We start from the raw sequence: 56,378 nt of genomic DNA, 5'->3' as shown, positions 1-56,378 counted from the left end.
CGCACGCCTTCCGGCATGCCCAGCAGGCAAACATTGGCGCCGCGCACGGCGAACAGGCCGACGGCGATGACGCCGACGATCTGGTTGATCTGCTGTTCCAGCGCCACCGGATCGGCGATCTGCAAGCCCAGCACGTCGATGATTTCGCCACCGTTGTCGGTAATGAACGCTTCCGTGCTGCCAGCCTTCAGGCGCAAGCGGGGCGTGCCGCCCAGCGCGATCAGCTGGCGCGATACGGCGGCGCGCGCCATCGGTACCACTTCCACCGGCAGCGGGAAGGCGCCCAGGGTATCGACCAATTTGGAGCCATCGGCGATGCAGACGAACTGTTTCGCCACGGAAGCCACGATCTTTTCACGCGTCAATGCCGCACCGCCGCCCTTGATCATGGCGCCGCTGGCCGTGATTTCATCGGCGCCGTCGATGTAGACGGCGATCGACTCGACGTCGTTCAAGTCGAACACGGCAATGCCATGGCCTGCCAGGCGCGCGGCCGTCGCTTCGGACGATGCGACCGTGCCTTTGATGCGGTCCTTGATCTTGGCCAGTTCATCGATGAAAAAATTGGCGGTGGAACCAGTGCCGACACCGATGATTTCACCATCGACTACGTAATCAATGGCCGCGCGGGCTACGGCTTGCTTCAATTCGTCTTGGGTCATGACATTCAGGCTAAAGTGGGGAATGGCGCTATTTTAACGGATTGCCAGTCTGGCCAGCCGGCCATGATGAGCGCCGATTCGATTTGATACAACAGGTAAATGGAAAAACCTTGCTCCAGGGCAATTTCACACCCAATTACTCTCTATGCCCTTTAAAATATGCGAAAATGGAACGATAGCCCGATATGACGTTTCAGGAATAGCAAATGAATCACAGTAAACAGGTACTTGTTGTCGATGACAGCCGGGTTTCACGTTTGATGTCGCATCAGTTCATCCTTAGCAAACATGCCGACTGGCAGGTGATTGAGGCGGCGACGGGTGAAGAAGCCCTGGAAAAAGTCAAGACAGTCACCCCTGTCCTGATATTACTGGATGTCAACATGCCCGGCATGGGCGGCGTGGCGGCAGCGGAACAATTGCGCGTGCTGTGTCCGCAAACGCACATCATTCTTGTCACGGCGAATGTGCAAAACGCCATCCGCAACCGCGCCAGCGAACTCGGCGTGGGCTTCATGGAAAAACCCATCACGGAAACCCGCATCCATCAATTGATCGAATCACTGGGACTGTGAGCATGATCAATCTCTCCGAACTCGAAAACGATGCCCTGGTAGAGATATTCAATATCGGGGTGGGCCATGCTGCCGCCGCGATGAGCGAGATCGTCAATGAAGAAGTGACCATGTCGGTGCCGTCGATCACGTTCCTGAACCGTGCCGACGCGGCCTCCCTGCTGGGCAGCAAGAAGGATGGCGAACGCATCTGCGGCGTCAGCCAGCATTACGATGGCGCCTTCGCCACCGAAGCCATCCTGATGTTCCCGGAAGACAAGAGCCTGGAAATCGTGCGCCTGATGGTGGGCGATGCCATGCCGCTGCAGGAACTGACGGAGATGGAACAGGAGGCGATGAGCGAAATCGGCAACATCATCCTCAATTCCTGCGTGGGCACGCTGGCCAACCTGTTCGATAGCGAACTGCATGGTTCGCTGCCCCTGTACCATGTGGGCACCAGCGCGGAAATCCTCTCCTCGTTCGGCGGCCGCGATGACGAGGCCGTCGTGCTGATGCTGCATATCGACTTCGTGCTGTCCAAGCACCAAATTCACGGCTATGTCGCCTTCGTGCTCGACCTGTCCGCCTTGCACGACCTGAAACAGCAGGTCAGCCACTATCTGGCCAAGGTCCTGGGACAGGCGTGACGATCATGCCGGATGCCTTACACCGACTCGCCCTGCTCGAAAGCATACTCGGTGCCGTCAACCTGGGTGCCATCGTGCTCGATGAGCAGCACCGCATCGTGCTGTGGAACCACTGGATGGCGCGCCACTCGGCGTGCCAGGCCGACGCCGTGCTGGGCCAGGACTTCTTCGCCGTCTATCCGGAACTGCGGCACAAGCGCATCGATTCGGCCATCACCCAGGCGCTGCGCGACAATTTCCAGTCGCTGCTGTCGCAAACGCTGCACAAGGCGCCGTTTGCCCTGTACCCGCATGGTGCGGCCGCTGGCACGGTGGAAGGCCAGGAACGCATGCAGCAGGCTATCGCCGTCACGCCGATCAATCTGCCCGGTTCGCCGCGCCACTGCCTGATCCAGATCAATGATGTCACCATCGCCGTGGGCCGCGAAAAGCTGCTGCGCGAACAGACCATGGTCTTGCGCTCGCAAACCTTTTCCGATGGTTTGACGGGCATCGCCAACCGCCGCCACTTCGACGTGGCGATCGAGAAGGAAATGCGGCGCGCGATGCGCACCAGCAGCCCCCTGTCGCTGCTGATGATCGACATTGACCATTTCAAGGATTACAACGACCATTACGGCCACCAGCAGGGCGACGACTGCCTGATCCGCGTGGCAGCCGAACTGGCCGCCATGCTGCAGCGTCCCACCGACCTGCTGGCGCGCTATGGCGGCGAGGAATTTGCCGCCATCCTGCCCGACACGGACGCGGCACAGGCGCTGCGCATGGCCGAGGCGATCCGCCTGCGGGCGGCCGAACTGCGCATTCCGCATGCCAAGGCGGGCAACGACGTCAAGCACATCACGGTCAGCATCGGCATCGCCACGCAGCACCCGCAACAGCCGCTGGCCATCGCCGCCCTGATCGGCGCCGCCGACCGCGCCCTGTACCTGGCCAAAGGCGCCGGGCGCAACCGCGTGATGGTACAGCCGCTGTAAAAAAAGCAACGCTAGAAAAAGGATTCCAGTAGACATCTTTACGGCGTGTGCGTACACTCGTTACTGATTGCAGCAACAACAACAAGAATTTATCTGTGGTATCTATCCCAGCGCATGGCCCGTCCATGCGGGACACGGCCAGGAGCGCTTGTGAATCTCGATCCTCCCCTCAGATCCGGCTTGCCGGGCGCCGGCATGGATACGACCATGGTGAACGGCATGCGCCTGCTGCTGTCGAGCGCCACCTTGCTGACCCTGTTCATCGACCACGAAAGCGCCGGCAAGCTGAGCAAGATCACCTGGCTGATCTTTTCCGCGTATACCCTGCACAGCCTGCTGCTGTATGTGCTGGCCGTCTTGGGCCTTAGTTTGCCGGAAGATATTCTGCTCTACTGGCTGGACGTGGCCTGGTATGCGCTGATCGTGTTTTCCACCAGCGGCCACAACAATTTATTCTTCCTGTTTTTTTTCTTTGCCATCCTGACCTCGTCGTTCCAGCGCGGCTTCGAGGAAGGTGCGCGCGTGACCCTGGCCTCGGCCGGCCTGTTCGCCGCCACCGCCCTGTTCGGCGAAACGGAGGCGGAACTGTCGCGCCTGCTGCTGCGCACCACCTTCCTGCTGGCGCTCGGCTACATGATCGCCTACTGGGGCGGCTCCGCCATCACCCAGCGCAGCCACCTGGCGCTGCTGCGCGATGTCAGCCAACTGTCGAACCCCCGCTTCGGCGTCGACCAGACCATTACCTCGGTGCTGGAAAAAACCCGCGGTTATTTCAACGGCCGCAGTTGCCTGCTGATCATGCAAGACAAGGGTACTCGCGTCTGGTCGCTGCGCAGCGTGCTGCATACAGCAACGGGCGTCGTGCACACCAGCTCGCTCCTCAGCGAGGATGCGGCCAGTCCCCTGCTGGCTTTCCCGCACGATAAAATCGCGCTGTACAACCAGCCCGCCGGCCCCTGGCTGCCGTGGATAGGCGGCTCGCGCATGCTCGATCCCGACAGCGGGCGCTGGCTGCGGCATGACGACGCGGCAGGAGCCCGCCTGGCCGAACTGCTCGAAGCGCACGCCTTCATCAGCGCGCCGCTGCCCTTGCGCAATGGCAAAGGCCGCATCTTTATCGTGTCCGCCACCAGCATGAGCAAGACGGACGCCCTGTTTCTCAGCCATATCGGCGCGCAGGCGTTTCCCGTCATTGAAAACATCGATCTGCTCGACCGACTGGCGTCGCAGGCGGCCTCGCGCGAGCGCGAAAAGATCGCGCGCGACCTGCACGACACGGCCGTGCAGCCGTATATCGGCTTGCGCCATGGCCTGGCCGCCCTGCGCAATGAAGCCACGCCGGGCAATCCTTTACTGCCCGAGCTGGAAAAACTGATCATCATGTCGGGCCAGGTGATCACCGACCTGCGCAGCTACGCGCGCACGTTCAAGAATGGCCAAGTACAAAGCGAGCCGGAACTGCTGGTCGCACTGCGCCGCCAGGCCACGCAGATCCGCGAATTCTATGGCATCGACATCGCCCTGCATATCGAAGGCGACCTGCACATCAACGACCGCCTGGCGGCCGAGGTGTTCCAGATCGTCAACGAAGGCATGAGCAATATCCGCAAGCATACGTCGGCGCGCCACGGCGCCGTCAAGCTGACCTGCGTGCAGGGCGCGCTGCACATCAGCATCGACAATGAATGTGCGGCCGCGCACGTGCCCGACTTCCTGCCCGACTCGCTGGCCGAGCGCGCCGCCGCCCTCGGTGGCACGGCCCGCGTCACGCACAGCATGCTGGGCAACACCTCCGTACAGATCGAGATCCCCATATGAATGACGTACGCTACATGCCACCGGTCAGCCATGTCATCAGCGTCATGCTGGTGGACGATCACAAGACCATGCTGTGGGGCCTGGAGCGGCTGATCGGCGGCGAGCACTCGGGCATGCGGGTGGTCGCCACGGCGTCCGACAGCGCCGAGGCGCTGGAGCAGGCAAAGACGCTGCAACCGGATGTGATCGTGCTGGACCTCGACCTGGGAGGCATCAGCTCGCTGGCCATCCTGCCCGCGCTGGCGCAGTGCGGCAGCACGCGCGTGCTGGTGCTGACGGCTAGCCACGACCAAGCCATCCTGGACCAGACGGTGCTCAAGGGCGCGCGCGGCATCGTCAGCAAGGACGCGCCGGCGGAGATGGTATTGAAGGCCATCGAAAAGGTGTACAAGGGCGAGCTGTGGCTGGAGCACGCGATGCTGGGACGCATGCTGACGCAACTGACCCAGCCCGGCGGCGGCTCGGCGCATGCCATCGCCGTCGCCAGCCTGACCCTCAAGGAAAGAAAGATCATCGCCGCGCTGGTGCACGGCAGCGGCACGCCGGCCAAGCTGCTGGCGGACCAGTTGTTCATCTCCGAACACACCTTGCGCAATCACCTGACATCGATCTACCGCAAGCTGGACGTGTACAACCGCCTGGAACTGTACGCCTACGCCACCAAACACCAGCTGGGCGAATTGCCGCCCGGCGCCTGACGCCACTGTCCCCCTGCACGGCCACTGCACGGCCGCGCACGCCCTCCCCGCCGCCCCCTTCGCCAGCCACCGACACGGCCCCCCTTCGCCCCTGCGCGCGCCAAACTCGACCATGACAATTGTCACGAAAAAAACAAGCAGTTCCTCCTTGCAATAAAAGGATGTTCTTCTGATGTAGATCAAGCTGCTGACTTCTATAGTGGTTTTACCGGAGTGCAGATCACCGCGCGGCCACCACGACACGGAGCACAGCATGCGCCTTGACAAGTTTCTTCCGACAGCCCTGATCACCTATTTGCAAGGCAAGGAAAAAGCTGCGTTCTACCGCTATGCACTGGTGGCGGCGCTCATGGCGGTGGTGTGCATCATCGGACTGCTGGCACTGGGCGAGAGCCCATGAAAGCGCCAGGTCGAAGCACCAGGAAACCAAGCTGCAATACCGTTTTACCCACCGCTGTACCTTAACCACCGCTAGGAGTTGTCATGAACCTCATCAAAAACTTTATCCGCGAAGAAGATGGCGTCACTGCAATTGAGTATGGCCTGATCGCTGCCCTGATTGCCGTGGTGATCATCGCCGCCGTCACCATCGTCGGCACGCAGCTGAAAAAGACCTTCAGCACCATCGGCACCAAGCTCACCGCCGCGAACTGATCCGGTGCTGTCCGGGCCGGCCCAGCGCCAGCCCGGACTACGCTCCCCCCATTACCGGCACACCCACCTTGATGACGCATAGCGAGGCCCATCGTGAAATCTCTCTTCAGCCGTGTATCCGACGAGTCGGCCGTCACAGCGATCGAATACGCGCTGCTGGCGGGCCTGATCGCGGCAGTGCTGGTAATCACGATCACCGTGCTCGGCGACCAGGTCAAGCAGCTGTTTGTCTACGTCAAGGACCAGGTAGTCCTGGCCATGTCATGAATACCCTGCGCGCCTCGCTGCGCACCCACCGTGCCCTGCTGCTGATCGTGCTGCTGTACGCCGCCGCCGCAACGCTGCTGGCCGGCAGCCTGCCCAGCGCCTCGGACATTCTGAATGTGCTGGCCGGCTTCCTCGTGGCCATCCTCACGGGCCCCATCTTCATCCTGTGCGGCTACACCATCCATGTCATGCTGATGCAGCGTCCGCACCGCCTGTGCCACTACCTGTACCACGATCTGCGCCGCTACCTGAGCAACGAGCGCCTGCTGCACGCGCTGCCGGCCATGCTCTTGATCCCCATCTTCGCGTCCAGCTTCACCGTCTTCAAGGCCGCCATCCCGCGCCTGCACCCCTACACCTGGGATGCCAGTCTGTCCGCCTGGGACATCGCGCTGCATGGCGGCCAAGCCCCATGGGAAAGGCTGCAGCCGCTGCTGGGCCACCCGCTGGTCACGGGCCTGCTCAACGTCAGCTACCACTTTTGGTTCTTCCTGTTTTACGCCGTGCTGTACTGGCTCATCCTTGATACGCGCCGCCCGCTGTTGCGCATGCAGTTCTTGCTCAGCTTTGCGCTGACCTGGATCACCCTGGGCAGCATCATGGCCGTGCTGTTTGCCTCAGTCGGCCCCTGCTACTACGGCCACCTGCACGCCAGCGACCCGTATGCACCGCTGATGGCCTACCTGCGCGACGCCAACCAACACGTCCCCGTCTGGGCCCTGCAAGTGCAGGACATGCTGTGGCAAGGCTATCAAAGCAAGGGCGCGAACGGCGAACTGGGCATCTCCGCCATGCCCAGCATGCACGTGGCCACGGCCACGCTGATGGCCATCATGGGCTGGCACGTCAACCGCGCCGCCGGGATCGCGCTGTCCGCCTTCGCCGTGCTGATCCTGCTCGGCTCCATCCACCTGGGCTGGCACTATGCGCTAGACGGCTATGTGGGCGCGGCCGGCGCGGCGCTGGTGTGGCACCTGGTGGGACGGCTGCTGGGCAGCCAGGCCGCGGTACCCGCCATGAATCTGGTCACGGTGCCCTGCATAAGCAAGGAAGGACTGACATCATGAACCTCCACCTGCCCATGCTGCTGTGCTTAGCCGTGCTGGCCAGCCTGCTCGCCGCCGCCCTGTGGCACGACCTGCGCACGCGCCGCATCCCCAACCTGCTGGTGCTGTGGGGCACGCTGACGGGACTAATCCTCAACAGCTTCGTGCCATCCGGCGCAGGCCTGTTCGACGCGTCCTTCGGCGGCCTGGGACTGCTGCAGGCACTGGCCGGCGCCGGCGCCGGACTGGCCTTGCTGCTGCCCATGTACCTGCTGCGCGCCCTGGGTGCCGGCGACGTCAAGCTGATGGCCATGTGCGGCGCCTTCCTCGGTCCCGATGCCGTGCTGGAAGCTGCCCTGCTCACATTCCTGTGCGGCGGCGTGCTGGCGCTGGCCGCCGCACTGGCCGGCCAGCGCCTGCGCCAGGTGCTGAAAAACACCTATCACATGATGCTGGGCGCGCTGCTGCACAGCCTTGCCGGCGGCGCCGCCACGATCGCCGAGCCGCCACCGGCCACCGGCAAGCTGGCCTACGCATTCGCCATTGCCAGCGGCACCGCGCTGCAGGTGTTCCTGCATTACACCCATCTGTGGAGCCTGCGCTGAAACGCGCCGCCTGCCCGCCAACATAGGACCTGACCATGGACACCCTCACCACCCTCGCTACCCTCTGCCACTCCCGGGGCGCCAGCCTGCTCACCAGCATCGCCATGGCCGCCCTGTGGACGTTCTTCGCCAGTGCCCACGTGGTGGGATTCCTGCACAGCGGCGACTGGAGCTATTTGCTGTTCTGCGCCGCCGAAACCCTGGCTGCCCTGTTCTTCATCGTGCGCTCGGCCCCCGTCAGCGTCTCCACCAATGCGGGCGACTGGCTGCTGGCCATCGGCGCCACCTTCGCCCCCTTCCTGCTCTCGCCTGCCGACATGGCCATCTGGCCCAACGCGCGCTACCTGCTGGCCGTCGGCAGTCTGCTGCAGATCGCCGGCCTGCTGTCGCTGAACCGCAGCTTCGGCCTGGTGGCGGCGCAGCGCGAAATCAAGACGGGCGGCGTCTACCGAGTGATACGCCATCCCCTGTATGCCAGTTACCTGATTTCCCTGAGCGGCTACTTGCTGGCCAATACCTCGCCAGCCAATGCCGTGGCCTACGTCGCGACGATCAGCATGATGGTGGCACGCTTGCTGCGCGAAGAGCGCTTCCTGTCCAACGACGTGCGCTATCGCGTCTACATGCGGCAAGTGAAGTACCGCCTGCTGCCCTTCATCTTCTGACATCCGGCCACCCGAACGAGGAGCACCTATCATGCCTGACACCTATCCAGAACGCAGCGACGGCGGCGGCATCGAGCCGGCCGCCAAGCGCGCGCCACGCACCGTCGAGGAAACGGGATTGCCCTTCCTGTTCCTGGTCGAACTGCTGGTCAAGATACTCTTCCTGCGTGGCCAGATCGGCCTGCCCGCCCTATCGACGCACGTCAAGTTGGGCGCCGGCATACTCGAACCGCTGCTCACCTTCATGCGCGCCGAAAAACTGTGCGAGGCGCGCCGCAACGGCGGCAACGGCACCGATGCCGACCTGTATTACCTGCTGGGCGACCAGGGCCGCCTGCGCGCCGCCGAGTACATGCGCCGCAATGCCTACAGCGGCCCCGCCCCCGTCACCCTGGCCGATTACAGCAACCAGGTGCTGGCGCAAAGCGTGGCGGACATGCAGGTCACCCGCGACGACGTGCAACGCGAATTCCGCGACGTGGTGGCCAGTTCGGCCGTGCTCGACCAGCTGGGTGCAGCCATGAATTCCGGGCGCGCCCTGTTCTTCCACGGTCCCGCCGGCAGCGGCAAGAGCTACCTGGCCGAGCGCCTGAACGGGCTGCTCAGCGGCGCCATCGCCCTGCCCCATGCGGTGATGGTCGATGGCGAAGTGCTGCCCTTCCTCGACCCCATGCTGCACACCCTGTCGCGCGGCGGCTCCGTGCCGTCCGACCCCCGCTGGGTGCGCGCGCAGCGCCCCGCCGTGCTGACGGGCGGCGAGCTGACGCTCGACATGCTGGACCTGCAATTCGACCAGGGCACCCGGCTGTACCAGGCACCGCTGCACCTGAAGGCCAACAACGGCATCTTCATCATCGACGACCTGGGCCGCCAGCGCTGCTCACCCGTGGAACTGATGAACCGCTGGATCGTGCCGATGGCGCGGCATATCGATTACCTGTCGCTGCACACGGGCTATAAGTTCCCCGTGCCCTTCGACGTCATCGTCGTGTTCTCGTCGAACCTGGCGCCGCAGCACCTGGCCGACGACTCCTTCCTGCGCCGCATCGGCTACAAGATTCACGTAGGCCCCCTGAGCGCCTACCACTACCTGGCCGTGTTCCGCAGCACCTGCGCCCAGCTGGGCATCAATTTCGACGAAGCCTCGTACACCTACCTGCTGCACCTGCACAGCCAGTATCAGCGGCCCTTGCTGGCCTGCTATCCGCGCGACATCCTCGCGCAGATCTGCGACCAGGCGCGCTATGAAGACCACGCGGCGCAACTGTCTCCGGAAATCCTGTTCTGGGCATGGGAAAACTATTTCGGCAGCGATGACGACCTTGCAAGCACACATAACGGACCGGCAGCGGTCCAGCACAAAGGGGAAGCAAAATGAGAAACGCACGCGCTCTGACGATGATGGCCATCGCGGTCATCCTGGCGTTCGCCGCGGTCATCGTGGCCGCGCGCTGGATCAATGCCCAAGCCTCGGGCAATATCAACAAGGTCGCCGTGGCCCAGGTCGACATCAGCCTGGGGGCACGCCTCACGCCCGACATGGTGCGCATGGTCGACTGGCCATCGAACGCGCTACCGCCGGGCGCCATCAACGATCCGAAGCTGCTGGAAACGCGCGTCACGCGCACCAGCATCCAGCACGGCGAACCGATCATGGAAGGCAAGCTGGCGCCTCCCGGCACGCAAGGCGGCCTGTCGGCCGTCGTCGCCGAGGGCAAGCGCGCCATGACCGTGCGCGTCAACGATGTGGTGGGCGTGGCCGGCTTCGCCCTGCCCGGCAACTTCGTCGACATCCTTGTTAATACCCAGGGCGAAGGCGCCCGCAAGACGCCGGACCGCGATCCGAACATTTCCAAGATCGTGCTCGAACGCATCCTCGTGCTAGCCATTGCCCAGGAATCGAGCCGCGACGACACCAAGCCCAAGGTGGTCAACGCCGTGACCCTGGAGCTGACGCCGGAACAGGCGGAAAAACTCGACCTGGCGCGCAGCGTGGGCACCCTGTCGCTGGTGCTGCGCAACCAGGTCGAGGACAAGCCCGTCAACACGGAGGGCGCCACCAAGTCCAGTTTGCTCGATGAAAAAGTCACCATTGCCGCCCCCGCCGCCATGGTGCAAGCCAAGCCGCTCCCCCGCCGCCGTCCTGCCGCCGCAGTTGCGCCACAGGCCGGTCCGCGCGTCGATGTCATCAAGGGGCTGGAACGCAGCTCCCAACAATTCTAACCTGCACCAGAGGAGTCACGCCATGAGCACATATTGCACAGCAAGCGAAAGCCGGGTACTCAGCCTGGCGCTTGCCCTCGCCATGATAGGCGCCCTGGCGCCGCAGGCACGCAGCGAACCCGTCGCCGCTGCCGCCACCGCCGTTGCCGCCGAAACCGGCACCGCCAGTAGCAGCCGGATCGCCGCCCGACCCAAGGCCACGCCGCCGCAAAGCGCATCGCGCGCCGGCCGCACCGAGATGGCACCGCAAATGAGTCTGGCCGAAGGCAAGTCGACCCTGATGCGCCTGCCGTTTGCCGCCAGCCGCATGTCGGTCGGCGATCCGCGCATCGCCGACGTCATCCTGCTCAATCCCAACGAGGTGTACCTGCTGGGGCGTTCCGTCGGCACCACCAACCTGATCCTGTGGAACAAGAACAATGACGCCACCATCATCGACCTGGCCGTCGGCATCGACAGCAGCAGCCTGCAGGCACGCATGGCCGAACTGCTGCCGAACGAAAAGATCCACGTCACGGTGGCGGGCGACACCTTGATCCTGTCGGGCATGGTCAGCGATGTCGTCAAGGCCGACCAGGCCCTGTCGCTGGCCAACGCCTATGTGCAGCGCAGCGCCCGCAGCGGCTCGGCCGCCTCCGGCGCCGCGCCAGCCGCAGGCGCCGCCGCTCCCGCCCCCGCAGCTGCGCCGGATGCTGGCATGTCGCGCGTGATCAACCTGCTGTCGATCGCCGCGCCGCAGCAGGTGATGCTGGAAGTGAAGGTGGCCGAAGTGTCGAAGGTGCTGGTCGACCAACTGGGCGCCAGCCTGGGCATCAACAAGACCATCGGCAGCTGGTCGTACTCGCTGCTATCCAGCCTGCTCAGCAACAATCCCAGCGGCTTGAGCGGCGCCAGCAAGAACAACTTCTTCAACCTCGACGCGCAAAAACGCGATGGCCTGATCAAGGTACTGGCCGAACCGAACATCATGGCCATCAGCGGCCAGGAGGCGAGCTTCCTGGCCGGCGGCAAAATCTTCATCCCCGTCAGCCAGACCAACAATAACGGCGTGCCCACCATCACGCTGGAAGAGAAGGAGTTCGGCGTGGCCGTGAAATTCACACCCACCGTGCTCGAAGGGGGACGCATCAACCTGAAGGTGGCGCCGGAAGTGTCGGACCTGAACAAGGACGGCATCGGCATCACCGCCACCGGCATCTCGGCCACGGCCATCCTGCCTTCGTTTACGACGCGGCGCGCCACCACCACGGTGCAGCTGTTCGATGGCCAGAGCTTCGCCATCGGCGGCTTGATCAAGAACAACGTGACCAGCAATATCAAGGCCTTGCCGGGCTTGGGCGAAGTGCCCGTGCTGGGCGCCCTGTTCCGCAGCACGGACTTCCAGACGGACCGCTCGGAACTGGTCTTCATCATCACGCCGCACCTGGTCAAGCCGCTGCCGCCCGACTACAAGCTGCCCACCGACGGCTACATCCAGCCGACGCGCGGCGACATATTCATGCAGGGAAAAATGGAAGGCAGCGCGCCCGCCCCCGCAGCGCAAGCAGCGCCCATGCAGCCGCAAGCGGCCGCGCCCCAGCCTGCCGCCGGCTTCGACCTCAAATAGGAGAACACCATGAAAAACGCACTTTACCTGCCTTGCACCGCCCTGTTTTGCCTGCTGGCCGGCTGCACCGCCACCACCACGCCCGTCCTCGATTCGCACTTTGGCGAATCGGTGGCCCTGCTCAAAGCGCAGCAGATCATGTATCCGGACGCCTACCGCAATACCAACCCTGTCAGCGGCATCGACGGCAAGGCCGGCGCCAGCGCCTACCAGCGCTACCAGAAATCGTTTGCGGCGCCGGAACCGCAACCGAATGTCTTCACCATCGGCGTGGGCGGACGCCAGTAGGCGCCAATCCCGCGATGCACTTCCCCCAGGCCACCAGGAGACAGCCATGAAAACCGCATTCCGCAGGCACGACAAGCAGCAGGGCGCGATCGCCATCGTGCTGGGGCTGACCCTGGTGGTGCTGTTTGCCATGGGTGGCCTGGTGCTGGACCTGGGCCACCTGTACATCGCCAAGACCGAACTGCAAAATGGCGCCGACAGTGCCGCCCTGGCAGGCGCCGTGGAACTCAATCAAAGCGCGGCCGGCATCGACAATGCGCAGGCCAAGGCCATCGCCATCGCGCAAAAGAACCGCTACGATTTTTCCACCGCGCTGACCATCACGGCCGCCAACATCGGCTTCGGCCCCAGCCCGGACGGCCCCTGGTCGTCCGGCGCTAGCGCCCGCACCAGTCCCCAGGGCCAGACCTTCATCCGCATCGATACGGGCAGCAAGACCTTCGCCACCTACCTGATGGGCATCGCCGGCATTGCCAGCACCAGCACCTCGGGCGTGGCCGTGGCGGGCCGCTTCGTCAACGACGTCACGCCGATCGGCGTGTGCGCCGTCGATCCGGCCAACAAGACGGCGCAATATACATATCCCGCAGCACCGGCCGGCACGGGCCTGACGGAACTGCTGGAATTCGGTTTTCGCCGCGGCGTCACCTACAACCTGTTCGGCCTCAATCCGCTGGGCGGCCCGTCCGATCCCTACCTGATCAACCCTGTCGATGCGCCCCCTGGCGCCTGCGACGCTTCGCATTCCAGTGCCAATTCCACCGCGCCGTTCATGTGCACGGGCAGCAGCGCCGTCGTCAGCGGCGGCTCGGGCAAGGTCTACACGAACACGGGCTTGAGTGCCGGCAAGATCGCGGCCGCCCTCAATTCGCGCTTCGACGATTATTCTTCGCCATCCGTGTGCGACCCCGCGACGGCACCGCCCGATACCAACATCAAGGAATATCCATGCAAGGGCGGCTCGTCTCCCTGCGTCGCCAGCGCGGCCAACTCGCCGCCCACCGCTTGGATGGAGCCGGGCGCCAGCACCTTGCCCAGCCAGCAATCGGTCAGCCTGGCCGGCAACAAGCCGAATTACCGCCTGCCGCCAACCTTCACGACGCCCGTGACGGCGGCCCAGGCCCAGTTCGCCGGCTATGGCGTGCTGTGGTCCTACGGCCCCGCTTACCAAAGCAATGGCGCCACCCCGGCCAAGGCCGGCACGGCCTATAGCGTCGCGGACGGCAACGCCAATCCCATGTACAGCACGGCCAAGGCGAATTACTTCGACACGGCCAGCTACCCCGTCAGCCCTGGTGCCTCCTTCCCCGTCGGCACGCCGCCTTCGCCGTACAACCAGACCAGCGGCCCCACGTTCCAGGCGCCGTCGGTGGCCCATCCGGGCCGGAACAACCGGCGTATCCTCAACGTGGTACTGGTCGACTGCCGCACGGCGCCCGTGGGGCCGGCCTCCTGCGGCAGCATGAACACGGTGGGCATCGGCAAATTCTTCATGACGATGAAAGCCGATTTCAGCGGCGGCACGAAGCGCCTCGACGTCGAGTTCGCAGGCTTGATCGAGCCCGTGCCGAATTCCGAAATCAAACTTTACAAGTGAGGCGGCCATGCACACCCACTTTTCCCACCCAAGGCAGCACGGCGGCGCCGCCGTCGAATTCGGCATCGTGCTGGCCCTGCTGGTCACCCTGCTGGCCGGCATCTTCGGCTTCGGCCGCGCCTTCTGGTACTACGACGCGCTGACCAAGGCCACGCGCGACGCGGCACGCAATATGTCCGTCAAGGCCAAGGCCGGCATCGCCTCGCAGGGCGTGCCGGCGGCCAGGCAGACGGTGGTTGATGCGGCCATCAGCGCCGGCATCAACGACTTCACCACGGCCAACGTGACGGTCACTTGCCTGGACGCGGCGTTCAACGACAGCAGCTGCGCCGATGGCACGGCGCCAGGCGGCATCCGCGTCGAAGTCGTCAACTACACGCTGTCGGTAGGCCAGTACCTGCCGTTCGTGATCGGCGCGGCCAGCAGCTATGCCACGCCGCTCTCGCCGCGCACCACCATGCGCTACATGCTGTAAGGAGAATGCCATGCGCCACCGCCTTTCATCGCCTCCCCCAGCCGGGTGCCAGCGCGGCGCCGCCGCCGTCGAATTCGCCCTGGTGGCGCTGCTGTTTTTCACCCTGCTGTTCGGCATCCTCGAATTCGGCCGCATGCTGTACCTGTACAACACGGTGCAGGAAGTGAGCCGCCGCGCAGCGCGCGAAGCGGTGGTGCGCTGGATCGACCAGACCGACACCGTCAAGACGCTGGCCCTGTTCGGCGGCACGGCCCTGCCGGCCGCCCCGGAACTGACGGCCGCCAACATCACCATCCGCTACCTGAACAAGAGCGGCGCCGAAGTGACCTTGCCGCCGCTCGACCCGGGCGACAACCTGTCGGCCTGCGGCGACATCACGCGCACGGCCAGCTGCATCGACAGCGTGCGCGTGTCGATCGACAACGTCAGCTATACGCCGATGGTCAGCCTGTTCGGTTTTCTCAATATCGCCGTGCCAGCCTCGGTCGTGGTCATGCACGCCGAAAGCCTGGGCTTCCAGATCAATTGAACGCCATTACCGGGAGTACCAAGTGAATATCGTCATCGTCTCGAAGAATGAAGCCCAGCTCAAGCGGCTCACCCGCTTGCTGCGCGAACGCAGCGCGGCCGACCGCGTCGCGCTGCTGGCGAGCATACCGGATGTCTTCGACAACGGCGTCACACCGGACTTGCTGCTGCTGGAGCAGGAGCAGACGGGCGAGGCGGAGCTGGAACAGCTGGAGCTGCTGGGCGGGCGCCATCCAAACCTCGCCATCATCGTGCAATGTCCGCAGCAAAGTCCGCAATTCCTGCTGCGCTCGATGCGCGCGGGCGTACGCGAAGTGCTGCCGCCCGACGACGATGCGGGCCTGTGCGCCGCGCTGCGCCGCATCGAAGACAAGCTGCAAAAGCAGGTCACGCGCAAGGGCCAGGTGCTGGCCTTCGTCTCGTGCAAGGGCGGCAGCGGCGCCACCTTCATCGCCGCCAACCTCGGCTACGCGCTGGCCGCCGGCGAGCAGCGCAAGGTAGCGCTGTTCGACCTGAACCTGCAGTTCGGCGACGCCGCCCTGTTCGTCTCGGACCACAAGCCGGCCACCACCCTGTCGCAGCTGTCGCAGCAGATCGTGCGCCTCGACGCTTCGCTGCTCAGCGCCAGCATGATCCAGGTCACGCCCGCCTACAGCGTGCTGGCCGCCGCCGACGATCCCGCCCATGCGGCCGACGTCGAAGCGGAGCATATCGACCGTTTGCTGACCTTGGCGCGCAGCCAGTACGACTACATCCTGCTCGACGTGGGACGCGGCCTCGATCCCGTCAGCGTGCGCGCGCTGGACCGGGCCGACCTGATCTTCCCCGTGCTGCAGGCAACCTTGCCGTATGTGCGCGACGGCAAGCGCCTGCTCGATGTGTTCCGTGGCCTCGGCTACCGCGAAGACAAGATCCGCCTGATCCTGAACCGCTATGCGAGCAGCGACAGCATCCGCGTGGCCGACCTGGAAGCGGCGTATGGCAAGCACGTCTACAAATCCATCCCCAACCATTACGAGGCGGTGGCGGCCTCCGTCAGCCAGGGCGTGCCCATCCTCAAGCTGGCGTCGCACAATCCCGTCTCGCGCGCCCTGCAGGAACTGGCCGCCAGCCTGGCCGGCGAAACCCCGCCTGCCGCGCAAGGCTGGGTTTCGCGGCTGCTGGCGCGTGCCTGATGCCCCAGCCTGATATTCAAGCCGAACACGCCCATTCACCGGAGACCGACCATGACTGCCGAAAAACTCACCCTGCGGGACCGCCTGGGCTATGCCCAGGATGACGCCAGCCTGAATGACGATGCCGCGCACCAGGGCGCAGCTAGCCAGAGCTACCAGCAACTCAAGCACCGTACCCACCAGGCGCTACTCGACCGCGTCGACCTGGAAGGCATGCAGCGCCTGTCGCGCGAGCAGATCCGCGACGAGCTGAAAATCCTCGTCAGCGACGTGCTCACGGAAGATAATGTGGTGATCAACGAGCTGGAACGGCGCTCGCTGATCCGCGACATCCAGGACGAGGTACTCGGCTTCGGCCCGCTCGAACCGCTGCTGGCCGATCCCGGCGTGTCCGACATCCTCGTCAACACCTACCGCCAGGTGTATGTCGAGCGCCACGGCCGCCTGGAGCTGAGCGACATCTGCTTCACCGACGATGCCCACCTGATGAAGATCATCGACAAGATCGTCTCGCGCGTGGGCCGGCGCATCGACGAGTCGAGTCCCATGGTCGATGCGCGCCTGCCCGACGGTTCGCGCGTCAACGCCATCATCCCGCCGCTGGCCATCGACGGCCCCGTGATGTCGATCCGCCGCTTCTCGGCCCAGCCGCTGCGCCTGGCCGACCTGATGCTCAAGCACAGCCTGACGGAAGAAATGAGCACCACCCTGCAGGCGCTGGGCAAGGCCAAGGTCAACATCCTGATCTCGGGCGGCACGGGCAGCGGCAAGACCACCATGCTGAATGCAATTTCTGGCTTCATCAGCACGGCCGAACGCATCGTCACCATCGAAGACGCGGCCGAACTGCAGATGCAGCAGCCGCACGTGGTGCGCCTGGAAACACGGCCCGCGAACATCGAAGGCAAGGGTGAAGTGACGCAGCGGGCGCTGGTGCGCAACGCGCTACGCATGCGGCCCGACCGCATCATCCTCGGCGAGGTGCGCGGCGCCGAGGCGCTCGACATGCTGCAGGCGATGAACACGGGCCACGAAGGGTCGATGGCCACCATTCACGCGAACACCCCGCGCGACGCGCTGACGCGCCTGGAAAACATGATCAGCATGGCATCGGCGGGCCTGCCCGTGAAGGCCATGCGCCAGCAGATCAGTTCTGCCGTCAGCGTGGTGGTGCAGGTAGCGCGCCTGACGGACGGCAAGCGCAAGATCATTTCGATCCAGGAAATCACGGGCATGGAAGGCGAGATGATCACCATGCAGGAAATCTTCACCTTCCGCCAGACGGGCATCGGCGAGGACGGCACGGTGCAGGGACATTTCCATGCCAGCGGCGTACGACCGCATTTCCTGGAGCGCTTGCGCGCCTTCGGCATCAGCCTGCCGGAAACCCTGTTCGATCCCGCCCGCCAGTACCATTAAGGGGAGCATCATGGACTATCTCTATTACGTATTCGCCATCCTCACCTTCATCGCCGTAGTGCTGCTGATCGAGGGTCTGTACCTGGCATGGAATACCTCGCGCGGCCCCGAAGCGGAAAGGGTCGCGCGCCGCCTGCGCATCATGTCGGCCGGCGCGCATGGCGACACGGGCAGCTCGATGATCAAGAAGCGCCTGCTGAGCGACACCCCGGCCCTGCAGCGCGTGCTGCTCAGCGTGCCCCGCGTGCATGCGCTCGACCGCCTGCTGGAGCAATCGGGCCTGAGCTGGAGCGTGGCCAGCTTCGCCGGCGTGATGCTGGCCACGGCCGGCACCGCGTTTTTGCTGCTGAGCTACTTCAGCGTACCGTGGCTGCTGCGCCTGCCGCTAGTGGCCGGCGCGGCCCTGCTGCCGCTGCTGCTGGTCTTGCGCGCCAAGGCCAAGCGCCTGCAGCGCATCGAACAGCAATTGCCCGATGCGCTCGACCTGATGGCGCGCGCCCTGCGCGCCGGCCATGCCTTCCCCACCGCCCTGAAAATGGTCGGCGATGAAATGAACGCGCCGCTGGCCGTGGAATTTCGCGCCACCTTCGACGAAGTCAATTTCGGCATCGCCATGCAGGACGCCCTGATGAACCTGGCCACGCGCGTGCCCAGCACGGACTTGCGCTATTTCGTCATCGCCGTGCTGATCCAGCGCGAAACGGGCGGCAACCTGGCCGAGCTGCTCGACAGCATCAGCCGCATCATCCGCGAGCGCATCAAGCTGCTGGGACAGGTGCGCGTGCTGTCGGCAGAAGGCAGGCTGTCGGCCTGGATCCTGTCGCTGCTGCCCTTCGGCGCGGCGGCCATGATCCAGCTGACCAATCCGCAGTTCCTGGAAATGCTGTTTGTCGACCCGGGCGGACGCAAGATGCTCGTCGCCGCCCTGCTGATGATGGTGTGCGGCGTCTTTGTCATGCGCAATATCATCCGCATCCGTGTCTGAGCCCGCAAGGAGAATCCTCATGAACCCCGTCCATTTCGCCTTTCTCGCCCTGCTCTTCATTGCCGTCTTTGGCACCGTACTGGTCGCCATGCGCAGCTTTGCCCCCGATCCCTTGCGCCAGCGTATGGACAACGCCACCGGCAAGAGCGCGGCAGCGCCTGGCGCATCGGCGCCCAGCCCCTGGCTGGCGCGCATGGTGCGCCTGAGCGGTCCGCTGGCCAAACTGTCGCTTCCCGAGCAGGGCTGGGAAGGCTCCGTGATGCGCCGGCGCTTCATGAATGCCGGCTTGCGCCAGGCGTCGGCGCCCATCCTGTTCTTTTCCGCCAAGACCATGCTGGCCATAGGCCTACCCCTGCTGCTGTTCCTCGGACTGAGCGCCTCGGGCAGCCAGATGGCGGGCAAGGCTCTCCTGTTCTGGCTGCTGATCGTGGCCGCCATCGGCTACTACCTGCCCAACTTTGTCCTGCAACACATGATCAAGCGGCGCCAGCGCGATATCTTCGAAAGCTTTCCCGATGCGCTGGACTTGATGACGGTGTGCGTGGAAGCGGGCCTGGCCATGGACGCGGCGCTGGCTAGGGTGGCGGCCGAGATCGCCCTGAAAAGCACCGTGCTGGCCGAGGAATTGCATCTGGTGATGCTGGAACTGCGCGCCGGCAACACCAAGGAGCGGGCGCTACGCAACCTGGCCCTGCGCACGGGCGTCGAGGATGTCGACGCGCTGGTGGCCATGCTGATCCAGGCCGAGCGCTTCGGCACCAGCATCGCCGCCTCGCTACGCGTGCAGTCGGACCAGCTGCGCACCAAGCGCCGCCAGATGGCCGAGGAAGAAGCGGCGAAGATCGCCCTCAAGCTGCTGTTCCCCCTGATCTTTTTCATCTTCCCTTCGCTGCTGGTCGTCCTGATGGGACCAGCCTTTCTGCAAATTTACCGCGTGCTCCTGCCCAGCATGAGCGGCGGCAGCTGACCGGAGAACCGCCATGTCACAGCACACCACCCTGATGCTCATGCTCGCTTGCGCCGGCCTGCTGCCCGCCTGCGGCCACCTGCCCGGCCCGGCCAGCCCAGGCCACCGCGAGGCGCCGCCACAGGCACGCATCGATGACAGCCCCGTCGTCCGCACTGCCGCGTTCTGCAAGCTGGGCAAGCGCATGCAGGAACTGGGCGACCCGCGCGCGGCGCTGGCTGCCTACCGCGAAGCCCTGCTGCTGACGCCCACGTCGCCCGATGCGCGCAATGGCGCCGCCGTGCTTCACGCGCAGCTGGGCCAACTGGAAACGGCGCGCAGCATGCTGCAGGCGCTGACGCAGGAGGCACCCACGGCCAGGACCTACAACAACCTCGGCTATGTGCTGTACCTGCAGGGCGACTACGCCCAGGCGGCGACCGTGCTGCGCCAGTCGCTGCAGCTGGACAACGGCCAGCAGCCGGCGCGCGCCAACCTGGACCTGGCCATCGCAGCGCTGGCGCGCAGCATCGGAACAGTCGATGCGGTCGATGCGGTCGATGCCACCTCTGACACCATCGCGCCCGATCTGGCGCCGGCGCCAGCGGCCCCAGCCAGCCGCTTGCAACTGACGCAATTGCAGCCGAATATCTTTGCGCTAAGCTGGCGCGACACGCCCGTAGCAGCGCGCGCCCACCTGCAGACTCCGGCAAAACCGGCAGCGACAGCGGCACCACTGCCACGGCTGGAAGTCATCAACGGCAATGGCGCAACGGGGATGGCGGCGCGCATGCGCGGCGTGCTGGGCGGCATGGGCATCAGCGTCTTGCGGCTGGGCAACCAGCGGCCGTACGGCGTCCAGGCCAGCAGCATCGTTTACCGCCCCGGTCATGCGCAGGCGGCCGCCGCGCTGGCCCTGGCCTTGGGTGGCATGCCGCAGCTGCAGGCCGCCGCAGACAGCGGCATCGGCGCGGGCGCCGACCTGCGTTTATTGCTGGGCAAGGATGCGGCGGCCAGCCTGCGCGCGCCGGACGTACGCCTGGCCTCGAATATGGCGCAGTAGCGCTAGCATCTGTGGTGGCATTAACGCGGCAGCAAGCGCCGGTCGGCAGGGTCGAGCAGGAAGCCCTGCAAGATTTCCTGCAGTTGCGGCAGCTTTGCCACGTAGGCGGGAATGCCCAACTGGCGCGCGCCAAAGTAGTGGGCGATGATGTCGCCCTGCTGCTTCATGTTGAAGTCGGACAGGACGCCGCCGGCCTGCACGTCGTAGCGGTAGGCGCGCTGCCGGATGTAGCCGCCGCACAGCGCCAGCAACACGCCATGCAGCAGCACGCTGTAACCGAGCTGGTACTGCCACACGTGCACCATTTCATGGATGAAGAACAGCTTGCCGCTGTTGCCTTCGCGGGAAAAATCGTCGCGGTACTGGGCCGGCATGAAGTGCAAGCTACCGCGCGGCGTCATCGCCGTGTTCTGGTCCTGCAAGCCAAACGGTAGAAAGGAGCCGCGCACTACGCGCACGCGCGCGTAGTCGATGGCGCCCTGAAAGACGCTGCGGGCCATGGCGGTTTCGCCGATGGTGAGGGGACGGCGCAGCACGCGCATAGCACTCCGTCAGAAGAAAGAAGCGGCAAGCACGAAAGCTTGCAGAGTACTACAACTGCAAGTACCTGACAGAAGCGTAGCGAGCGGCAGTGATTTGTGGCTAAGAAGCGCAACCGTACTCTAGTACGGTGAGCATCGCAGGCCGCAAAGCACGACGCGCAGTAGCTTATGTCAGGTACGACTAAGCGGAGCGAAGGCCGCTGGCAGCTTTGGCTATTTCCGTGATGCGGTCCCAGTTGCCGGCCGCGATCGCGTCCTTCGGCGTCAGCCACGAGCCGCCCACGCAGGCGACGTTCTTGCACGCCAGGAACTGCGATGCCGTCTCTTGCGAAATGCCGCCCGTCGGGCAGAAGGTGATGTCCGGCAGCGGGCCGTAGATGGCGTTGAGCATGCCGATGCCGCCGGCCGGCACGGCCGGGAACAGTTTCAGCTGCTGGAAGCCGTTTTCACGCGCAGCCATCACTTCGCCCGGCGTCATCACGCCTGGCAGCAATGGCAAGCCGCTGCTTTTCGCCGCCGCCACCAGGGCCGACGTCAAGCCAGGCGAGACGCCAAACACGGCGCCCGCATCGCGCGCCTGGACGAATTCCTCGGGACGCGTGAGCGTACCGACGCCGACGATGGCGCCCGGCACGGCCGACATGGCGCGGATCGCTTCCAGGCCATGCTTGGTGCGCAAGGTCACTTCCAGCACGCGGATGCCGCCCGCCACCAGCGCGCGCGCCAGCGGTACGGCGTGTTCAGGATCGTCGATCGCAATCACGGGGATCACGCTCGAGGTGCGCATAATTTCCAGTAGTGTCATGGTCATCTCTTATTTCCTAGCCAAAAAGTCTTCATCGGAACCGGGTACGGTATCACCGACATTGTCGGCGTCGTGCAAGGCGACGGTGGTGGGAATCGGCGACGGCAGGCCGAAGGTGGTGGCACCCTCTTCCGCCGCGCTGACGGTGGAACGGAACATGGAAAACAACTCGCGGCCCATGCCGACGTGGTTCGGCGACAGGTCGGCCGTGACCAGCGCGCGGGCGTGCCAGACGTCGGCCGGTACCAGCGCTTCGAGCACGCCGGTGAAGGCGTCGAGGCGGATGATGTCGCCATCGCGCACCAGGCCCAGGGGGCCGCCGGCGAGGATTTCAGGCGAGACGTGGATGGCGGCCGGTACCTTGCCCGATGCGCCCGACATGCGGCCATCGGTGACCAGCGCCACGTGGCGGCCCGCATCCTGCAAGTTGGCCAGCGCCGGCGTCAACGCATGCAATTCCGGCATGCCATTGGCGCGCGGGCCCTGGAAGCGCAGCACGGCAACGAAGTCGCGGTCCAGGGTGCCGGCCTTGTAGGCGGTCATGAACTCTTCCTGCGAATTGAACACCAATGCCGGCGCTTCCACCGTGCGGTGTTGCGGCTTGACGGCCGAGACTTTCATGACGGCGCGGCCCAGGTTGCCGGACACCAGCACCATGCCGCCGTCCGGCGCGAACGGGTTCGAGGCGGGACGCAGCACGTTCTCGTCGGCGCTGACCTCGGGCGCGTCCTTCCAGAAAACCTTGCCGTCTTCGCCCAGGAACGGCTCCATGCAGTGCGCGCGCAAGCCGTGGCCCAGAATGGTGTTGACGTCTTCGTGCAGCAAGCCCGCGTCCAGCAGTTCGCGGATCAAATAGCCCGTGCCGCCGGCCGCGTGGAAATGGTTCACGTCGGCGTCGCCGTTCGGGTAGATGCGCGTGAGCATCGGCACGATGGCCGACAGTTCGTTGAAATCGTTCCAGTCGATGACGATGCCGGCCGCCTTGGCGATCGCCACCAGGTGCAGCGTGTGGTTGGTCGAACCGCCCGTGGCCAGCAAGCCCACGACGGCGTTGACAATACATTTCTCGTCAACGATATGGCCGACTGGCAAGTAATTGGCGCTTTGCGCCGTGATGCCGGCGGCGCGCTGGGCGGCGGCGGCGGTCAGCGCATCGCGCAACGGCGTGTTCGGCGTGATGAAGGCGGCGCCCGGCAAGTGCAGCCCCATCACTTCCATCAGCATCTGGTTGCTGTTGGCGGTACCATAAAAAGTACAAGTACCGGCGCCATGGTAGGCTTTCGATTCGCCTTCGAGCAAGTCTTCGCGCGTCGCCTTGCCTTGCGCATACAGCTGGCGCACCTTGGCTTTTTCCTGGTTCGACAGACCCGACGTCATCGGACCAGCCGGCACGAAGACAGCCGGCAAATGGCCGAAGTGCAGCGCGCCGATCAGCAGGCCCGGCACGATCTTGTCGCACACGCCCAGGTACAGCGCCGAGTCGAACATATTGTGCGACAGCGCCACGGCCGTCGACATGGCGATGGTGTCGCGCGAAAACAGCGACAGTTCCATGCCCGGCTGGCCTTGCGTCACGCCATCGCACATGGCGGGCACACCGCCGGCGAACTGGGCCACGGCGCCCACTTCGCGCACGGCTTGCTTAATGATCTGCGGGAAGCCGTCGAAGGGCTGGTGCGCCGACAGCATGTCGTTGTATGAAGATACGATAGCCACGGAAGGCTTCTTGTATTCTTTCAGCGACAGCTTGTCGTTGGCGGGAAAAGCGGCAAAGCCGTGCGCCAGGTTGGTACACGACAAGGCGCCGCGCTGCACGCCCTGGATGCGCGCCGCATCCAGATGCGCCAGGTAGGCGCCGCGCGATGGCCGGCTGCGCGCGATGATGCGCGCTGTTACGGATTCGACTACTGGATGCAGCGCCATATGGATTTCCTTAAAAATGAGTATTTCGTGAAATTTTACTACAAAATGGTGAAGAAGAAGCACTCTTGCATGGGTCAACCACAGAAATACGCCACGAATTGCGGCTTATCAAAGCCAACCCCGGAAATATCGCGTATCAGCACCTGCCAAACGCTCTCTTATGTCACTGGTGCATTCGCTAAAAAAAGCAAGGCAAAATCGGCTTCACGCCACAAACTGTAGTGAAATTACGTTTTTCTGATGTATTATTCTCCTACCAACGCCGGCACACCCGTTCGCCACGATGAACGCGCCGCGCTCCTTTCAACCGAGACAAGCACCCAAGCCGACCGCCATGCGCCAGCCAGTACCTACTCCTGCCATCACCGCCACCGCCAGTTTCCAGTCCCTGCAAGCGCATAGCACCAGCCTGCGCGAAGTGCATCTGCGCCAGCTGTTCGCTCTTGACCCCGCGCGTTTTTCCAGCATGACAGTCGATGCGGCAGGACTGCTGCTCGATTACTCGAAGAACCGCGTTGACGCCACCGCCATGGCCCTGCTGATGGACCTGGCCCGCGAGCGCGACGTGGAAGCGCAGCGCGAAGCGATGTTTACAGGCGAGAAAATCAATCTTACCGAACATCGGGCCGTTCTGCATACCGCCCTGCGCGCGCCACGCGGCAGCAAGCTGGTGGTCGATGGCCAGGATATCGATGCCGACGTGCAAGATGTGCTGCAGCGCGTGAAGGCGTTTACGGACAAGGTGCGCAATGGCAACTGGCTCGGCTACACGGGCAAGCCGATTTGCGACATCGTCAACATCGGCATCGGCGGCTCGGACCTGGGCCCTAAAATGGCTTGCCTGGCACTGCGTTCCTACGCCAACCCAGGCCTGGAAATGCACTTTGTTTCCAACGTCGACGGGCATGACATGGAAGCGACCCTGTCCAAAGTCGATCCGGAAACCACCCTTTTCATCGTGGCCTCGAAAACCTTCGTCACGGCTGAAACCATGCTCAACGCCAACACGGCGCGCGCCTGGTTCCTGCTCGAAGGCGAAGAAAAGGATCTGGCCCAACATTTTGTGGCCGTTTCGACCAACACGCAAGCCATCGTCGACTTCGGCATTTCTCCGGAAAACATGTTCCCGTTCTGGGACTGGGTCGGTGGCCGCTATTCCGTCTGGTCCTCGATCGGCCTGGCAGTGGCGCTGTCCGTGGGCTTTGAATACTTCAGCGATTTCCTCGCCGGCGCGCATGCGATGGACCAACATTTCCGCCAGGCGCCACTGGAACAGAACATGCCGGTAGTGCTGGCCATGGTGGGCTTCTGGAACCGCCAGTTCCTCGATTGCGGCTCCGTTTCCATCGCGCCCTACCACCAGGACTTGAGCCGCTTTGCCGCCTATTTGCAACAGCTGGACATGGAAAGCAACGGCAAGCGCGTCACCAAGGATGGCGTGCCCGTCGACGTACCGACCGGCCCCGTCATCTGGGGCGATTGCGGCACGAATGCGCAGCACGCGTATTTCCAGTTGCTGCACCAAGGCACCGACATCACGCCCATCGATTTCATCGCCGCCCTGCGCGCCACGCACGATTTGCCCGGCCACCACGACGCCCTGCTGGCCAACTGCTTTGCCCAGTCGGAAGCCTTCATGACGGGCAAAACGGGCGAGGAAGTACGCCTTGACCTGCAGGCGCAAGGCTTGCCGGAGAACGAGATCGAAGCGCTGGTGCCGCACAAGACCTTCCCCGGCAACCGCCCAAGCAACACCATCTTGATGGACCAGCTGACCCCGACCACCCTGGGCGCCCTGATCGCACTGTACGAACACAAGACCTTCGTGCAGGGCGTCCTGTGGAACGTCAACAGCTTCGACCAGTGGGGCGTGGAACTGGGCAAGGTACTGGCCAAGAAAATCCAGGCCGAACTGACGGGTGTAGCCCGTCCCGACCACCACGACAGTTCGACCAATGGCTTGATTGCGCTGGCCAAGGCTGCAAAAGCCGCATATTAAAAGAGATAAATGAATATTTACGAAATCAAAGTAGTCAGCGACAAAGCCATGCAAGTGGGCGAATGCCCGCTGTGGCATGGCAAGGAAGCGGCCCTGTACTGGGTCGATATCGATGGCTGCGCCGTGCACCGTTTGCACCCGGCCAGCGGCAAGCATGCGCAGTGGAGCATGCCGACGGAACCGTCGGCGCTGGCCATCAATGCCGGCGGCGGTCTGATCGTGGCCCTGCGCAGCGGCTTTGCCCACCTCGACACGAAGACGGGCAGCCTGGCGGAAATCGCCCCGGCGCCGTTCGACATGGCCACCACGCGCTTCAACGATGGCAAGGTCGACCCAAGCGGACGCTTCTGGGTTGGCACTATTTTCGAGCCGCGCAGCGCCGATGCGGCGGAAATGTTCGTGCTGGAAAAGGGACAAGTGCGCAAGGTCTGGTCCGGCGGCATGACGGTGTCGAACGGCCTGGGCTTCAGCCCGGACGGGCGCACCATGTACCATGCGGATACCACCACGCACCGCATCGACCGCTACGATTTCGACGCGGCTACGGGTGCAATTTCCGAGCCGCAACCATTCCAGCGTTTCTCCACCGATAAAAAAGCGGCAGACTACGGCGGACGCCCGGACGGCGCAGCCGTCGACAGCGAAGGCAATTACTGGTCGGCCATGTTTGAAGGCGGCAAAATTGTACGCTTCGCCCCCGATGGTCACCTGCTGGGCGAAATTACCGTGCCCGTGCGCTGCCCCACCATGCTGACCTTTGGCGGCCCGGACCTGCGCACCCTGTACATCACCAGCGCCAGCCACAAGCGATCAAACGCCGAGATCGCCAACTACCCTTTGAGCGGCCACGTGCTGTCGGTGCGCGTGGACGTGGCGGGCCAGCCGGAAAACCTGTATCAGGCATAACTATTGTCAAGCATGAAAAAAGCGCCAGACCCTCGCGGGTAGCGGCGCTTTTTTATGCCCAACGGCGTGGGTCGGATTACGCGGCTTACCGCCGCTAATCCGACCTACCGCCATTCCGGCCTACCGCGCCAATACCTTGCGGATGGTTTCAGCCAATTCCGCCGCCACAAACTTGGCCACATAACCATCGGCGCCCACGCCCTTGACATGGTCTTCGTTGGTCGAGCCCGTCAGCGACGAGTGGATCACCACGGGGATGTTGGAGAAGCGGCCATCGTTCTTGATGTTGCGCGTCAGAGTGAAGCCATCCATTTCCGGCATTTCCAGGTCGGTCAGCACCAGCGCGACCTTGTCTTTCGCCGTCTTGCCTTCGGTCGCCGCCTGGGCCGAGATCGCCTGCAGGCGCTCCCACGCTTCCTTGCCCGTCTTGGTCATGATGAGGGGCACGCCCATCGCTTCGAGGCCCTTTTCGATCAGCGAGCGGGCCAGCGAGGAATCGTCGGCCGCAAGGATCACGGCGCCGGCCGGCAAGCGCACTTGCGGGCCGATGCTGTTCTGGTCCACATCGGGATCGCCAGACGGCAGCACGTTACGCAGGATTTGCTCCACGTCCAGCACTTGCGCCAGGCGCGTCTTGTCCGTGTCGCCATCGAGGCGCGCGATACTTGTGACGAGGCCGCCACCGACGCTCGATTCGGCCGACAGGACCTGATTCCATTCCAGGCGCACTATTTCATCGACCTCTTCCACGGCGAATGCCTGGGTCGAACGGGCGAATTCCGTCACCATCAAAATCTTCAAGCCGCTGCTCTTGCAGCCGACGGCCATCGGCAAATCGATCACGGGTACGATCTGGCCGCGAATATTGACCACGCCCAGCATGTGCGGATGCGAACCGGCTACCGCCGTGATGAGCGGCATTTCCATGATTTCACGGACTTTGAACACATTGATGCCGAAGAGTTCGCGGCTGGTCGAGTGATCACTGGTGCCCAGCTTGAACAGGAACAGTTCGAATTTGTTATTGCCTGTCAGGCTGGTGCGTTCATCGACATCTTGCTGCATTGAATTCATTGTGTCCCCTTGAGCCGTCTTGTAAAGTTAAGTCTGCCTACCCGTGATGCTGCGGGCAGTGCGGACTGCACGTCGCACGGACGTCGGATGGCGGGTTCGGGGCATGGCCGGCGCTAGCGGTGCAGTGTAGTACAACCAATAGTTACTATTGATTTCAGCTTGAATTATACGTTTTTTTACTTTCTTCAAAGCTACTTTACGCTGCCAACGGCGATCCTGACAGTATTTCTTGATTTGCTTGTTGCTACAGCGCAAATGATGATGGAGAGAATCGAAAATTTCCTTGGCAACCATGGTTGCTTTGAAAAGTCCTGTGCGAAGCGTGACGGCGCACCAGCGCCAGCGAACGGCATATAATGGTCTTGCCAGCGTCGCAGGCGCGCATACCGGGCAAAACTGCGACGCCAGGGAATGGAATGTAGTAAAATTTCTTGCAATTGCCTGTTCTACGTAGTAAATTTACACCACCGAATATAGTAACGACAGACTGGCACTTCCGGTCGGCCTCCTCCCCGCTCCGGCTCTTTTACTTTTGCGACGACACTCACTTATGGCACTTACCGATTTTGACCTGGTCCTGTTTGGCGGCAGCGGCGATTTAGCAATGCGCAAGTTGCTGCCTGCAATGTACGCGCGCGACGTCGCTAACGATTTACCGCCGACGGCGCGCATCATCTGTGTGGGCCGCCAGGACAGCGGCCAGGATGCCTTCCTGAAGATGGTAGAGACCAACTCGCGCCCCCACATCAAGGCCAGTACCCTGAATGCCGCCACCTGGAGCAAATTCTGCGCGCGCATCGTGTATGTGTCGCTCAACGCCAGCGATGCGGCCACGTACGCGCCGCTGGTCGAAGCGCTGCGCGGCGATGCCGACCTGACGCGCGTGTACTATCTGGCGACGCCGCCGCATCTGTTCGCGCTGATCTGCGACAACCTGGAAGACAACGGCCTGGTGACGCCGAATTCGCGCGTGGTGCTGGAAAAACCGCTGGGCCGCGACCTGGCCAGCGCCAAGCAGATCAATGCAGAAGTGGGCAAGGTCTTCCAGGAATCGCAAATCTACCGTATCGACCATTACCTGGGCAAGGAAACCGTGCAGAATTTGCTGGCTCTGCGTTTCGGCAACATTCTGTTCGAGCCGCTGTGGCGCCGCGAATGGATTTCCGATGTGCAGATCACCATCGCCGAGAAACTCGGCGTGGGCAACCGCATGGGTTACTACGACACCTCGGGCGCGCTGCGCGACATGCTGCAAAACCATCTGCTGCAACTGCTGTGCATCGTCGCCATGGAACCGCCGACCTCGATCGCACCGGATGCCGTGCGCGATGAGAAACTACAAGTGCTGCGCTCGCTGAAAAAATTCACGCCCACCACCCTGGCACAAAACATCGTGCGTGGCCAGTACCGCGCAGGCCACGTCGACGGCGTCACCGTGCCGAGCTACCGCGACGAGCCGGACGCGCCCGAGCATTCGCACACCGAGACCTTTGTCGCGCTGAAGGCGGAAATTGATACCTGGCGCTGGGCCGGCGTGCCGTTCTACCTGCGCACGGGCAAACGCATGGCTGACAGCCTGGCCGAGATCGTCGTGCGCTTCAAGCAAATTCCCCACTCGATCTTCAACCAGCCCACCTCCAGCTTCCAGCCGAACTGCCTAGTGATCCGTTTGCAGCCCGACGAAGGCTTGCGCATGAATTTGATGGCAAAAACCCCGGGCGACGGCATGCGCTTGAAACCGGCGGAACTGGAACTCGATTTCCGCGAATCGTTCAAGACGCCGCGCATGGATGCCTACGAGCGCCTGCTGCTCGACGTCCTGCGCGGCCAGCTGACCCTGTTTATGCGCGGCGACGAACTGGAAGCGGCCTGGGAATGGGTCGAACCGATACTCGACAACTGGGAACAGAACGACAGCGCGCCGATTCCGTACACGGCCGGCACCTGGGGCCCGGCCGCGGCCAGCGCCCTGATCGGGCGCGATGGCTTGCAGTGGCGTGAAGAAGCCTTACCCGAGGATTAACCGGCAATGCAAGGGCCTGCCCATGCCTGGGCAGGCCAATCGCCCATTTCCCGCTCCTGAACACCTACCCAGAAGATTATCCTGATGCTGCTTGACTCCATCCGCACCCAGCTCGATTCGCTCTCCAAGTCGGAGAAGAAGGTCGCGCTGGCCGTGCTTGACCAGCCGAACCAGACGGTCAGCCAGAACATCACGGCGCTGGCGAAAAGTGCGCAGGTGTCGGAACCGACCGTGGTGCGCTTTTGCCGCACCCTGGGCTACGACGGCTGGCATGAATTCAAGCTGAAGCTGGCGCAAGGCCTGGCCCTGGCCATGCCGGGCGCGAACGAACAGCCGGCGCAGGACGACCTGGCGGCCGACCTGGTGAATAAAATCTGCAGCCGCTCGATCAATACCCTGCTCGACCTGCGCAACAACCTGAATCCGGAAGCGATCCAGCGCGCGCTCGACATCCTGTCGCGCGCCAGCAAGATCGAATTCTATGGCCAGGGGACGTCGGGCATCGTGGCGGCCGACGCGCAGCACAAGTTCTTCCGCTCGGGCGTACCGACGGTGGCCTACAGCGATCCGAACATCCATAGCATCGCCGCGGCCCTGCTGCGCGGCGGCGACTGCCTGGTGGCCATCTCGCAGCGCGGCAACAGCCCCGCCCTCGTGCGCTCCGTGAAACTGGCGCGCCGCGGCGGCGCCGACGTCGTCGTGCTGGCCCCCTCGGGCACGCCGCTGGCCGACTTGGCGACCGTACTGATCCCGATCGACCTGGTCTTCAACACCGACCCCTACACCCCGATTTCCGCCCGCCTGGCCTACCTGGTGGTGATCGACGTGCTGGCCGTGGGCCTGGCCCTGCAACGTGGACCTGAATTCCGCAAGAAGATGCAGAATGCACAGAAGGCGCTGCAGGAATTCGATATGCAGTTCGACTCCTTCATCGGTTGATCCCGCATCGGCGCCAGCCTCGCTGGTGCCGCTCCTTATCCAAACGTCTCCATCGGACCAGGATGTCTCTTCCTTGATCCCACATGAAGAACCGATACACGCGCAGCCTTTGCATCGAAAGATCAGCCCACCATCCGTGTCTAAGAATTGGGATCCTTTGGTTTCCCATAGTGGCGTATCGGATGAGCAGTGCTATATCCGGGATAAATTGAAACCACAACCCGAACTTCGTCGTTTGGAAAAAAACGGATATAGATACTTCCTGTTTCATCGTATTTTTCCACCTCCACCATTTTTTCTTTGACAATATGCGTATGTTCTTCTGGCATATCCCACCGCACCAGAACCATCATTCCCGGGTACCACACTCTCGGGATAGAGGCACAGCAAATTTCTGCCCCTCCCGCTCCCCACCTAGCCATATTGGCGCCTCCGGCCCCATCCACCGATGCGGAGTAAATATACTTCCCCGTATGGTTGACTATACCCACCTGCGCTCCCGCAGTAGCACTTGGACCGGCTTCCTCAACCTGCCTGGCCTTGAACGCACAGCCGCTCAGCAGCAAGGCAGTGGCAAGATAAATAATCCATTTCAAAATTTTCCTTTCGGCTCCAGCCGCACTGAAATCACGCTCTATGCGAGCGCCTCGATCCGCGTTGCGTAGCGCTGCTGCGCCAGGTAAATCTCTTCATCGGCTTTGGCCTGCGCAATATCCTGTACCAAGTTTTCGCTCCACACGAATTCTTCGGGTGCTTCTTTCGCCCTGATGCCGGCCGTCGGCATGCGTTGCAGTTCCTTCTCGTGCACGCTTTTCCTAAAGAAGCCGCTTTGCGGATAGTAGCCACGGCGCAGGATATAACCACCGCCCTCGCGCCGCGTATAGGTTTGCGTGGTAATCGCCCCGCTGCGCATGTCGGCGCTGTCGGCATCTGTGCGGATCGGATAGGGGGTGCCATACTGCGCTTCCTTGACCAGTGCTTCCTCTTCCGGCGTTAATGCTTCGCCATTCTTCTGTTTCAGTTGCGCGGCTTCCGTTTTACGGTTGAGCTCATACGCGCGTTTATAAAAGCCGTCTTTAGGCGGTTTATTGGCGAACGAGGCGATCTTGGCCCGCTTATCGTATTCCGTCACTTCGCCCGCCATATAAAAGCCGGCCAGCGAATCGTGTACATAGTCGTCAAAAAAACGCATCACTTCGGGTGGCAGCGGTTCGGGGTGATCGAATATGTCGAGCGCCCATGCTTCCCATTTATCCAGGTATATATGATTTTGAGCCCGATAAAATTGCCAGTGATTGATGCGCTTGCTATCCTGCGCGATGAACGGTTGCCCCTCATCGCCATGAAGGAAAGCTTTGCGCGCGCGCAGCGCTTCCAGATCGCCTGCCAGCAAGCGGTTGTAGGAACCCAGATCCTCCCGCTCCTGCGCGCTGGCCGCCTTGAAGCTGGTCGTGGCTTCCAGGGTCTTAACGCGCACGGCGCGCCAGCGGTAATACAGTTGCATATGCTTGCTCAGCAAGTCGCCTTGCTTGGCAAGCTCGGCGGTATACGCTTCCCATGCCTTGGCAAGCTCTTGACTGACCAGGAAATCCTCCTGATCGCGAAGTTCCAGTTCGCTGAACGGTATCAAGGGTACGCCCTTGAGGCGCGCCTCCTTGAACATATGCGCCAGCGGGATTTGCGACAGCAAGGCCGCTTGTCCGCCGCGGCCCTTTCCTTGCTCGCCCGGACCATAGCCGCCTCCCACGTCGGAGTGTACGCCAGGAAAATACACTTCCTCGATTTTCCCCGTCAGGCGCGTGACGGGAAAATTCATGCGCTGTTCATGCGCGGCAATACTATGCAAGCCAGCCTTGACGCAAAGAGGCAGTGGCTTGAGCAATTCATTAGCCCAGGCCCAATGGCCATCGAACATCGCGCCAGGCGCAATCGTGGTTTTCGCGACAGACGCCGAGCTGCCCACAGTTGCCACCGTGTCAAAGACGCCAAGAAAATCGATGCTGGCGAGGATGCCGGCAAACTCCTGCACCTCACCTTCGCGTGGCGTGAGCAAATCGGCAAACAGCTGGCAAAACGCCACCGCCTCGGCAGCGCCACGCGAAAAACCGAACACCGACAAGGTCAGCGATGGAATATGCGGCTTGGGTTGTGCCGCCATCGCGGCTTTAAGTTTTTCAATATGCTCAGCGAACCACTCCGAGTGGGTCATGAAGCGCTCCCTGCCGGTTGAGGGATGCGCTACCTTTTCGTGGCCTACGGCATTATCATAGGTACGGGAAAGTTCACCGGCCTTATCTGATTCATATAATGGCGTGTCACTTCCATATATCACTCGATGAATTGCATTTAAAACTTGCAATAACCCCCATATAATTCGCGCCTGCCCTCCTTTGGCAAAAGCTTTACCCTCATCCGATTCAGTTAATTCGCCTATCTCCTTAAATGGCGTTCCCACGCCAGGAATATAATATGAGAAATATCCATTTTTTGTTTTATCACCAGGATATGCCGAAAATAAACGCGCCACATTACTATGACTGGCTTCATTGGAGTCTATCACAACATTATTTATAGGGGTAGGCTTCTTCGTTCTCGGATCGAGCACGCCTGTCCTAACCCCATTCCTATCGCGCTCCAGGTTATTATTGGTTCCATCAAAGAAAATTCCAACCCTCACTGGAATATTACATGGAGCGTTATCTTTATTATCACATGTCTCCTTCGCAATTTTGGATTGCTCTCGCGTCGATAGTTTTAGAAAAAAATCGACGGGAAACGGCGCAGAGGTGGGAGTTTTGCTAATCATAATATCAAGGGATATTGGCAGGTTTTCCGGAATGAAGAATAGGATGAATTTTGCTAGGCCCTCCGGCATTTGACACAACCACTCTCACCTCGTCATTCTCAAAAAAATGCATATAAATATCTCCCGGCCTATCATATTTTTCCACTTCCACCATTTTTTCTTTGATAACGTCGGTACGCCCTTCAGGCATATTCCAACGCACCAAGACTTTCATTCCCGGATACCACACTCGAGGAATGGATGCGCAGCAAATATTGGCAAGTCCCGCCCCCCATCTGGCCATATTCCCCCCTCCGGCCCCATCAACCGATGCGGAATAAATATATTTTCCCGTATGATTGACAATACCCACCTGCGCCGTCGCGGTAGGACTTGGGCCTGCTTCCTTAACCTGCCTGGCCTTGAGGGCGCAGCCGCTCAGCAGCAAGACACTAAACAAGGCACTACCAAGATAAATAATCCATTTCATAATTTCCCCTTTATTAAAAGTAAGCAGTTGAAGGAACAAGGCTAGGCAGCCGAGCGCGCCTGCCAGAAATCGTCGGGCAGCGTGTCGAGTTCGGACAGGTAATTCGCACCCTGGCGCGTGCGCCGCAACAGGCTGGCCATCGCAGGATGCAAGGTAAAGTCATCGGCCAGCATCAAGGCCAGGGCGCTGAAATGCTGACGCTGGCCCGCCGCCTCGATGCCGCTGGCGCTTGCCACAAGCAAATGACGCGCCACGCGCGCGTGACACTCGGCCGGGGTGCCGGAATGAAACAGGTCCGGCTGCACATCATGCAGATTGGCCAGGATGGCGTCGGCCTCGGCGATATCCACCAAGGCGGCAAAGGCGGTGTCGCTGAGGGGGAATTTGTCAAACTCCGCCGGGACAGGCCTAGGCTGCGCCTCGCCCTGCCAACTGATCAGGGAGCCATCGCGCCGCAGCGACCACCAGCGGTAGATGGGGCTCAGCAAATGCGCAGACTGCGTTTCAGTCAAGGCTGCCAGCAAGGCCGGCAATGTGCGGCTATCGGCCCAGCGCACGGGCCATTCGACGGTATCTGGCGTAATGGCAATCAAATAGGGGCGCAGATGCTGCTCCAGCTGGTCGATATTTAGCGTGCTGGCGATGATGCTGAGCATGGGCTTGCCTGCGCACAGCGAAAACAGGCGCTGCAGCCACTCGGCCTGCTCGCTGCTTGTCAATGGCGCCGCCATTAAATGCGGTGCGGCACTCTTGAAATTTTGCAGCGAGGTGTGCGCATACAGCGACTGGCGCCGCAAGCGGCTCGGGTAGCGGCGGGTGAAAAACTCCTCATCGCAGGCGCCGTCCAGCAGCGCCAGCAAGTGCAAGGGCTGGCCGCCGTTCGCCACCGCCGCCTCCGCGCGCAAGGCCTGCAGTTGCTGTGCAATCAGCACTGGAACTTCTGGGTCGGGAACATCGATGGCAAAGTACATCAGGGCTCCTTTCTAGGCTGCCGTGGGCGCGACAAATGGGCTACCGCTACGCAACGCTGCCAGCAGACACGCTTTGCAGACGCTGGCAGGCAGCGCCGGCAACGGATAAGCCAGCCGTGTCGGCCCGATAAAACTCTTCTTGCCGGCATGCACCGTGATCTTGCCCGGGCACTGGATCGTGATATTGCCGCCCTCAATGGTGATATTCGCCCCGCCCGCCGTCGACAGGCGGATGCTTTTCGCCGCCGCCCAGTCGATGTGCGCGTTGGCGCTGATGACGTTGACCTCTTCGCGCGCCTGCACCTTGAGCACGTCGGCCTGCGCCTGCAGGTCGATGGCCTGTTTGGCGGCGATCAGTTGCAGGCCGATATTGTTCTCGCCCGCCTTGACCACGCCGGCCAGCACTCCGATGGCTTGGCCGCTATGCACGCGCAGTTTTCCGCCGCTGCTGAACTGGGTATCTTGGCCGCTCATCATGGTGACGGTTTCGCCATTGGCCAGTTGCAGGTCTTGCCCCGCGATCACGCCCAGTCCGGCCCTGGCGGCAATCGCGATGATGGCATCCTTTGTTTGCGGCAACTGGTCGTGCATGCCGGAAACGCTGGCCAGCATCGCCTTGAGTGGCGCGGCCTTGTCGTCGAGCTCGCTGGCGTCCGGCGCGCTGGCGCCGATGTGGCTGGCGTACGTCACCGTTTGATGCGTCTTGGCGGCAGTGTTGAATGTTTCGCCCAGCAGCACCGCCTGTTTCAACAATGCCATGCCGCCGGCGTTGTCGCCGGCCGGATCGCGTTGCGCGGCGTCGTGCCTGAGCACATAGCTGCTCACCAGCAAGCCCGCCTTGGCGCGCACCGCGCCATACGCATCGGTGCGCAACTCCGCACCGGCGCCGCGCAGGCTGCCGCGATAATTGTCGGCGCCATGGATCAGGTGGCCCAGGTTCAGTTCGCTGGCCGCATGGCTGCTTTTCAGTTGCACCCGGCCCTGGCTGTCGGTGTCGTCGAACAGCAACTGGTTATAGCCCGCCGCGCTGCCCGCCTTGCCGAACTCCTTGCTGCGGATGCCCCATTGCGCTGCGCCATTGCGGTGCGCCGCGCTGGCACCTGCGGCGCCATGCCACAGCGGACTGTTGCCGCCCGCCACATTGCCCTGGCCCGCGATGGCGTGGTCATGCGCCGGCTGGAACACGCCGGCATCGTTTTGATCACGCACAATGCCACCCGGGGTTGGTTTGGTGCCGCCCTCGCCCTGCCCGTTGTACAGCGCGCCGACGATGACGGGCCGGTCGATATCGTTTTCCAGAAATTGCACCAGCACTTCCTGGCCGATACGCGGCAGGAACTGGCTGCCCATGCCGCCGCCGGCCGCACGCTGCGCCACGCGTACCCAGCAGGTCGCGCCGGTCTCTTGCTGCCAGTGAAAGCGGATGCGCACCCGGCCCAGCTTGTCGCAATAGATTTCATCGGCGCCGCTGGCCACGTCATTGCCGTCGGCGCCCACGACGATGGCGCTCTGGCTGCCCAGGGCGGTCGGCGTGGCGTGCTGGCGCGCATCATTGTCATCGTGCACCGGACGCCACGGCGTGCTTGCGGTGATCATCTCGATGCAGTTGGCATAACCGCTGGCTTGCGCCTGGGCAAGCGCGGCGGCGAAATCGGGAAACCCTGCGCCCCACTCTGCCACGCTTTCTTCCAGCAATTCCGCTATCGGGCCGAACAATTCCGCCAATCCCTCCAAGGCCGGCGCCGGCAGGTTGTTGACGCCGATGCTGGCCACGCGCAGCACGATATACTCGGGTGCGGCACCATCGGCTGGCTGCAACGGTCCCTGCGTCAGGGTAAAGCGCGTGCCCGCGCGCAAGGTGCGCACGGTCGAACGCGCCTGCCACTGCTGGGCGCGCGCTTCATGGGCCTGCATCTGCAACCGCGCGTAGCGCTGCGCCTGGGCGCCATTGGCATACCAGTACTGGCCCGGCGTATCGTAGCTTTCCAGCAGCGGCGCGTTCTTGCCGCCGAGAACCATATTCGTCGGCACGCTGGCTGCGACCGCCTTCTTGGCCTTGTAATCGTAACTGAGCACGCTACTCAGCCCGACGTGCAGGCTGCGCCGCGCGCTCAAGGCTTGCACGCTGTCGCCCAGCTCGCCGACGCGCGCGCCATGAAAGCGGATGCCGCTGCCTTGCACGCTGCTGGCGTCCTCGGGCGTGGCACAAGCCTGGCTGCTGTCGGCAAAGACAATCAGCGTCTGATCGTCAAACCGCCAGGCCAGCCCTTCTTCGGTCAGTAGGCGGCGCACGAAATCGAAATCCGATTCGCGGTACTGGCAGCAATAGCTGCGTTCGCCCGCTTCCTGCATGCACGACGCGACCTCGTCGCTCCAGCGCCACAGCGCGTGCGGCGCATACGCCTGCAATACCGCGTCGACGATGGCTGTCACGGTTTTGTCTTGCCAGACGCGGCTGTTACGCACTTGCGTCAGCAGCCACAGCCACGGCGTGATGCGCAGCCGGTAGCGCGCCAGTCCGCCATTGCTGCCGAGCATGGCTGCGGCGCTGATGTAGCCGGAAAACTGGGTGCGCGTGCCGTCTGCCAGGCTGATATGCAGGCTGGCAGGCTGGCCCAGCAGGGATGCCAGCGCAACATGGGCGCTGGTGGACAGGGCGATAATCTCGCGCGCGCCGATGGTTTGCAGTGCCTCGTCGGCCGCAAAGGCCTCGACCAGCAAGCCGCTGTCCTGGCCATCGGCGCCGATGGACAATGCATACAGGCGTGTCGCGCCATTGAAGGCGGCCACTGCGCTAACGATATCTTGTGTCAAAAGATGCTCTTCATCTGGAGTGTGGCATCGCACATTGCTTATAAAAACAATGTGCAAAATAAACAAGTCCAGGCAATTATGCGCGAGTTCTTAAAAAAGCAAGATTCAATTGAGCAAGTAGTGCGCGGGGAAGACAATAGTCGGTGCTTCGTGCAATGGATTCGGTACAATACTCCGGCAAGCCCTTTCACTCTTTCCTGTGCAGCCATGAACCAACTCGAACAACTGAAGCAATTTACTACCGTGGTGGCCGACACTGGCGACTTCCAATCGATTCAGGCCTACACGCCGCGCGACGCGACGACGAATCCTTCGCTGATCCTGAAGGCCGTGCAGAAGGATGAATACAAGCCGCTGCTGGAAAAGGCCGTGCGCGACCATCCGAACGCCTCCACCGCCGAAATCATCGACCGCCTGCTGATCGCGTTTGGCGTGGAAATCCTGCAAACCATCCCCGGCCGCGTTTCCACCGAGGTCGATGCGCGCCTGTCGTTCGACACGCAAGGCACGGTGGCCAAGGGCCGCGACTTGATCGCCCTGTATTCGAACGCGGGCATTGCCCGCGAGCGCGTGCTGATCAAGATCGCCTCCACCTGGGAAGGCATCCGCGCCGCCGCCATCCTGGAAAAGGAAGGCATCCGCTGCAACATGACCCTGCTGTTCTCGCTGGCGCAGGCCATCGCCTGCGCCGAAGCGGGCGCGCAGCTGATTTCTCCGTTCGTCGGCCGCATCTACGACTGGTACAAGAAATCGACGGGCATCGATTACATGGGCGCGGAAGACCCGGGCGTGCAATCGGTCCGGCGCATCTACAATTACTACCGCAAGTTCGGCTACAAGACCGAGGTGATGGGCGCCAGCTTCCGCAACACCTCGCAAATCCTCGAACTGGCCGGCTGCGACCTGCTCACCATCAGTCCCGACCTGCTACAAAAGCTGGCCGACAGCGAGGCGCCGGTGGAGCGCAAGCTGAGCGCCGAAGCGGCGCCATCGACCAACATTGTGCACATGTCGCTCAACGAAGAAGCCTTCCGCTTCATGATGAATGAAGACGCGATGGCGACGGAAAAACTGGCAGAAGGCATCCGCGCCTTCTGCGTCGATTCCGGCAAGCTGAAACAGATGATCGCGGCGCTGCGTTAATCGCTGACTCTCCCCGCAAAAAAGCGGCGTCCGTGCAGTGCACGGCGCCGCTTTTTGCATTGCATCGCGGCCGGGAGCAATGGCGCTACAATAAACCACCGCCACCCGCCACCCACGCATGTTGCTTGCTTCGTCCGCCATCACCATGCGCCGGGCGGGCGATCTGTGGCACGGGCGTGGCTGCAACAGTCAGCAAGACAGGCAGTTTTTTCACTTACCTCTTGGTCACTTCTCAGTGCATACTATGTCGCACAGGCAACCTTAATCCCTTTGCGACAGGAGTTCGACCATGCATGCCCTCTCCCACCTTCGTATCGGCACGCGCCTGGCTGCAGGCTTCGCGCTGGTGCTGCTGCTGTCCGTGATCTCCACCTCGTATGCGCTGTACAGCGCCCGCGTAAATGCCGAAGCGACCCGGCAAATGATGGAAAAACCGCTGGCCAAGGAACGCCTGGTATCGGACTGGTATGTGCTGATTTACTCGGCCATCGCGCGCACCTCGATGATCGCCAAAAGCACGGATGAAACCCTGTCGAGCGTGTTTGCCGACACCATCGCCGACAGCACCAAGCAAGGCAGCGAACTGCTGAAGAAAATCGAAGCGCTGCTCGACAGCGACGAGGAAAAAAGCATTTTCAAGGCCTCCATCGCCGAGCGCGTCAAATACCAGGATGCCAAGACCCTGGTGATGAATGCGCGCAAGGCCGGCAATGCGGCGCAGGCGGAAAGTACCTACCGCGACAGCTTCGCGCCGGCCGCCACCAATTACCAGAACAACGTCAAGGCCCTGCTGGCGCAGCAGCGCAAAGCCATCGACGCCACGGCGCAAGCGATCGAAGCGGCCAACGGGCGCAGCTTCACCCTGCTGCTGACCCTGTGCGCGCTAGTGGTGGCGCTGGGCAGCATCTGCGCCTGGCTGATCACGCGCTCGATCACCGCGCCCCTGCAGGCGGCCGTGAAGGTGGCCGAGACGGTCGCTGCGGGCGACTTGCGCACGCATTTCGGCACGGCGGCCAGCGATGAAATCGGCGACTTGATGCGCGCGCTGCACGGCATGAACGAGGCACTGCGCAAGGTGGTGTCGGAAGTGCAGACGGGCACCAACGCCATCGCCACGGCATCGGGTGAAATCGCCGCCGGCAACCAGGATTTGTCGGCGCGCACGGAGCAGCAAGCGAGTTCACTGGAAGAGACGGCATCGTCGATGGAAGAATTGACCAGCACCGTGAAGCAGAATGCGGACAATGCGCGCCAGGCCAACCAGATGGCGGTCGCCGCTTCGGGTGTGGCCGAACGGGGCGGCAGCATCGTCAGCCAGGTGGTCGACACCATGGGTGCCATCGACACGGCGTCGACGAAAATCGTCGACATCATCGGCGTCATCGACGGCATCGCCTTCCAGACGAATATCCTGGCATTGAACGCGGCCGTCGAAGCGGCGCGCGCCGGCGAACAGGGGCGCGGCTTTGCCGTCGTCGCCACGGAAGTACGCAGCCTGGCACAACGCTCGGCGGCGGCGGCGCGCGAAATCAAGACCCTGATCGGCGACTCGGTGGAGCAAGTCAACAACGGCACGCGGCTGGTGCAGCGGGCTGGCAGCACCATGAGCGAAGTGGTCGACAGCGTGCGCCGCGTCACCGACATCATGGCCGAGATCACTGCCGCCAGCGCCGAGCAAAGCTTGGGCATCGACCAAGTCAACCAGGCCATCGCGCAGATGGACCAGGTGACGCAGCAAAATGCGGCCCTGGTGGAAGAAGCGGCGGCAGCCGCCGAAAGCATGCAGGACCAGGCCGCGCGCCTGGCGCAAGTGGCAGCCGGCTTCCAGCTCGACCACATGGCCACGGCGGCGCCGGTACGCACGGCGCGGCCGGTGGCCACCCAACTGGCCAAACCAGCGGCCAGGAGCGCCACAGCGGCCAGGCAGCCGACAATCGCGGCCAGGCGCGCGGCTCCTGCACGCAAGCCCCAGGCACAGGTGGCTGGCGAGCAGGACTGGGAAGAATTTTAAGGCTGGCAACCGGGCCAGTCAAAAGGGTTTGACAGCGCCGTGGCGCGCGAGGATACTTGTTTCAGGTGGCATGGCGCGCCACCGGCAGCACTACGTGTTGCGCCTGACATGGTTCTGCGGGAGCACGAACATGAAATGTATCCGCGGTATCCGCGGTATCGGCGGCATCAGCGAACAGATGCGCCTGGGCTTGCTGTACCCCTTGCTGCTGTGTGCCGCCCTTGCCGGTTGCGCCACGCCGCCCGCCACCCCGCCTCCGCCCAACCTGTTCAACGATGCCAGCTTTGCCGCGCCAACTGTGCCGGTCGACCCGCAGCAGGCGTTTGCCATGAGCGACGCCATGCGGCACTACGTGCGTGTCGATATCGCGCGCGAGGGGCGCGGCAAGAATCCCCGCCGCGCCCTCGCCGATGCCCTGCGCAACCGGGAAGGGCTGCAGCTGGAATATGATGCCGCCATGACGCGCACGGCGGCGCAGGCGTTCGACGCGCGCAGCGGCAATTGCCTGTCCCTGGTGCTGATGACGGCCGCACTGGCCAAGGAAATGGGAGTCGATGTGCACTACCAGCTGGTCCTGGGAGAAGAAAGCTGGAGCCGCAGCGGCGGCATGTATTTCGTCGCCGGCCACGTCAATCTCGCACTGGAACGGCGCCCCCTCAGCAATGTGGTCGGCTACGACGCCGACGCCATCCTGCTCATCGACTTCCTGCCAGGCGAAGACCTCACCGGCCAGCGCACGCAACAAATCGGCGAGGCCACCATCCTGGCCATGTACCTCAACAATCGCGCCGCCGAAACCATGACCAGCGGCGAGCTCGATCAAGCCTACTGGTATGCCCGCGCCGCCATCCTGCAAGACCCCACGTTTGCGGGCGCCTTCAATACCCTGGGCATCATCCAGCTGCGTCACGGCGACATCGAGCCGGCGCGGCGCACGCTCGCCTATGCACTGGAACGCTCGCCATCGAACACCGTGCTGCTGTCCAATCTGGCGCAGGCACTCGACGGCCTGGGACGCACGGACGAAGCGCAACTGCTGCGGCGCAAATTGCTGGCCCTGCAGCCAGAACCGCCCTTCCACTTTTTCAACCTGGGCCAGCGCGCCATGGAAACCGCCGACTACCAGGAAGCGGCACGCCTGTTCAAGCGCGAGATCGCGCGCGACCCTTACTATCATGAATTCCACTTCTGGCTGGCGCAGGCCTATGCGCGCATGGGCCAGCTGGCACAGGCGGGCAGGCAACTGGAACTGGCGATGGAGAACAGCACCACGCGCAGCGAGCACGGGCTGTACGCGGCCAAGCTGCAGCGCCTGCGCGCCGCCACGGCGCATTAGCAGTCCTCATTAAACGCTGTCAGTCTTCCAGGAACATCTGCTGCAGGTCATTCAGGAAGCGCAATCCCAGTTCCGTCGGGCGGATGACCTGGTGGTCGCGGTACAGCAAGCCTTTCGCTTCGGCCGCATTCAGCGGCTGCTCGATGGCGTTGATGGCCAGACCAGTGCGCTCGGCGAACAGGTTGGGCGAAAAGCCCTGCGTCAGGCGCAGGGTATTGAGCATGAATTCAAAACCCATTTCCTCGCGCGCCAGTTCGCGCTCTTCCTGCACCGGGTTACCGGCAACGACCGCGTCCATGTAGGCACGCGGCTGCTTGTAGCGGGCCTGGCGCAGCACGCGGTGCGGGAACGAGATCTTCGAATGCGCGCCTGCGCCTATGCCCAGGTAGTCGCCGAACTCCCAGTAATTGCGGTTGTGCTTTGCCTGACGGCCCGGCTGCGCATAGGCCGACACTTCGTAGCGGCCATAACCGGCCTGCGCCGCGCGCGCGGCCACCATGTCGGCGATGTCGGCGCTCTCGTCGTCGTCCGGCAGCACCGGCGGATACTTGGCAAACAGGGTGTTCGGTTCGAGCGTCAGGTGGTACAGCGACAGGTGCGGCGGCGCAAACGACAGCGCCGTTTCCAGGTCTTGCTGCGCTTCGGCCAGGGTTTGCGTGGGCAGCGCGTACATCAGGTCGAGATTGAAATTGTCGAAGTTGGCGTGTGCGATCTCCACCGCGCGGCGCGCTTCATTGTCGTCATGGATGCGCCCCAGCGCCTGCAGATGGCGGCCATTGAAGCTCTGGATGCCAATCGACAGGCGGTTGACGCCGCTGGCCCGGTAAGACTTGAATTTTTCCGCTTCAAAGGTGCCCGGATTGGCTTCCATGGTGATTTCGCAATCGGGCTCCAAGGGCAGCAAGGTGCGCACGTCCGACATCAGGCGGTCCAGCCCTGCCGCCGACATCAGGCTGGGCGTGCCGCCGCCGATGAAGATGGTGTGGATCTTGCGGCCCCAGATCAGCGGCAGCGCCATTTCCAGGTCCAGCCGCAGCGCGGCCAGATATTCCTCTTCCGGCAAGTCGCCGCGCACCTCGTGCGAGTTGAAATCGCAATACGGGCATTTTTTCACGCACCACGGAAAATGGATGTACAGCGACAGCGGCGGCAAGGCCGTCAGATTCAGCGCGCCCGGCTGCAGGTATTTCAGCGCTGCCCCGGCCGCGCCGGAAATGCCTTCCTGCGGCGCGGGTGAAGCTCTGGGCTTCGCTGCTGATTTGGCAACGGCGCCCACCAGTTTGATCGGGATCATCGCAGGGTCCGCAGCTTGTCGGCCAGCACGCGCAGGGCCTGGCCACGGTGCGACAGCGCGTTCTTTTCATCGGACGTCAGTTCGGCCGCACACTTGCCCAGCGCCGGAAGGTAGAAATGCGGATCATAGCCAAAACCGCCCTGGCCGCGCGGCGTGGCAATCATCTCTCCATTCCAGCGTCCGTCGGCGATCACCGGTTGCGGGTCGTCGGCATGGCGCACGTACACCAGCACGCAGTAGTAATACGCGGACTTGTCGGCATGCGCTTTCAGGTCGGCGATTAGCTTGGCACTGTTGGCCGCGTCCGATTTCGGCTCACCGGCATAGCGGGCCGAATATACGCCCGGTGCGCCACCGAGCGCATTGACGCACACGCCCGAATCGTCGGCCAGCGCCGGCAAGCCCGTCAGGCGCGACGCATGGCGCGCCTTTTGCAAGGCGTTTTCAACGAAGGTGTGGAATGGTTCGTCGCTTTCCGGCACGGCGTACTCGCCCTGAGCGTGGACGGAAAAACCGATGGTCGAGAGCAGCTCGTTGAATTCCTTGAGCTTGCCGGCGTTGTTGGAGGCGAGGATGAGGCGTTGGGTCATGTCAGTAGTCCGGTGGAAGTGCCGACATTGTAAACCTTTTGCGCTCCCCTCACCTTGGCCGATTGCCGCGCTCAACGGCGGCAACTGTGGGCTTTTTGCCCGGCGCGGCGGGCGACAGGATGTAAATCCAGGTAAAGATTACAGTCCGAGCGCCTGCTTCTGCAGGGTGATCAGGTCCGCAATCCCACCCTGCGCCAGGTCCAGCAAGCGGTTCATGCCGGCGCGGTCGAAGGCGGCGCCTTCGGCCGTGCCCTGCACTTCGATGAAGTGGCCCGCTTCCGTCATCACGACGTTCATGTCCGTGTCGCAGCCCGAATCTTCCACATAGTCCAAGTCCAGCACTGGCATGCCCTGGTAGACACCCACCGAGATGGCGGCGACAAAGCTTTTCACGGGGATGGCGGCAATCGCGCCGCGCGCCTGCAGCTGGGAAAACGCGTCATACGCGGCTACCATGGCGCCCGTGATCGAAGCCGTGCGGGTGCCGCCGTCGGCCTGGATCACATCGCAATCGAGGTGCAAGGTGCGTTCGCCGAAGGCTTGCAGATCAAAGGCGGCGCGCAGTGAACGGCCGATCAGGCGCTGGATTTCCTGCGTGCGGCCGGACTGCTTGCCACGCGCCGCTTCGCGGTCCATGCGCGTGTGCGTCGAACGGGGCAGCATGCCGTACTCGGCCGTCAACCAGCCCTGGCCCTTGCCTTTCAGGAAACCCGGCACCTTGTCTTCGATGCTGGCGGTGCAGATGACCTTGGTGTCGCCGCACTCGATCAGTACCGAGCCTTCGGCATGCTTGGTGTACTGGCGGGTGATGCGGATGGCGCGCAGCGCATCGACGGCGCGGCCGCTCGGGCGGGATTCGAATGTCATGGGATGTCCTGTGTGATTGGGGTTGCGGCAGCGATTCTACCACCGCGCGCATGTCTATTTGCAGTCATGCAACAGCGCAGGGCGCAATGGCGGACGGCGCGCACATGATCCCTACAATCCCGCCCCGCCAAACACAATTTTCTTTACAATGCCGTAAAACGCACACTATTCAGCAATTTTCAGGCCATCGTGCACTTCGGTCCTGTTTTGCAGCGCCGGCGGTATTGCCTGCGCTGGCTGATTAAGTGTATAAGTGACTGTATATAAGACCAAATCGGGGAATCCTTTGAGCATTTCAAGCATGACAGGCTACGCGGTTGCCACCAGCGAAGGTGCTGCAGGCACACTGACAATTGAAATCAAGAGCGTCAACTCGCGCTTTCTCGACCTGCAATTCCGTATCAACGACGATCTGCGGGCGCTGGAGCCTGACTTGCGCGCCGCCGTCATGTCCGCCATCACGCGTGGCAAAGTCGAGGTACGCCTGAGCTTTGGCCGCAAGGCCGCGACGGCCGGCACGCAGGCGTTGAACCTGCCCCTGCTGGCCGAACTGGCACGCCTGCAAAACGAAGTGGGCCAGCATTTTGTCTCCGCCCCCGTCATGACGGTGGCCGAACTGCTGCGCTGGCCGGGCATCATCGAAGAAGCGCAAGTGGGACAAGAGTCCTTGCAGGCTGACGTGGGCGCGTTGACCAAACGCACCGTGGCTGCCTTCGTCGACAGCCGCAAGCGCGAAGGCGCGGCACTCGAAGCGGTGCTGGTATCGCGCATCGAGGCGATGGAAGCCATCGTCAAGCGCATCACGCCATTGATTCCGCAGGTAGTGGCGGCCTTCCAGCAAAAAGCCATCGAGCGCATGCAGGATGCGCTGGGCCTGGCCAGCCAGGGCTCGAATTCGGCCCTGTCGCGCCAGGACGCCATGGAGCGCATCCGCCAGGAAGTCATCTTGTACGGTATCCGCATCGACGTCTCGGAAGAACTGGCGCGCCTGTCGGCCCATCTGGGCGAAACGCGCCACATCCTCGCCAAGGGCGGGCAAGTGGGCAAGCGCCTCGACTTCATGATGCAGGAACTGAATCGCGAAGCCAACACGCTGGGCGCCAAGGCTTCCGTCAAGGAACTGGCCGACGCCTCGATGGACTTGAAGCTGCTGATCGAGCAGATGCGCGAACAAGTGCAAAACCTGGAATAAACCATGGCCGCGCCACGCACATGGAGACTCGTCGGCACCGCCCTCGTGCTGATGGCGGCAGGTGCGCAAGCACAAACGGCGCAACAGCCATCGCCGTACGCGATCGAAGGCTGTGCGTCAGGCTGCTTCATGCTCAAGGAGCGCGGCGCCGCCATCTACACGGGTGCCGATGCCGCCTCCTACCGTATCTGCTCGCGCAGCAGCCTGGGCGCGGAAGTATCCGTCGACAGCGCCGTCGTGCGCCTCAGCAACCGCGACTGCACTGATGTGAATGGACGGGCCATCGTGCTGATTGCGGGCGAAATCGCACTGGGCCGGCTGCCCCGCTGAGGCAGGCCCGGGAAGTTTGTTTTTTGTCATGCCCCCAGCAGGGACTGGCTCACCGCCTTGCCTCTTGGTAAAATACCGGATTGGGCGCCGCTTGCGCAGGCATCGGCGCCAACAACACGATTATTGAAAGATCCGCATGAGCCACCCTACCGCCTTCTCCGGCAGCCTGTTCGTGGTCGCCGCGCCATCGGGCGCCGGCAAATCGACACTGGTCAATGCATTGCTGGCGCAAGAGCCCGGCATCAAATTGTCGATCTCGACCACCACGCGCGCGCCCCGACCGGGCGAGCAGCACGGCCGCGAGTACTATTTCACGACAGCGGAAGACTTTGTCGCGCGCGCCGACCAGGGCGAATTCCTGGAATGGGCGGAAGTGCATGGCAATTACTATGGCACCTCGCGCATCATGGTGGAACAGCAAATGCTGGCCGGCACCGACATCCTGCTGGAAATCGACTGGCAGGGCGCGCGCCAGGTGCGCAAGCAATTCCCCCGCGCAGCCGGCATTTTCATCCTGCCGCCATCGATCGATGCGCTGGAAGAGCGCCTGAACAAGCGCGGCCAGGACGAGCAGCACGTGATCACGCGCCGCCTGCTGGCGGCCGGCGGCGAAATCGCACACGCTCCCGAGTTCGAGTATGTTATTATCAATGAAGAGTTTACGGTCGCTTTGTCCGAACTGAGCGCGATCGTGAGAGCGGCCCGTTGCCGGTTTGCGCAACAAGCGGCCCGCAACGCATCGCTATTCGCCCAGCTGGGCCTGCACGCAGAATAATCGTCTCTGCACGCCAGTTCACACAGCGCCACGCACCACTATTAGGAGTTACTATGGCCCGTATCACCATCGAAGATTGCCTGAAACAGATCCCTAACCGCTTTCAGCTGACCCTGGCTGCAACTTACCGCGCACGTCAGTTGTTGCAAGGCCACACCCCTAAGGTGGAAGCCAAGGACAAGCCTACCGTGGTCGCGTTGCGTGAAATCGCTGCCGGTAAAGTCGGTATCGAAATGCTGAAAAAGGTCCCGATGTAAGTGGGAACCCCGCGTGCCGGAACAGTGCTGACCCCTGGTTCTACCGTATCCTTTATTCACACTGTAAAGCAACGCGACGTTTTATGAGTCTGACCCCAGCCGACACGACTTCTGCAGCACTGCCGCCCCTGGCCTCGCGCCAGGCGGCAAAACCACAGGGTGCATCAGCACCCGGTGTCGGCACGTCCGGTAGCGGCACCTCCGCAGCGCCGGCGTCCGCCTTGGGCGTGGCCTCCGTCAGCCACCTGGCCGACAAGCTGGCCGAATACCTGTCTCCCGCCGACCTGAAAAAAGTCAAGGAAGCCTACCGCTTCTCCGACGAAATGCACCTGGGCCAGATGCGCCGCTCGGGCGAGCCGTATATCTCGCACCCGATCGCCGTCGCTGAAATCTGCGCCGACTGGAAACTCGACGCGCAAGCCATCATGGCCGCCCTGCTGCACGACGTGATGGAAGACCAGGACGTCAAGAAGGACGAATTGATCGAGCGCTTCGGCGCACCGGTGGCGCACCTGGTCGACGGCCTCTCGAAGTTGGAAAAGATCGAATTCCAGAGCCAGATCGAAGCGCAGGCGGAAAACTTCCGCAAGATGCTGCTGGCCATGGCCTCCGACGTGCGCGTGATCCTGATCAAGCTGGCCGACCGCCTGCACAATATGCGCACGCTGGACTTCATGACAGCGGCCAAAAAACGCCGCATCGCCAGCGAGACCATGGAAGTGTACGTGCCGATCGCACACCGCCTCGGCCTGAACAATATTTACCACGAGCTGCAAGACCTGTCGTTCTCACACCTGTACCCGATGCGCTACCGCACCCTGGCGAAAGCCGTCAAGGCGGCGCGCGGCAACCGGCGCGAAGTGGTCAACAAGATCATGGAAGCGGTGAAAAGCACCCTGTCCATGGCCGAACTCGAGGCCGACGTCACGGGCCGCGAAAAGACCCTGTACGACATCTATAAAAAGATGCGCAGCAAGCATTTGTCGTTCTCGCAAGTGCTGGACGTGTACGGTTTCCGCGTGGTGGTGAGTAGTTTTGCTGATTGTTACGTGACCCTGGGCACCCTGCACAGCCTGTACAAGCCCATGCCGGGCAAGTTCAAGGATTACATCGCAATCCGCAAGCTGAACGGCTACCAGTCGCTACACACGACCGTCATCGGCCCCTACGGCACGCCTGTGGAATTCCAGATCCGCACGCAGGAAATGCACCGCACGGCCGAGTCCGGCGTGGCGGCGCACTGGCTGTACAAGAGTGGCGAATCGAACCCCTCCGACTTGCAGCAACGCACCCATGCGTGGCTGCAATCCCTGCTCGACATCCAGCAGCAGACGGGTGACTCGGCCGAATTCCTCGAACACGTCAAGGTCGACCTGTTCCCCGATTCCGTCTACGTATTTACGCCGAAGTCGAAGATCATCGCCCTGCCGCGCGGCGCCACGGCCATCGACTTCGCCTATTCGATCCATACGGGCATCGGCGACCAGACCGTGGCCGTCAAGATCAACAACGAAACCTCGCCGCTGCGCACCGAACTGCACAATGGCGACATCGTCGAAATCATCACCGATTCCTCGTCGCGCCCCAGCCCCACCTGGCTGTCGTTCGTGCGCACCGGCAAGGCCCGTTCGGCCATCCGCCACCATTTGCGCACGATCAACCTGCCTGAATCGATCGCCCTGGGCCAGCAATTGCTGTCGCAGGCGCTGCACACCCTGAACATCGACGCCGAACTGCCGGCGCCGCTGGTCGAGCGCCTGCTCAACGAATCGAGCGCCAATTCCATGGACGAGCTGTATGCGGACATCGGCATCGGCAAGCGCATGGCCACCCTGGTGGCGCGCCACATTTTTGGCCTGATCGGCGGCGAAGCGGCCAGCATGCCGGTAGAACACAACAGCGGCAGCGAACTCGACCCCGTCACCATCTGCGGCAGCGAAGGCGTTTCCGTGCAACTGGCGCCGTGCTGCTTGCCGATTCCCGGCGACCTGATCATCGGCCAGCTGCGCCGCGACCAGGGCTTGCTGGTGCATACCAGCGACTGCACGCAAGCCAAGCGCCAGCGCGCCAAGGAACCGGACCGCTGGATCGCCGTGCGCTGGGGAACCGAACTGAACCGCCGCTTCGACTGCCGCATCAAGGTATTGATCAACAGCGAACGGGGCATCCTGGCCAGAGTCGCCGCCGAAATCGGCGAATCCGATGCCAACATCATCTATGTGGGCATGGACGAAGACAAGGACAACGTCCTCGACCAGTTGCGCTTCACCGTGCAAGTCAAGGATCGCGTCCACCTGGCCGCCCTGCTGCGCAATGTGCGACGCGTCGCCGGGGTCAATAGAATATTGCGCGAGCGCAATTAAAAAAACGGCTGGCCAGATTACTCTGCCCAGCCGTTTTTTCATGCGCCGGACATCAGCTCAAGTTTCTCCCGGCGCCGGATATGTCACTTCCAGCAACTCCAGTTCTTGCTCGCCCTGCGGCGTGTTGAGGGTGATCACGTCGCCCTCGCGCGCCTTGGTGATGGTGCGGGCCATCGGCGAGATCCAGCTGATCTTGCCGTTCAGGGGATCGAACTCATCGATGCCGACGATGGTGATGGTGTGCGTTTCGCCGTCGCTGGTGCGGTAGGTCACCGTGGCGCCGAAAAACACCTGGTCGTTGCCATGGTGCACGCTGGGGTCGACGATGGCGGCCATATCCATGCGCTTGGTGAGGAAGCGGATGCGGCGGTCGATTTCCCGCAGGCGCCGCTTGCCGTAGATATAGTCGCCATTTTCCGAACGGTCGCCATTCGACGCCGCCCAATGCACGATACGCACCACTTCCGGACGGTCGACGTCGATCAGCTGCAGCAACTCTTCCTTGATGCGCTGGTAACCGGTCGGCGTGATGTAGTTCTTGGCGCCGGCGGGAATGGCCAGCGCCAGCGCGGCCGCTTCTTCATCGTCGTCGTTGTCGGATTCTTTTACAAAGGCTTTATTCATCTGCCTATTGTAGCCCCGCCAGCGCGCCGCAGGCACACCGGATGCGGGGGCAAACGGGCTTTTTTGACGTATCATCGTGGCTATCGCGGCAAACCTGCGCCGCACACGGAGACGGATGAAAAAATTCTACAGAGTCAGGCGCTGGCTGTTCGCGCCGCTGGTCTACCTGGCCGCCATCTTCCTGCTGATCGAGGAATGGCTGTGGGCGACTGGCGCGCGCATCATGCAAGTGGTGGCGCAATTTCCGCCCCTGCATGCACTGGAAGCGTGGATCAAGCGCCTGCCGCCGTACTGGGCGCTGGCCATCTTCGTGCTGCCGGCCGTGCTGCTGTTTCCCGTCAAGCTGCTGGCCCTTCTGGCGATCGCGCGCGGCCATGCATTTTCCGGCATCGGCGTGATCGTCATCGCCAAGCTGGGCGGCGCGGCCGCCGTGGCCCGCCTGTACAGCCTGACGCGCCCTACCCTGCTCAGTTTGCCGTGGTTCGCGCGCTGGCATGGCTGGTTCATGGACACCAAGGACCGCTGGATCGCCCGCCTGCGCGCCACGCGTCCGTGGCGCCGCGTCAGCCGCCTGTCGGCTGCGCTGGGCCGCGCCCGCCGCGCCTGGTGGCAGCGCTTGCGCAAGGGCACGCCTGGGCGTCATCATTCCCGCCCAGCCAGAGTGCTGCGCCGCTTCGCCGCCTTCTGGCGCGCCCGCCGCTGATGAGGAAAGGCCACTTCATGCACGACACTCCCCGGCTGGCTCCCGCCATGCGCGCGGCGGCGCCGGAAATCTACCTGTACGACGCGGCCAGCTTGCAATTGCTGGACGCCAACGATGCCGCCTGCGACAACTTGCAGTATGCACACAAGCAATTGTTGGCGATGACGCCCTTCACCCTGGCGCCGCAGCTCGACGCGCAGCAGCTGGCCGCCGTGCTGGCCGCCCTGGACGACAGCATCGGCGCGCAAGCGCTGCTGCATGTGCAGCAGCGCCGCCGCGATGGCAGCCTGTATTCGCTCAGCCTGCACCTGTCGCGCGCCAGCCGCCAGGGGCGCGCCCTGATCCTGGCCGAGGGCGAAGACTTGCGCACGCCGCAGGCGACGGCGGCCGCCCTGGCGCAGGTGCAGTCGCGCTTCAACGCCATCGTCTCGAATACGCCGGGCCTGGTGTACCAGTTCTGCCTGCATGCGGATGGACGGGCATCCTTTGCTTACCTGAGCGATGGCTGCCAAGCCCTGCTGGGGCTGAGTCCGGCACAGCTGCACGCGCGTCCGGAACTGTTCTACCAGCTGATCCTGGCCGACGACCGCGCCTCGTACCTCGAATCGATGCAGGCGTCGAAGTCCGCCTTGTGGAGCTGGAACTGGGAAGGCCGGATCTGGATCGATGCCTGGAAGGACGTTAAATGGATTAACCTACGCTCCACGCCGCGTGCGCTGGCCGATGGCACGGTGCAGTGGGAAGGCATCATGACAAATATCACCGAAAGCCGGCTCGAACAGATCGAAGTACGCCAGTCGCGCGCCCGCCTGGCCGAGCTGACGGCGCATATCGACAAGGTCAAGGAACACGAACGCACGCGTCTGGCGCGCGAACTGCACGATGACCTGGGCGGCAATTTGACGGCGATCAAGATGGCACTGGCCATGCTGGCGCGCCGCCTGCCCCCGGACGACCCGCTGCTGCAGGAAAAGGCCGACTATGTCGATGCCCTGGTCGACCGCAGCATCGACGCCGTGCACCGTATCTCGCTGGACTTGCGCCCCTCCATGCTGGACCTGGGGCTGGTTGCCGCACTGGACTGGCAGGTGAAGGAATTCGCGCGCCAGGCCGGCATCGAATGCCAGTTCATTTCTAACCGCCAGCATATCGAACTGGAGCTGGACTTGGCGACCAGCCTGTTCCGCATCGCCCAGGAGGCGCTGACGAATATCGCCAAACATGCGGGGGCAAGCAAGGTCAGCGTGCGCCTGGCCCGGCAGCGCCAGCATATCAGCCTGTTGATCGCCGACAATGGCGTCGGCATGCGCCTGTCCGACCGCGCCAAGCCGCAATCGTTCGGCATCCGCGGCATGGCCGAACGCGCCAGCGCGCTGGGCGGTACCCTGAGCCTGATGGATGGGCCCGATGGCGGCACCGTCCTGAGCATAAAAATCCGGCTGACCACAGCGCGAGAGGCGATAATAGCGGCTGCAGCCAGTGCGCCCGCGCACAGCGGGCCGCCGCCAGACACGGCCTAGTGGGTGAATTAGATAGGAAACAACGCAGTCATGAAAGAAAAAGCCACCATCCGGGTATTCATCGCCGACGATCACGCGATCGTGCGCGAGGGCTTGAAACAAATCCTCGCCGATACGAAGGACATCATCGTTGCCGGCGAGGCTGAAAATGGCCACGACGCCATCAAACTGTTTCGCGGCTCGAAATGCCAGGTGTTGCTGCTCGACATCTCCCTGCCCGACCGCAGCGGTATCGAGGTGCTCAAGCAGATCAAGAAGGAAAAGCCGGAACTGGCCGTGCTGATGCTCTCCATGCACCGCGAGGACCAGTACGCCATCCGTTCGCTCAAGGCGGGCGCGGCCGGCTACCTGACGAAACAGAGTGCGCCGCGCGAACTGGTGACGGCCATCCGCCAGGTGGCGCAAGGATTGAAATACATCAGCGCCTCGCTGGCGCAGGAACTGGCCAACACGGTCGGCGAAGACCACGAAACGGCCTTGCACGACACCTTGTCGGACCGCGAATACCAGACGCTGGTCATGATCGCCTCGGGCAAGGCGGTGGGCGCGATCGCCGAAGAGCTGAAATTATCCGTGAAAACCGTCAGCGAATACCGCGCCCGCTTGCTGGTCAAGATGAAACTCAAGAACAGCGCCGAACTGACGCATTACGCCATCCGTAACCAGCTGGTGGATTGACTGCAAAGCGGCATGCCCGCTGGCATCGAGCGAATTGACAGGACTTCTCCTTGCTTCTCGCACAATAAGTTCTTTGCCAACGCGCATATCATGGGGATAATAAGAAATATCTGAAAAGGCTGTGTCTACATGTCCAGTAAATTGCCATCTTCCCCAGCAAGCGCTCCCGCTGGCGCCACGAATACCGCCGCCGGTGCGGCGATGAATCCGGCCGATATCGCCCGCGAGGCGTTTCGCCGCCTGGCCACGCGCCGCATCGCCCCGACGCCAAGCGCCTACCGCGACATCTACAATGAAATTGCCGGCATCAGCGAACCGGAAGAGACGCCAGGTGCGCCTGCCGCGGTGCTGGCCGCCAGCGCCCCGGTAGACGGCGGCGCGGAAAACGTCCTGACGCAATTTGCCGCCAAGATGAGCGAATCGGCCGGCGAACTGGGCGACTTTGGCCGGCGCTTCCAGCGTGCACTGAAAGCGCGCGACTGGGACAGCTATGCGCGCACGCTGGCGCAACTGGCGGAAAAACAGGTCAAGAAAGGCGGCGGCATCGAATTGCCGCCCCTGCCGGATGGCGAACAGACACGCACCCTGCGTGAATTGCTCAGCCGCACCCTGGGCTTTGCCGTGGCCACCTTGCTGACGGGCACGCCCGCGCTGGTGGAAGAAGCTGAATCGCTGGGCGCGGCCATCAAGCTGGCGCATACGGAAGAGGCGCTGAACGAAGCGGCCCTGCGCCTGAAGCAGCTGTGCTACCAGATCGAACTCAAAAGCGGCGATACGGCCGAGCAGCAGGAATTGCTGCTGCGCCTGTTCAAGTTGTTGCTCGATAACGTCAACCAGTTGCTCGACGATGACAGCTGGCTGCGCGGCCAGGTCGATGCCGTACAAAACCTGATCGCCGGCCCGCTCGACCAACGCGCGCTGGAAGACGCCACGCGCAGCCTGAAGGAAGTCATCTACAAGCAAAGCCAGCTCAAGCACAGCCTGTCCGACGTCAAGCTGACGGTCAAGAACATGATGATGACCTTCATCGACCGCCTGGGGCAAGTGGCGGCCAGCACGGGCGACTTCCATGAAAAGATCGGCGGTTATTCGGAAAAGATCAGCCAGGCGGAAAACATCAGCGAACTGAACAGCGTTCTGGACGAAGTCTTGCGCGAAACGCGCATGGTGCAAAACGAAGCATTGCGCGCACGCGACAAGATGGTGCTGGCGCGCCAGGAAGTGCAAGATGCGGAACAGCGCATCCACACACTGGAAGCCAAGCTCCAGCATATGAGCGAACTGGTGCGGGAAGACCAGCTGACAGGCAGCCTGAACCGCCGTGGCCTGGACGATGTGTTCGAGCGCGAGACAGCCCGCTCCGACCGCCGCGGCACCCCACTGTGCATCGCCATGCTGGACCTGGACGATTTCAAGCGCCTGAACGACACGTATGGCCACCTGGCTGGCGATGCCGCCTTGAAACACCTGGTGAAAATCGTCAAGGAAACCCTGCGCTCGATGGATGTCATCGCCCGCTTCGGCGGCGAGGAATTCCTCATCCTGCTGCCGGAAACCACGGTCGAAGCGGCCTCGTCGACCATGACGCGATTGCAGCGCGAGCTGACCCGGCATTTCTTCCTGCACGACAACGAAAAAGTGCTGATCACCTTTTCCGCCGGCGTGGCCCTGCGCCTGCCCAACGAAGACCAAGCCGAACTGGTCAAGCGCGCCGACCGCGCCATGTACCAGGCCAAGCAAACGGGCAAGAACCGCGTGGTGGTGGCCGACTAAGCCCAAGCCGCTGCATGACATGCCGTCCCGCTGCCCAGCCGGACGGCATTTTTCATGGCAAAAACGATAACACCGTACTCCGTCCAGCGTTCCGATAGCATCCGAGCGATATAAAAATAAAACTATTTTTACCCTCAAGTTTCTCTAAATCATGTCGTCTAGCGCACGGCTAACGACAAACTGAAGGGCTAAAAATTAAAATTTAAAGCGCTTTTCGCCATAAATTTTCCCGCAGAGCAACCGTTACCCTAAATAACAGCGGCTTGATTGTCCCGGAACAGCGGGGCAGGCCAAAGTGACTAGCACATAGCGCAATGTAATACCTGTCTGGAGAATTATCATGGCTGCAGTAATTAACACCAACATCGCTTCCCTGAACTCGCAACGCAACCTGTCGACTTCGCAGTCGGCCTTGACCACCTCGCTGCAACGTCTGTCCTCAGGCATGCGCATCAACAGCGCCAAGGATGACGCTGCTGGCCTGGCGATTTCCGACCGTATGACGTCGCAAATCCGCGGCATGACCCAAGCGACCCGGAATGCCAACGACGGCGTTTCGCTGGCGCAAACGGCCGAGGGCGCGTTGTCCACCTCGGGCGACATCCTGCAACGCATCCGCGAATTGGCCGTGCAATCGTCGAACTCGACCAACACCGCCAGCGACCGCCAAGCCTTGCAAACAGAGGTAGGTCAACTTGGTTCGGAACTGAACCGCGTCGCCCAAACCACCCAGTTCAATGGTCAGAATTT

General features: G+C 62.7%; 54 protein-coding genes (2 of these 54 cut by a window edge). 40 read left to right on the top strand and 14 right to left on the bottom strand.

Annotated features, from left to right (window positions below; translation table 11 throughout):
- Positions 1-662 carry the 5' portion of a ribose-5-phosphate isomerase RpiA gene (gene rpiA, locus ACP7DE_RS08585; RefSeq protein ID WP_426071692.1) on the bottom strand. The gene continues 16 nt to the left of window position 1, outside the view, so 662 of the gene's 678 nt are visible here — the first part of the coding sequence; its start codon is at positions 660-662; its stop codon lies off the left edge, out of view.
- A gap of 206 nt (positions 663-868) precedes the next feature.
- Here rpiA and ACP7DE_RS08580 point away from each other — a divergent pair, with 206 nt between their 5' ends.
- The 23 genes from ACP7DE_RS08580 to ACP7DE_RS08470 all read left to right on the top strand — a co-directional run bounded on the left by ACP7DE_RS08580 (position 869) and on the right by ACP7DE_RS08470 (position 20,901).
- The gene (locus ACP7DE_RS08580; protein WP_426071691.1) at positions 869-1,237 is read left to right on the top strand and encodes a response regulator; all 369 of its coding nucleotides are present in this window, start codon (positions 869-871) and stop codon (positions 1,235-1,237) included.
- Between the two features lie 2 nt (positions 1,238-1,239).
- The gene (locus ACP7DE_RS08575) at positions 1,240-1,866 is read left to right on the top strand and encodes a chemotaxis protein CheC (protein ID WP_426071690.1); all 627 of its coding nucleotides are present in this window, start codon (positions 1,240-1,242) and stop codon (positions 1,864-1,866) included.
- 5 nt (positions 1,867-1,871) lie between these two features.
- On the top strand, positions 1,872-2,843 hold the full coding sequence (locus tag ACP7DE_RS08570; protein WP_426071689.1) for a diguanylate cyclase: 972 nt from the start codon (positions 1,872-1,874) through the stop codon (positions 2,841-2,843).
- A 150-nt stretch (positions 2,844-2,993) separates the two neighbouring features.
- Positions 2,994-4,661 (top strand): sensor histidine kinase, encoded by a 1,668-nt coding sequence (locus tag ACP7DE_RS08565; protein WP_426071688.1) that lies wholly within the window; start codon positions 2,994-2,996, stop codon positions 4,659-4,661.
- Positions 4,658-5,359, top strand: coding sequence for a response regulator (locus ACP7DE_RS08560; protein ID WP_426071687.1), 702 nt, complete (start codon positions 4,658-4,660; stop codon positions 5,357-5,359). The genes ACP7DE_RS08565 and ACP7DE_RS08560 overlap by 4 nt, the downstream gene beginning before the upstream one ends.
- Positions 5,360-5,612: 253 nt before the next feature.
- Positions 5,613-5,759 (top strand): hypothetical protein, encoded by a 147-nt coding sequence (locus tag ACP7DE_RS08555; RefSeq protein ID WP_157814672.1) that lies wholly within the window; start codon positions 5,613-5,615, stop codon positions 5,757-5,759.
- A gap of 83 nt (positions 5,760-5,842) precedes the next feature.
- The gene (locus ACP7DE_RS08550) at positions 5,843-6,013 is read left to right on the top strand and encodes a Flp family type IVb pilin (protein ID WP_076568067.1); all 171 of its coding nucleotides are present in this window, start codon (positions 5,843-5,845) and stop codon (positions 6,011-6,013) included.
- Positions 6,014-6,106: 93 nt separating this feature from the next.
- A complete protein-coding gene (locus ACP7DE_RS08545; RefSeq protein ID WP_426071686.1) occupies positions 6,107-6,280 on the top strand; it encodes a Flp family type IVb pilin in 174 nt (57 codons plus the stop codon).
- Entirely contained in the window at positions 6,277-7,347 is a 1,071-nt protein-coding gene (locus ACP7DE_RS08540; RefSeq protein WP_426071685.1) for a phosphatase PAP2 family protein, read from the top strand. Before ACP7DE_RS08545 ends, ACP7DE_RS08540 begins: the two co-directional genes overlap by 4 nt.
- On the top strand, positions 7,344-7,931 hold the full coding sequence (locus ACP7DE_RS08535; protein ID WP_426071684.1) for a prepilin peptidase: 588 nt from the start codon (positions 7,344-7,346) through the stop codon (positions 7,929-7,931). The genes ACP7DE_RS08540 and ACP7DE_RS08535 overlap by 4 nt, the downstream gene beginning before the upstream one ends.
- A gap of 35 nt (positions 7,932-7,966) precedes the next feature.
- Complete coding sequence (locus ACP7DE_RS08530) at positions 7,967-8,596, top strand: methyltransferase family protein (protein WP_426071683.1); 630 nt, start codon at positions 7,967-7,969, stop codon at positions 8,594-8,596.
- Between the two features lie 31 nt (positions 8,597-8,627).
- The gene (locus ACP7DE_RS08525) at positions 8,628-9,974 is read left to right on the top strand and encodes an ATP-binding protein (protein ID WP_426071682.1); all 1,347 of its coding nucleotides are present in this window, start codon (positions 8,628-8,630) and stop codon (positions 9,972-9,974) included.
- Complete coding sequence (gene cpaB / locus ACP7DE_RS08520) at positions 9,971-10,819, top strand: Flp pilus assembly protein CpaB (protein WP_426071681.1); 849 nt, start codon at positions 9,971-9,973, stop codon at positions 10,817-10,819. Before ACP7DE_RS08525 ends, cpaB begins: the two co-directional genes overlap by 4 nt.
- Positions 10,820-10,841: 22 nt before the next feature.
- Positions 10,842-12,425, top strand: coding sequence for a type II and III secretion system protein family protein (locus ACP7DE_RS08515; protein WP_426071680.1), 1,584 nt, complete (start codon positions 10,842-10,844; stop codon positions 12,423-12,425).
- A gap of 9 nt (positions 12,426-12,434) precedes the next feature.
- Positions 12,435-12,713, top strand: coding sequence for a hypothetical protein (locus tag ACP7DE_RS08510; protein WP_426071679.1), 279 nt, complete (start codon positions 12,435-12,437; stop codon positions 12,711-12,713).
- A gap of 46 nt (positions 12,714-12,759) precedes the next feature.
- Positions 12,760-14,310, top strand: coding sequence for a pilus assembly protein TadG-related protein (locus tag ACP7DE_RS08505; RefSeq protein WP_426071678.1), 1,551 nt, complete (start codon positions 12,760-12,762; stop codon positions 14,308-14,310).
- A 7-nt stretch (positions 14,311-14,317) separates the two neighbouring features.
- Positions 14,318-14,785, top strand: coding sequence for a TadE family protein (locus ACP7DE_RS08500; protein WP_426071677.1), 468 nt, complete (start codon positions 14,318-14,320; stop codon positions 14,783-14,785).
- A 10-nt stretch (positions 14,786-14,795) separates the two neighbouring features.
- On the top strand, positions 14,796-15,314 hold the full coding sequence (locus tag ACP7DE_RS08495; protein ID WP_426071676.1) for a TadE/TadG family type IV pilus assembly protein: 519 nt from the start codon (positions 14,796-14,798) through the stop codon (positions 15,312-15,314).
- 22 nt (positions 15,315-15,336) lie between these two features.
- Positions 15,337-16,488, top strand: coding sequence for an AAA family ATPase (locus tag ACP7DE_RS08490; RefSeq protein ID WP_426071675.1), 1,152 nt, complete (start codon positions 15,337-15,339; stop codon positions 16,486-16,488).
- A gap of 51 nt (positions 16,489-16,539) precedes the next feature.
- Complete coding sequence (locus ACP7DE_RS08485; RefSeq protein ID WP_426071674.1) at positions 16,540-17,907, top strand: CpaF family protein; 1,368 nt, start codon at positions 16,540-16,542, stop codon at positions 17,905-17,907.
- Positions 17,908-17,917: 10 nt separating this feature from the next.
- The gene (locus ACP7DE_RS08480; RefSeq protein WP_426071673.1) at positions 17,918-18,892 is read left to right on the top strand and encodes a type II secretion system F family protein; all 975 of its coding nucleotides are present in this window, start codon (positions 17,918-17,920) and stop codon (positions 18,890-18,892) included.
- 19 nt (positions 18,893-18,911) lie between these two features.
- Positions 18,912-19,859 (top strand): type II secretion system F family protein, encoded by a 948-nt coding sequence (locus ACP7DE_RS08475; protein ID WP_426071672.1) that lies wholly within the window; start codon positions 18,912-18,914, stop codon positions 19,857-19,859.
- Between the two features lie 13 nt (positions 19,860-19,872).
- Positions 19,873-20,901 (top strand): tetratricopeptide repeat protein, encoded by a 1,029-nt coding sequence (locus ACP7DE_RS08470; protein WP_426071671.1) that lies wholly within the window; start codon positions 19,873-19,875, stop codon positions 20,899-20,901.
- Positions 20,902-20,921: 20 nt separating this feature from the next.
- Here the strand turns inward: ACP7DE_RS08470 and ACP7DE_RS08465 are convergent, their stop codons facing one another.
- The 3 genes from ACP7DE_RS08465 to edd all read right to left on the bottom strand — a co-directional run bounded on the left by ACP7DE_RS08465 (position 20,922) and on the right by edd (position 24,171).
- A complete protein-coding gene (locus ACP7DE_RS08465; protein WP_426071670.1) occupies positions 20,922-21,443 on the bottom strand; it encodes a Rhs element Vgr protein in 522 nt (173 codons plus the stop codon).
- Positions 21,444-21,624: 181 nt separating this feature from the next.
- Positions 21,625-22,254, bottom strand: coding sequence for a bifunctional 4-hydroxy-2-oxoglutarate aldolase/2-dehydro-3-deoxy-phosphogluconate aldolase (gene eda / locus ACP7DE_RS08460; protein ID WP_010400696.1), 630 nt, complete (start codon positions 22,252-22,254; stop codon positions 21,625-21,627).
- A gap of 3 nt (positions 22,255-22,257) precedes the next feature.
- On the bottom strand, positions 22,258-24,171 hold the full coding sequence (gene edd, locus ACP7DE_RS08455; RefSeq protein WP_426071669.1) for a phosphogluconate dehydratase: 1,914 nt from the start codon (positions 24,169-24,171) through the stop codon (positions 22,258-22,260).
- 334 nt (positions 24,172-24,505) lie between these two features.
- Here edd and pgi point away from each other — a divergent pair, with 334 nt between their 5' ends.
- Together pgi and ACP7DE_RS08445 are read left to right on the top strand one after the other, a co-directional pair.
- Positions 24,506-26,170, top strand: a complete 1,665-nt coding sequence (gene pgi / locus ACP7DE_RS08450) for a glucose-6-phosphate isomerase (RefSeq protein WP_426071668.1) — start codon at positions 24,506-24,508, stop codon at positions 26,168-26,170.
- Positions 26,171-26,179: 9 nt separating this feature from the next.
- Positions 26,180-27,076 (top strand): SMP-30/gluconolactonase/LRE family protein, encoded by an 897-nt coding sequence (locus tag ACP7DE_RS08445; protein ID WP_426071667.1) that lies wholly within the window; start codon positions 26,180-26,182, stop codon positions 27,074-27,076.
- Between the two features lie 120 nt (positions 27,077-27,196).
- On the opposite strand, the gene ACP7DE_RS08440 is transcribed toward ACP7DE_RS08445, so the two are convergent.
- Positions 27,197-28,150, bottom strand: coding sequence for a chemotaxis protein (locus ACP7DE_RS08440; protein WP_426071666.1), 954 nt, complete (start codon positions 28,148-28,150; stop codon positions 27,197-27,199).
- A 550-nt stretch (positions 28,151-28,700) separates the two neighbouring features.
- On the opposite strand from ACP7DE_RS08440, the gene zwf reads away from it, so the two are divergent.
- Both zwf and ACP7DE_RS08430 read left to right on the top strand, forming a co-directional pair.
- The gene (zwf, locus tag ACP7DE_RS08435; protein WP_426071665.1) at positions 28,701-30,173 is read left to right on the top strand and encodes a glucose-6-phosphate dehydrogenase; all 1,473 of its coding nucleotides are present in this window, start codon (positions 28,701-28,703) and stop codon (positions 30,171-30,173) included.
- Positions 30,174-30,257: 84 nt separating this feature from the next.
- A complete protein-coding gene (locus ACP7DE_RS08430) occupies positions 30,258-31,112 on the top strand; it encodes an SIS domain-containing protein (protein WP_034750862.1) in 855 nt (284 codons plus the stop codon).
- A 140-nt stretch (positions 31,113-31,252) separates the two neighbouring features.
- On the opposite strand, the gene ACP7DE_RS08425 is transcribed toward ACP7DE_RS08430, so the two are convergent.
- The 5 genes from ACP7DE_RS08425 to ACP7DE_RS08405 are packed head-to-tail and all read right to left on the bottom strand — an operon-like array spanning position 31,253 to position 38,172.
- Positions 31,253-31,708 carry a DUF3304 domain-containing protein gene (locus tag ACP7DE_RS08425; protein ID WP_426071664.1) on the bottom strand — a complete coding sequence of 152 codons (456 nt, stop codon included), beginning with the start codon at positions 31,706-31,708 and terminating at the stop codon, positions 31,253-31,255.
- 38 nt (positions 31,709-31,746) lie between these two features.
- Entirely contained in the window at positions 31,747-33,918 is a 2,172-nt protein-coding gene (locus ACP7DE_RS08420; RefSeq protein WP_426071663.1) for a phospholipase effector Tle1 domain-containing protein, read from the bottom strand.
- A 4-nt stretch (positions 33,919-33,922) separates the two neighbouring features.
- On the bottom strand, positions 33,923-34,387 hold the full coding sequence (locus ACP7DE_RS08415; RefSeq protein WP_426071662.1) for a DUF3304 domain-containing protein: 465 nt from the start codon (positions 34,385-34,387) through the stop codon (positions 33,923-33,925).
- A 41-nt stretch (positions 34,388-34,428) separates the two neighbouring features.
- Positions 34,429-35,358, bottom strand: a complete 930-nt coding sequence (locus ACP7DE_RS08410) for a DUF4123 domain-containing protein (RefSeq protein WP_426071661.1) — start codon at positions 35,356-35,358, stop codon at positions 34,429-34,431.
- Between the two features lie 12 nt (positions 35,359-35,370).
- The gene (locus ACP7DE_RS08405; protein ID WP_426071660.1) at positions 35,371-38,172 is read right to left on the bottom strand and encodes a type VI secretion system Vgr family protein; all 2,802 of its coding nucleotides are present in this window, start codon (positions 38,170-38,172) and stop codon (positions 35,371-35,373) included.
- Between the two features lie 207 nt (positions 38,173-38,379).
- On the opposite strand from ACP7DE_RS08405, the gene tal reads away from it, so the two are divergent.
- The 3 genes from tal to ACP7DE_RS08390 all read left to right on the top strand — a co-directional run bounded on the left by tal (position 38,380) and on the right by ACP7DE_RS08390 (position 42,662).
- Positions 38,380-39,315, top strand: a complete 936-nt coding sequence (gene tal, locus ACP7DE_RS08400) for a transaldolase (RefSeq protein ID WP_426071659.1) — start codon at positions 38,380-38,382, stop codon at positions 39,313-39,315.
- Between the two features lie 289 nt (positions 39,316-39,604).
- Positions 39,605-41,326: a methyl-accepting chemotaxis protein gene (locus tag ACP7DE_RS08395; protein ID WP_426071658.1), complete on the top strand. Its 1,722-nt coding sequence runs from the start codon at positions 39,605-39,607 to the stop codon at positions 41,324-41,326.
- 130 nt (positions 41,327-41,456) lie between these two features.
- Positions 41,457-42,662 carry a tetratricopeptide repeat protein gene (locus tag ACP7DE_RS08390; RefSeq protein WP_426071657.1) on the top strand — a complete coding sequence of 402 codons (1,206 nt, stop codon included), beginning with the start codon at positions 41,457-41,459 and terminating at the stop codon, positions 42,660-42,662.
- Positions 42,663-42,681: 19 nt separating this feature from the next.
- Here the strand turns inward: ACP7DE_RS08390 and hemW are convergent, their stop codons facing one another.
- The 3 genes from hemW to rph form a co-directional block, all read right to left on the bottom strand.
- Positions 42,682-43,956 (bottom strand): radical SAM family heme chaperone HemW, encoded by a 1,275-nt coding sequence (gene hemW, locus ACP7DE_RS08385; RefSeq protein ID WP_426071656.1) that lies wholly within the window; start codon positions 43,954-43,956, stop codon positions 42,682-42,684.
- Positions 43,953-44,546 (bottom strand): RdgB/HAM1 family non-canonical purine NTP pyrophosphatase, encoded by a 594-nt coding sequence (gene rdgB, locus ACP7DE_RS08380; protein WP_426071655.1) that lies wholly within the window; start codon positions 44,544-44,546, stop codon positions 43,953-43,955. Before rdgB ends, hemW begins: the two co-directional genes overlap by 4 nt.
- A 138-nt stretch (positions 44,547-44,684) precedes the next feature.
- Positions 44,685-45,413 (bottom strand): ribonuclease PH, encoded by a 729-nt coding sequence (gene rph / locus ACP7DE_RS08375; protein ID WP_426071654.1) that lies wholly within the window; start codon positions 45,411-45,413, stop codon positions 44,685-44,687.
- Between the two features lie 301 nt (positions 45,414-45,714).
- Between rph and ACP7DE_RS08370 the strand changes: the two genes are divergently transcribed.
- The 5 genes from ACP7DE_RS08370 to ACP7DE_RS08350 all read left to right on the top strand — a co-directional run bounded on the left by ACP7DE_RS08370 (position 45,715) and on the right by ACP7DE_RS08350 (position 50,330).
- The gene (locus ACP7DE_RS08370) at positions 45,715-46,605 is read left to right on the top strand and encodes a YicC/YloC family endoribonuclease (RefSeq protein ID WP_426071653.1); all 891 of its coding nucleotides are present in this window, start codon (positions 45,715-45,717) and stop codon (positions 46,603-46,605) included.
- 3 nt (positions 46,606-46,608) lie between these two features.
- Positions 46,609-46,935: a hypothetical protein gene (locus ACP7DE_RS08365; protein WP_426071652.1), complete on the top strand. Its 327-nt coding sequence runs from the start codon at positions 46,609-46,611 to the stop codon at positions 46,933-46,935.
- Between the two features lie 136 nt (positions 46,936-47,071).
- Positions 47,072-47,710 (top strand): guanylate kinase, encoded by a 639-nt coding sequence (gmk, locus tag ACP7DE_RS08360; protein WP_099762610.1) that lies wholly within the window; start codon positions 47,072-47,074, stop codon positions 47,708-47,710.
- Positions 47,711-47,763: 53 nt separating this feature from the next.
- A complete protein-coding gene (gene rpoZ, locus ACP7DE_RS08355; protein WP_010400723.1) occupies positions 47,764-47,967 on the top strand; it encodes a DNA-directed RNA polymerase subunit omega in 204 nt (67 codons plus the stop codon).
- Between the two features lie 83 nt (positions 47,968-48,050).
- Positions 48,051-50,330: a RelA/SpoT family protein gene (locus ACP7DE_RS08350; RefSeq protein ID WP_426071651.1), complete on the top strand. Its 2,280-nt coding sequence runs from the start codon at positions 48,051-48,053 to the stop codon at positions 50,328-50,330.
- 57 nt (positions 50,331-50,387) lie between these two features.
- On the opposite strand, the gene greB is transcribed toward ACP7DE_RS08350, so the two are convergent.
- Positions 50,388-50,954 carry a transcription elongation factor GreB gene (greB, locus tag ACP7DE_RS08345; RefSeq protein WP_426071650.1) on the bottom strand — a complete coding sequence of 189 codons (567 nt, stop codon included), beginning with the start codon at positions 50,952-50,954 and terminating at the stop codon, positions 50,388-50,390.
- 115 nt (positions 50,955-51,069) lie between these two features.
- On the opposite strand from greB, the gene ACP7DE_RS08340 reads away from it, so the two are divergent.
- From ACP7DE_RS08340 to ACP7DE_RS08320, 5 genes are all read left to right on the top strand, one after another.
- Complete coding sequence (locus ACP7DE_RS08340; RefSeq protein ID WP_426071649.1) at positions 51,070-51,657, top strand: hypothetical protein; 588 nt, start codon at positions 51,070-51,072, stop codon at positions 51,655-51,657.
- A gap of 17 nt (positions 51,658-51,674) precedes the next feature.
- Entirely contained in the window at positions 51,675-53,177 is a 1,503-nt protein-coding gene (locus ACP7DE_RS08335) for a histidine kinase (RefSeq protein WP_426071648.1), read from the top strand.
- A 30-nt stretch (positions 53,178-53,207) separates the two neighbouring features.
- Positions 53,208-53,855 carry a response regulator gene (locus ACP7DE_RS08330; RefSeq protein ID WP_034753998.1) on the top strand — a complete coding sequence of 216 codons (648 nt, stop codon included), beginning with the start codon at positions 53,208-53,210 and terminating at the stop codon, positions 53,853-53,855.
- Positions 53,856-54,056: 201 nt separating this feature from the next.
- Positions 54,057-55,628, top strand: a complete 1,572-nt coding sequence (locus ACP7DE_RS08325; RefSeq protein WP_426071777.1) for a GGDEF domain-containing protein — start codon at positions 54,057-54,059, stop codon at positions 55,626-55,628.
- Between the two features lie 340 nt (positions 55,629-55,968).
- Positions 55,969-56,378, top strand: the start of a protein-coding gene (locus tag ACP7DE_RS08320; RefSeq protein WP_426071647.1) for a flagellin. It continues 1,081 nt past the right edge of the window; 410 of the gene's 1,491 nt are visible here — the first part of the coding sequence; it begins with the start codon at positions 55,969-55,971; its stop codon lies off the right edge, out of view.

This window comes from Janthinobacterium sp. DSP2-3-3 (assembly GCF_049897325.1).
Classification (GTDB): Bacteria; Pseudomonadota; Gammaproteobacteria; order Burkholderiales; family Burkholderiaceae_D; genus Janthinobacterium.
This window is presented reverse-complemented; position numbering and strand designations above follow the sequence as displayed.

What these genes read in the sequence shown, in the direction of transcription:
- ACP7DE_RS08580 (WP_426071691.1), top strand. Translation starts at nt 869, where the DNA reads ATGAATCACAGTAAACAGGTACTTGTTGTCGATGACAGCCGGGTTTCA.
- ACP7DE_RS08575 (WP_426071690.1), top strand. Translation starts at nt 1,240, where the DNA reads ATGATCAATCTCTCCGAACTCGAAAACGATGCCCTGGTAGAGATATTC.
- ACP7DE_RS08570 (WP_426071689.1), top strand. Translation starts at nt 1,872, where the DNA reads ATGCCGGATGCCTTACACCGACTCGCCCTGCTCGAAAGCATACTCGGT.
- ACP7DE_RS08560 (WP_426071687.1), top strand. Translation starts at nt 4,658, where the DNA reads ATGAATGACGTACGCTACATGCCACCGGTCAGCCATGTCATCAGCGTC.
- ACP7DE_RS08555 (WP_157814672.1), top strand. Translation starts at nt 5,613, where the DNA reads ATGCGCCTTGACAAGTTTCTTCCGACAGCCCTGATCACCTATTTGCAA.
- ACP7DE_RS08550 (WP_076568067.1), top strand. Translation starts at nt 5,843, where the DNA reads ATGAACCTCATCAAAAACTTTATCCGCGAAGAAGATGGCGTCACTGCA.
- ACP7DE_RS08540 (WP_426071685.1), top strand. Translation starts at nt 6,277, where the DNA reads ATGAATACCCTGCGCGCCTCGCTGCGCACCCACCGTGCCCTGCTGCTG.
- ACP7DE_RS08535 (WP_426071684.1), top strand. Translation starts at nt 7,344, where the DNA reads ATGAACCTCCACCTGCCCATGCTGCTGTGCTTAGCCGTGCTGGCCAGC.
- ACP7DE_RS08530 (WP_426071683.1), top strand. Translation starts at nt 7,967, where the DNA reads ATGGACACCCTCACCACCCTCGCTACCCTCTGCCACTCCCGGGGCGCC.
- ACP7DE_RS08525 (WP_426071682.1), top strand. Translation starts at nt 8,628, where the DNA reads ATGCCTGACACCTATCCAGAACGCAGCGACGGCGGCGGCATCGAGCCG.
- cpaB (WP_426071681.1), top strand. Translation starts at nt 9,971, where the DNA reads ATGAGAAACGCACGCGCTCTGACGATGATGGCCATCGCGGTCATCCTG.
- ACP7DE_RS08515 (WP_426071680.1), top strand. Translation starts at nt 10,842, where the DNA reads ATGAGCACATATTGCACAGCAAGCGAAAGCCGGGTACTCAGCCTGGCG.
- ACP7DE_RS08510 (WP_426071679.1), top strand. Translation starts at nt 12,435, where the DNA reads ATGAAAAACGCACTTTACCTGCCTTGCACCGCCCTGTTTTGCCTGCTG.
- ACP7DE_RS08505 (WP_426071678.1), top strand. Translation starts at nt 12,760, where the DNA reads ATGAAAACCGCATTCCGCAGGCACGACAAGCAGCAGGGCGCGATCGCC.
- ACP7DE_RS08500 (WP_426071677.1), top strand. Translation starts at nt 14,318, where the DNA reads ATGCACACCCACTTTTCCCACCCAAGGCAGCACGGCGGCGCCGCCGTC.
- ACP7DE_RS08495 (WP_426071676.1), top strand. Translation starts at nt 14,796, where the DNA reads ATGCGCCACCGCCTTTCATCGCCTCCCCCAGCCGGGTGCCAGCGCGGC.
- ACP7DE_RS08485 (WP_426071674.1), top strand. Translation starts at nt 16,540, where the DNA reads ATGACTGCCGAAAAACTCACCCTGCGGGACCGCCTGGGCTATGCCCAG.
- ACP7DE_RS08480 (WP_426071673.1), top strand. Translation starts at nt 17,918, where the DNA reads ATGGACTATCTCTATTACGTATTCGCCATCCTCACCTTCATCGCCGTA.
- ACP7DE_RS08475 (WP_426071672.1), top strand. Translation starts at nt 18,912, where the DNA reads ATGAACCCCGTCCATTTCGCCTTTCTCGCCCTGCTCTTCATTGCCGTC.
- ACP7DE_RS08470 (WP_426071671.1), top strand. Translation starts at nt 19,873, where the DNA reads ATGTCACAGCACACCACCCTGATGCTCATGCTCGCTTGCGCCGGCCTG.
- ACP7DE_RS08465 (WP_426071670.1), bottom strand. Translation starts at nt 21,443, where the DNA reads ATGCGCGTGCTGCGCCGTCCCCTCACCATCGGCGAAACCGCCATGGCC.
- eda (WP_010400696.1), bottom strand. Translation starts at nt 22,254, where the DNA reads ATGACCATGACACTACTGGAAATTATGCGCACCTCGAGCGTGATCCCC.
- edd (WP_426071669.1), bottom strand. Translation starts at nt 24,171, where the DNA reads ATGGCGCTGCATCCAGTAGTCGAATCCGTAACAGCGCGCATCATCGCG.
- pgi (WP_426071668.1), top strand. Translation starts at nt 24,506, where the DNA reads ATGCGCCAGCCAGTACCTACTCCTGCCATCACCGCCACCGCCAGTTTC.
- ACP7DE_RS08445 (WP_426071667.1), top strand. Translation starts at nt 26,180, where the DNA reads ATGAATATTTACGAAATCAAAGTAGTCAGCGACAAAGCCATGCAAGTG.
- ACP7DE_RS08440 (WP_426071666.1), bottom strand. Translation starts at nt 28,150, where the DNA reads ATGAATTCAATGCAGCAAGATGTCGATGAACGCACCAGCCTGACAGGC.
- zwf (WP_426071665.1), top strand. Translation starts at nt 28,701, where the DNA reads ATGGCACTTACCGATTTTGACCTGGTCCTGTTTGGCGGCAGCGGCGAT.
- ACP7DE_RS08430 (WP_034750862.1), top strand. Translation starts at nt 30,258, where the DNA reads ATGCTGCTTGACTCCATCCGCACCCAGCTCGATTCGCTCTCCAAGTCG.
- ACP7DE_RS08420 (WP_426071663.1), bottom strand. Translation starts at nt 33,918, where the DNA reads ATGATTAGCAAAACTCCCACCTCTGCGCCGTTTCCCGTCGATTTTTTT.
- ACP7DE_RS08415 (WP_426071662.1), bottom strand. Translation starts at nt 34,387, where the DNA reads ATGAAATGGATTATTTATCTTGGTAGTGCCTTGTTTAGTGTCTTGCTG.
- ACP7DE_RS08410 (WP_426071661.1), bottom strand. Translation starts at nt 35,358, where the DNA reads ATGTACTTTGCCATCGATGTTCCCGACCCAGAAGTTCCAGTGCTGATT.
- tal (WP_426071659.1), top strand. Translation starts at nt 38,380, where the DNA reads ATGAACCAACTCGAACAACTGAAGCAATTTACTACCGTGGTGGCCGAC.
- ACP7DE_RS08395 (WP_426071658.1), top strand. Translation starts at nt 39,605, where the DNA reads ATGCATGCCCTCTCCCACCTTCGTATCGGCACGCGCCTGGCTGCAGGC.
- ACP7DE_RS08390 (WP_426071657.1), top strand. Translation starts at nt 41,457, where the DNA reads ATGAAATGTATCCGCGGTATCCGCGGTATCGGCGGCATCAGCGAACAG.
- hemW (WP_426071656.1), bottom strand. Translation starts at nt 43,956, where the DNA reads ATGATCCCGATCAAACTGGTGGGCGCCGTTGCCAAATCAGCAGCGAAG.
- rdgB (WP_426071655.1), bottom strand. Translation starts at nt 44,546, where the DNA reads ATGACCCAACGCCTCATCCTCGCCTCCAACAACGCCGGCAAGCTCAAG.
- rph (WP_426071654.1), bottom strand. Translation starts at nt 45,413, where the DNA reads ATGACATTCGAATCCCGCCCGAGCGGCCGCGCCGTCGATGCGCTGCGC.
- ACP7DE_RS08370 (WP_426071653.1), top strand. Translation starts at nt 45,715, where the DNA reads ATGACAGGCTACGCGGTTGCCACCAGCGAAGGTGCTGCAGGCACACTG.
- ACP7DE_RS08365 (WP_426071652.1), top strand. Translation starts at nt 46,609, where the DNA reads ATGGCCGCGCCACGCACATGGAGACTCGTCGGCACCGCCCTCGTGCTG.
- gmk (WP_099762610.1), top strand. Translation starts at nt 47,072, where the DNA reads ATGAGCCACCCTACCGCCTTCTCCGGCAGCCTGTTCGTGGTCGCCGCG.
- rpoZ (WP_010400723.1), top strand. Translation starts at nt 47,764, where the DNA reads ATGGCCCGTATCACCATCGAAGATTGCCTGAAACAGATCCCTAACCGC.
- ACP7DE_RS08350 (WP_426071651.1), top strand. Translation starts at nt 48,051, where the DNA reads ATGAGTCTGACCCCAGCCGACACGACTTCTGCAGCACTGCCGCCCCTG.
- greB (WP_426071650.1), bottom strand. Translation starts at nt 50,954, where the DNA reads ATGAATAAAGCCTTTGTAAAAGAATCCGACAACGACGACGATGAAGAA.
- ACP7DE_RS08340 (WP_426071649.1), top strand. Translation starts at nt 51,070, where the DNA reads ATGAAAAAATTCTACAGAGTCAGGCGCTGGCTGTTCGCGCCGCTGGTC.
- ACP7DE_RS08335 (WP_426071648.1), top strand. Translation starts at nt 51,675, where the DNA reads ATGCACGACACTCCCCGGCTGGCTCCCGCCATGCGCGCGGCGGCGCCG.
- ACP7DE_RS08330 (WP_034753998.1), top strand. Translation starts at nt 53,208, where the DNA reads ATGAAAGAAAAAGCCACCATCCGGGTATTCATCGCCGACGATCACGCG.
- ACP7DE_RS08325 (WP_426071777.1), top strand. Translation starts at nt 54,057, where the DNA reads ATGAATCCGGCCGATATCGCCCGCGAGGCGTTTCGCCGCCTGGCCACG.